At 70.6% G+C, this 54,579-nt stretch carries 62 protein-coding genes and 3 pseudogenes (2 of these 65 cut by a window edge); 44 read left to right on the top strand and 21 right to left on the bottom strand.

Annotated features, from left to right (window positions below; genetic code table 11):
- From ACFFC4_RS09505 to ACFFC4_RS09495, 3 genes are all read left to right on the top strand, one after another.
- On the top strand, positions 1-122 hold the 3' portion of the coding sequence (locus tag ACFFC4_RS09505; RefSeq protein ID WP_375500132.1) for a hypothetical protein. 364 nt of this gene lie to the left of the window's left edge; only the last 122 of its 486 coding nucleotides appear in the window; the start codon falls outside the window, past its left edge; it ends in the stop codon at positions 120-122.
- 33 nt (positions 123-155) lie between these two features.
- Positions 156-719 carry a TerD family protein gene (locus ACFFC4_RS09500; RefSeq protein WP_375500130.1) on the top strand — a complete coding sequence of 188 codons (564 nt, stop codon included), beginning with the start codon at positions 156-158 and terminating at the stop codon, positions 717-719.
- Positions 720-850: 131 nt separating this feature from the next.
- Entirely contained in the window at positions 851-1,642 is a 792-nt protein-coding gene (locus ACFFC4_RS09495; RefSeq protein WP_375500128.1) for a hypothetical protein, read from the top strand.
- 7 nt (positions 1,643-1,649) lie between these two features.
- Here ACFFC4_RS09495 and ACFFC4_RS09490 read toward each other — a convergent pair whose 3' ends face one another.
- Complete coding sequence (locus tag ACFFC4_RS09490) at positions 1,650-2,885, bottom strand: TerD family protein (RefSeq protein WP_375500126.1); 1,236 nt, start codon at positions 2,883-2,885, stop codon at positions 1,650-1,652.
- Positions 2,886-2,934: 49 nt separating this feature from the next.
- On the opposite strand from ACFFC4_RS09490, the gene ACFFC4_RS09485 reads away from it, so the two are divergent.
- Positions 2,935-3,141, top strand: coding sequence for a hypothetical protein (locus ACFFC4_RS09485; protein ID WP_375500124.1), 207 nt, complete (start codon positions 2,935-2,937; stop codon positions 3,139-3,141).
- A gap of 321 nt (positions 3,142-3,462) precedes the next feature.
- Positions 3,463-3,621 carry a hypothetical protein gene (locus ACFFC4_RS09480; RefSeq protein WP_375500122.1) on the top strand — a complete coding sequence of 53 codons (159 nt, stop codon included), beginning with the start codon at positions 3,463-3,465 and terminating at the stop codon, positions 3,619-3,621.
- 7 nt (positions 3,622-3,628) lie between these two features.
- Here ACFFC4_RS09480 and ACFFC4_RS09475 read toward each other — a convergent pair whose 3' ends face one another.
- Entirely contained in the window at positions 3,629-4,294 is a 666-nt protein-coding gene (locus ACFFC4_RS09475) for a TerD family protein (protein WP_375500120.1), read from the bottom strand.
- 94 nt (positions 4,295-4,388) lie between these two features.
- Here ACFFC4_RS09475 and ACFFC4_RS09470 point away from each other — a divergent pair, with 94 nt between their 5' ends.
- The 3 genes from ACFFC4_RS09470 to ACFFC4_RS09460 are packed head-to-tail and all read left to right on the top strand — an operon-like array spanning position 4,389 to position 8,757.
- A complete protein-coding gene (locus ACFFC4_RS09470; RefSeq protein ID WP_375500118.1) occupies positions 4,389-5,564 on the top strand; it encodes an HpcH/HpaI aldolase/citrate lyase family protein in 1,176 nt (391 codons plus the stop codon).
- Complete coding sequence (locus tag ACFFC4_RS09465) at positions 5,561-7,903, top strand: phosphoribosyltransferase domain-containing protein (protein WP_375500116.1); 2,343 nt, start codon at positions 5,561-5,563, stop codon at positions 7,901-7,903. Before ACFFC4_RS09470 ends, ACFFC4_RS09465 begins: the two co-directional genes overlap by 4 nt.
- A complete protein-coding gene (locus tag ACFFC4_RS09460) occupies positions 7,900-8,757 on the top strand; it encodes an HAD family hydrolase (RefSeq protein ID WP_375500114.1) in 858 nt (285 codons plus the stop codon). Before ACFFC4_RS09465 ends, ACFFC4_RS09460 begins: the two co-directional genes overlap by 4 nt.
- Here the strand turns inward: ACFFC4_RS09460 and ACFFC4_RS09455 are convergent.
- The 8 genes and pseudogenes from ACFFC4_RS09455 to ACFFC4_RS09420 form a co-directional block, all read right to left on the bottom strand.
- Positions 8,687-9,975, bottom strand: a pseudogene (locus tag ACFFC4_RS09455) (serine hydrolase domain-containing protein). The gene ACFFC4_RS09460 and the pseudogene ACFFC4_RS09455 sit on opposite strands and share 71 nt — an antisense overlap.
- 89 nt (positions 9,976-10,064) lie before the next feature.
- Complete coding sequence (locus ACFFC4_RS09450; protein WP_375500112.1) at positions 10,065-10,967, bottom strand: SRPBCC domain-containing protein; 903 nt, start codon at positions 10,965-10,967, stop codon at positions 10,065-10,067.
- Positions 10,968-10,975: 8 nt separating this feature from the next.
- Positions 10,976-11,833 (bottom strand): FAD binding domain-containing protein, encoded by an 858-nt coding sequence (locus tag ACFFC4_RS09445; protein ID WP_375500110.1) that lies wholly within the window; start codon positions 11,831-11,833, stop codon positions 10,976-10,978.
- A gap of 1 nt (position 11,834) precedes the next feature.
- Entirely contained in the window at positions 11,835-14,297 is a 2,463-nt protein-coding gene (locus ACFFC4_RS09440) for a xanthine dehydrogenase family protein molybdopterin-binding subunit (RefSeq protein WP_375500108.1), read from the bottom strand.
- The gene (locus ACFFC4_RS09435; protein WP_375500106.1) at positions 14,294-14,767 is read right to left on the bottom strand and encodes a (2Fe-2S)-binding protein; all 474 of its coding nucleotides are present in this window, start codon (positions 14,765-14,767) and stop codon (positions 14,294-14,296) included. The genes ACFFC4_RS09440 and ACFFC4_RS09435 overlap by 4 nt, the downstream gene beginning before the upstream one ends.
- Before the next feature lie 98 nt (positions 14,768-14,865).
- On the bottom strand, positions 14,866-15,999 hold the full coding sequence (locus tag ACFFC4_RS09430; protein WP_375500104.1) for an XdhC family protein: 1,134 nt from the start codon (positions 15,997-15,999) through the stop codon (positions 14,866-14,868).
- On the bottom strand, positions 15,992-17,113 hold the full coding sequence (locus ACFFC4_RS09425; protein WP_375500102.1) for a VWA domain-containing protein: 1,122 nt from the start codon (positions 17,111-17,113) through the stop codon (positions 15,992-15,994). Before ACFFC4_RS09425 ends, ACFFC4_RS09430 begins: the two co-directional genes overlap by 8 nt.
- Before the next feature lie 2 nt (positions 17,114-17,115).
- On the bottom strand, positions 17,116-17,988 hold the full coding sequence (locus ACFFC4_RS09420) for an AAA family ATPase (protein ID WP_375500100.1): 873 nt from the start codon (positions 17,986-17,988) through the stop codon (positions 17,116-17,118).
- A gap of 157 nt (positions 17,989-18,145) precedes the next feature.
- Here ACFFC4_RS09420 and ACFFC4_RS09415 point away from each other — a divergent pair, with 157 nt between their 5' ends.
- Complete coding sequence (locus ACFFC4_RS09415) at positions 18,146-18,703, top strand: NTP transferase domain-containing protein (protein ID WP_375500098.1); 558 nt, start codon at positions 18,146-18,148, stop codon at positions 18,701-18,703.
- Positions 18,704-18,734: 31 nt separating this feature from the next.
- On the opposite strand, the gene ACFFC4_RS09410 is transcribed toward ACFFC4_RS09415, so the two are convergent.
- From ACFFC4_RS09410 to ACFFC4_RS09400, 3 genes and pseudogenes are all read right to left on the bottom strand, one after another.
- Positions 18,735-19,565 (bottom strand): phospholipid scramblase-related protein, encoded by an 831-nt coding sequence (locus ACFFC4_RS09410; RefSeq protein ID WP_375500096.1) that lies wholly within the window; start codon positions 19,563-19,565, stop codon positions 18,735-18,737.
- A gap of 48 nt (positions 19,566-19,613) precedes the next feature.
- Positions 19,614-20,161, bottom strand: a pseudogene (locus ACFFC4_RS09405) (gamma carbonic anhydrase family protein).
- Positions 20,162-20,182: 21 nt separating this feature from the next.
- Positions 20,183-21,250: a CapA family protein gene (locus ACFFC4_RS09400; RefSeq protein ID WP_375500094.1), complete on the bottom strand. Its 1,068-nt coding sequence runs from the start codon at positions 21,248-21,250 to the stop codon at positions 20,183-20,185.
- 203 nt (positions 21,251-21,453) lie between these two features.
- Between ACFFC4_RS09400 and thrS the strand changes: the two genes are divergently transcribed.
- From thrS to ACFFC4_RS09335, 13 genes are all read left to right on the top strand, one after another.
- A complete protein-coding gene (gene thrS, locus ACFFC4_RS09395; protein ID WP_375500194.1) occupies positions 21,454-23,406 on the top strand; it encodes a threonine--tRNA ligase in 1,953 nt (650 codons plus the stop codon).
- Complete coding sequence (locus ACFFC4_RS09390) at positions 23,399-23,962, top strand: HIT domain-containing protein (protein WP_375500092.1); 564 nt, start codon at positions 23,399-23,401, stop codon at positions 23,960-23,962. The genes thrS and ACFFC4_RS09390 overlap by 8 nt, the downstream gene beginning before the upstream one ends.
- Before the next feature lie 10 nt (positions 23,963-23,972).
- Entirely contained in the window at positions 23,973-25,049 is a 1,077-nt protein-coding gene (locus ACFFC4_RS09385; RefSeq protein ID WP_375500090.1) for an amidohydrolase family protein, read from the top strand.
- A 195-nt stretch (positions 25,050-25,244) separates the two neighbouring features.
- Positions 25,245-25,703, top strand: a complete 459-nt coding sequence (gene rpsP, locus ACFFC4_RS09380) for a 30S ribosomal protein S16 (RefSeq protein ID WP_375500088.1) — start codon at positions 25,245-25,247, stop codon at positions 25,701-25,703.
- Between the two features lies 1 nt (position 25,704).
- On the top strand, positions 25,705-25,953 hold the full coding sequence (locus ACFFC4_RS09375) for an RNA-binding protein (RefSeq protein WP_375500086.1): 249 nt from the start codon (positions 25,705-25,707) through the stop codon (positions 25,951-25,953).
- Positions 25,954-25,979: 26 nt separating this feature from the next.
- Positions 25,980-26,495 (top strand): ribosome maturation factor RimM, encoded by a 516-nt coding sequence (rimM, locus tag ACFFC4_RS09370; RefSeq protein WP_375500084.1) that lies wholly within the window; start codon positions 25,980-25,982, stop codon positions 26,493-26,495.
- Positions 26,496-26,506: 11 nt separating this feature from the next.
- Positions 26,507-27,202, top strand: a complete 696-nt coding sequence (gene trmD, locus ACFFC4_RS09365) for a tRNA (guanosine(37)-N1)-methyltransferase TrmD (RefSeq protein ID WP_375500192.1) — start codon at positions 26,507-26,509, stop codon at positions 27,200-27,202.
- 137 nt (positions 27,203-27,339) lie between these two features.
- The gene (rplS, locus tag ACFFC4_RS09360) at positions 27,340-27,696 is read left to right on the top strand and encodes a 50S ribosomal protein L19 (protein WP_375500082.1); all 357 of its coding nucleotides are present in this window, start codon (positions 27,340-27,342) and stop codon (positions 27,694-27,696) included.
- A gap of 32 nt (positions 27,697-27,728) precedes the next feature.
- A complete protein-coding gene (gene lepB / locus ACFFC4_RS09355) occupies positions 27,729-28,796 on the top strand; it encodes a signal peptidase I (RefSeq protein ID WP_375500080.1) in 1,068 nt (355 codons plus the stop codon).
- Positions 28,793-29,272 carry an NUDIX hydrolase gene (locus ACFFC4_RS09350; protein WP_375500078.1) on the top strand — a complete coding sequence of 160 codons (480 nt, stop codon included), beginning with the start codon at positions 28,793-28,795 and terminating at the stop codon, positions 29,270-29,272. The genes lepB and ACFFC4_RS09350 overlap by 4 nt, the downstream gene beginning before the upstream one ends.
- 6 nt (positions 29,273-29,278) lie before the next feature.
- Entirely contained in the window at positions 29,279-30,091 is an 813-nt protein-coding gene (locus ACFFC4_RS09345) for a ribonuclease HII (protein WP_375500076.1), read from the top strand.
- The gene (locus ACFFC4_RS09340; protein ID WP_375500074.1) at positions 30,088-30,426 is read left to right on the top strand and encodes a DUF2469 domain-containing protein; all 339 of its coding nucleotides are present in this window, start codon (positions 30,088-30,090) and stop codon (positions 30,424-30,426) included. The genes ACFFC4_RS09345 and ACFFC4_RS09340 overlap by 4 nt, the downstream gene beginning before the upstream one ends.
- Complete coding sequence (locus ACFFC4_RS09335) at positions 30,407-30,868, top strand: transposase (protein WP_375500072.1); 462 nt, start codon at positions 30,407-30,409, stop codon at positions 30,866-30,868. Before ACFFC4_RS09340 ends, ACFFC4_RS09335 begins: the two co-directional genes overlap by 20 nt.
- Here ACFFC4_RS09335 and ACFFC4_RS09330 read toward each other — a convergent pair.
- Positions 30,850-31,881 (bottom strand): hypothetical protein, encoded by a 1,032-nt coding sequence (locus ACFFC4_RS09330; RefSeq protein ID WP_375500070.1) that lies wholly within the window; start codon positions 31,879-31,881, stop codon positions 30,850-30,852. The two genes, ACFFC4_RS09335 and ACFFC4_RS09330, sit on opposite strands and share 19 nt — an antisense overlap.
- A gap of 229 nt (positions 31,882-32,110) precedes the next feature.
- On the opposite strand from ACFFC4_RS09330, the gene ACFFC4_RS09325 reads away from it, so the two are divergent.
- From ACFFC4_RS09325 to ACFFC4_RS09305, 5 genes are all read left to right on the top strand, one after another.
- Positions 32,111-32,248 carry a hypothetical protein gene (locus tag ACFFC4_RS09325; RefSeq protein ID WP_375500068.1) on the top strand — a complete coding sequence of 46 codons (138 nt, stop codon included), beginning with the start codon at positions 32,111-32,113 and terminating at the stop codon, positions 32,246-32,248.
- Between the two features lie 94 nt (positions 32,249-32,342).
- Complete coding sequence (locus ACFFC4_RS09320; protein ID WP_375500066.1) at positions 32,343-32,708, top strand: YraN family protein; 366 nt, start codon at positions 32,343-32,345, stop codon at positions 32,706-32,708.
- Positions 32,708-34,243 (top strand): YifB family Mg chelatase-like AAA ATPase, encoded by a 1,536-nt coding sequence (locus ACFFC4_RS09315; RefSeq protein ID WP_375500064.1) that lies wholly within the window; start codon positions 32,708-32,710, stop codon positions 34,241-34,243. The genes ACFFC4_RS09320 and ACFFC4_RS09315 overlap by 1 nt, the downstream gene beginning before the upstream one ends.
- Complete coding sequence (locus ACFFC4_RS09310; protein ID WP_375500062.1) at positions 34,231-35,526, top strand: DNA-processing protein DprA; 1,296 nt, start codon at positions 34,231-34,233, stop codon at positions 35,524-35,526. The genes ACFFC4_RS09315 and ACFFC4_RS09310 overlap by 13 nt, the downstream gene beginning before the upstream one ends.
- A 63-nt stretch (positions 35,527-35,589) precedes the next feature.
- Positions 35,590-36,564 carry a tyrosine recombinase XerC gene (locus ACFFC4_RS09305; protein WP_375500060.1) on the top strand — a complete coding sequence of 325 codons (975 nt, stop codon included), beginning with the start codon at positions 35,590-35,592 and terminating at the stop codon, positions 36,562-36,564.
- Positions 36,565-36,570: 6 nt separating this feature from the next.
- Here the strand turns inward: ACFFC4_RS09305 and ACFFC4_RS09300 are convergent, their stop codons facing one another.
- On the bottom strand, positions 36,571-37,077 hold the full coding sequence (locus ACFFC4_RS09300) for a peptidoglycan DD-metalloendopeptidase family protein (protein ID WP_375500059.1): 507 nt from the start codon (positions 37,075-37,077) through the stop codon (positions 36,571-36,573).
- A gap of 373 nt (positions 37,078-37,450) precedes the next feature.
- Between ACFFC4_RS09300 and rpsB the strand changes: the two genes are divergently transcribed.
- The 8 genes from rpsB to ACFFC4_RS09260 all read left to right on the top strand — a co-directional run bounded on the left by rpsB (position 37,451) and on the right by ACFFC4_RS09260 (position 45,554).
- A complete protein-coding gene (gene rpsB / locus ACFFC4_RS09295) occupies positions 37,451-38,407 on the top strand; it encodes a 30S ribosomal protein S2 (RefSeq protein WP_375500057.1) in 957 nt (318 codons plus the stop codon).
- A gap of 30 nt (positions 38,408-38,437) precedes the next feature.
- Positions 38,438-39,250, top strand: a complete 813-nt coding sequence (tsf, locus tag ACFFC4_RS09290) for a translation elongation factor Ts (protein ID WP_375500055.1) — start codon at positions 38,438-38,440, stop codon at positions 39,248-39,250.
- 52 nt (positions 39,251-39,302) lie between these two features.
- Positions 39,303-40,055, top strand: a complete 753-nt coding sequence (gene pyrH, locus ACFFC4_RS09285; protein ID WP_375500053.1) for a UMP kinase — start codon at positions 39,303-39,305, stop codon at positions 40,053-40,055.
- The gene (gene frr / locus ACFFC4_RS09280; protein WP_375500051.1) at positions 40,052-40,609 is read left to right on the top strand and encodes a ribosome recycling factor; all 558 of its coding nucleotides are present in this window, start codon (positions 40,052-40,054) and stop codon (positions 40,607-40,609) included. Before pyrH ends, frr begins: the two co-directional genes overlap by 4 nt.
- 15 nt (positions 40,610-40,624) lie before the next feature.
- Positions 40,625-41,620 (top strand): phosphatidate cytidylyltransferase, encoded by a 996-nt coding sequence (locus ACFFC4_RS09275; RefSeq protein WP_375500049.1) that lies wholly within the window; start codon positions 40,625-40,627, stop codon positions 41,618-41,620.
- 4 nt (positions 41,621-41,624) lie between these two features.
- The gene (locus ACFFC4_RS09270) at positions 41,625-42,161 is read left to right on the top strand and encodes a uridine kinase (RefSeq protein WP_375500047.1); all 537 of its coding nucleotides are present in this window, start codon (positions 41,625-41,627) and stop codon (positions 42,159-42,161) included.
- Positions 42,162-42,247: 86 nt separating this feature from the next.
- Positions 42,248-43,375, top strand: a complete 1,128-nt coding sequence (gene rlmN / locus ACFFC4_RS09265; protein ID WP_375500045.1) for a 23S rRNA (adenine(2503)-C(2))-methyltransferase RlmN — start codon at positions 42,248-42,250, stop codon at positions 43,373-43,375.
- Positions 43,376-43,379: 4 nt separating this feature from the next.
- Positions 43,380-45,554, top strand: a complete 2,175-nt coding sequence (locus ACFFC4_RS09260) for an FUSC family protein (protein ID WP_375500043.1) — start codon at positions 43,380-43,382, stop codon at positions 45,552-45,554.
- Here the strand turns inward: ACFFC4_RS09260 and ACFFC4_RS09255 are convergent.
- The gene (locus ACFFC4_RS09255) at positions 45,520-45,801 is read right to left on the bottom strand and encodes a hypothetical protein (protein ID WP_375500196.1); all 282 of its coding nucleotides are present in this window, start codon (positions 45,799-45,801) and stop codon (positions 45,520-45,522) included. The two genes, ACFFC4_RS09260 and ACFFC4_RS09255, sit on opposite strands and share 35 nt — an antisense overlap.
- Here ACFFC4_RS09255 and ACFFC4_RS09250 point away from each other — a divergent pair.
- The gene (locus ACFFC4_RS09250) at positions 45,745-46,041 is read left to right on the top strand and encodes a hypothetical protein (protein WP_375500041.1); all 297 of its coding nucleotides are present in this window, start codon (positions 45,745-45,747) and stop codon (positions 46,039-46,041) included. The two genes, ACFFC4_RS09255 and ACFFC4_RS09250, sit on opposite strands and share 57 nt — an antisense overlap.
- On the opposite strand, the gene ACFFC4_RS09245 is transcribed toward ACFFC4_RS09250, so the two are convergent.
- The 4 genes from ACFFC4_RS09245 to ACFFC4_RS09230 form a co-directional block, all read right to left on the bottom strand.
- A complete protein-coding gene (locus tag ACFFC4_RS09245; RefSeq protein ID WP_375500039.1) occupies positions 46,023-46,220 on the bottom strand; it encodes a hypothetical protein in 198 nt (65 codons plus the stop codon). The two genes, ACFFC4_RS09250 and ACFFC4_RS09245, sit on opposite strands and share 19 nt — an antisense overlap.
- Complete coding sequence (locus tag ACFFC4_RS09240; RefSeq protein ID WP_375500037.1) at positions 46,217-46,843, bottom strand: hypothetical protein; 627 nt, start codon at positions 46,841-46,843, stop codon at positions 46,217-46,219. Before ACFFC4_RS09240 ends, ACFFC4_RS09245 begins: the two co-directional genes overlap by 4 nt.
- 148 nt (positions 46,844-46,991) lie before the next feature.
- Positions 46,992-47,258: a hypothetical protein gene (locus ACFFC4_RS09235; RefSeq protein ID WP_375500035.1), complete on the bottom strand. Its 267-nt coding sequence runs from the start codon at positions 47,256-47,258 to the stop codon at positions 46,992-46,994.
- Positions 47,259-47,286: 28 nt separating this feature from the next.
- Complete coding sequence (locus tag ACFFC4_RS09230) at positions 47,287-47,778, bottom strand: MarR family winged helix-turn-helix transcriptional regulator (RefSeq protein WP_375500033.1); 492 nt, start codon at positions 47,776-47,778, stop codon at positions 47,287-47,289.
- Positions 47,779-48,057: 279 nt separating this feature from the next.
- Between ACFFC4_RS09230 and ACFFC4_RS09225 the strand changes: the two genes are divergently transcribed.
- From ACFFC4_RS09225 to ACFFC4_RS09215, 3 genes are all read left to right on the top strand, one after another.
- Positions 48,058-48,309 (top strand): hypothetical protein, encoded by a 252-nt coding sequence (locus ACFFC4_RS09225; protein WP_375500031.1) that lies wholly within the window; start codon positions 48,058-48,060, stop codon positions 48,307-48,309.
- A 70-nt stretch (positions 48,310-48,379) separates the two neighbouring features.
- Positions 48,380-49,021 carry a hypothetical protein gene (locus ACFFC4_RS09220; RefSeq protein ID WP_375500029.1) on the top strand — a complete coding sequence of 214 codons (642 nt, stop codon included), beginning with the start codon at positions 48,380-48,382 and terminating at the stop codon, positions 49,019-49,021.
- Between the two features lie 188 nt (positions 49,022-49,209).
- Complete coding sequence (locus ACFFC4_RS09215; protein WP_375500027.1) at positions 49,210-49,704, top strand: acyl-CoA thioesterase; 495 nt, start codon at positions 49,210-49,212, stop codon at positions 49,702-49,704.
- Between the two features lies 1 nt (position 49,705).
- Here the strand turns inward: ACFFC4_RS09215 and ACFFC4_RS09210 are convergent, their stop codons facing one another.
- Entirely contained in the window at positions 49,706-50,668 is a 963-nt protein-coding gene (locus ACFFC4_RS09210; protein WP_375500025.1) for a PaaX family transcriptional regulator C-terminal domain-containing protein, read from the bottom strand.
- A 145-nt stretch (positions 50,669-50,813) separates the two neighbouring features.
- Here ACFFC4_RS09210 and ACFFC4_RS09205 point away from each other — a divergent pair, with 145 nt between their 5' ends.
- The 5 genes and pseudogenes from ACFFC4_RS09205 to ACFFC4_RS09185 form a co-directional block, all read left to right on the top strand.
- Positions 50,814-51,638, top strand: coding sequence for a fumarylacetoacetate hydrolase family protein (locus ACFFC4_RS09205; RefSeq protein WP_375500023.1), 825 nt, complete (start codon positions 50,814-50,816; stop codon positions 51,636-51,638).
- 40 nt (positions 51,639-51,678) lie between these two features.
- Positions 51,679-52,459, top strand: a pseudogene (locus tag ACFFC4_RS09200) (SDR family oxidoreductase).
- 55 nt (positions 52,460-52,514) lie between these two features.
- On the top strand, positions 52,515-53,009 hold the full coding sequence (locus ACFFC4_RS09195) for a MaoC family dehydratase (RefSeq protein ID WP_375500021.1): 495 nt from the start codon (positions 52,515-52,517) through the stop codon (positions 53,007-53,009).
- Positions 53,010-53,021: 12 nt separating this feature from the next.
- Entirely contained in the window at positions 53,022-54,344 is a 1,323-nt protein-coding gene (locus tag ACFFC4_RS09190) for an MFS transporter (protein WP_375500019.1), read from the top strand.
- Positions 54,341-54,579, top strand: the start of a protein-coding gene (locus ACFFC4_RS09185) for a multidrug effflux MFS transporter (RefSeq protein ID WP_375500017.1). Its footprint extends 1,000 nt past the window's final position; only the first 239 of its 1,239 coding nucleotides appear in the window; its start codon is at positions 54,341-54,343; its stop codon lies beyond the right edge, outside the window. Before ACFFC4_RS09190 ends, ACFFC4_RS09185 begins: the two co-directional genes overlap by 4 nt.

Raw genomic sequence — 54,579 nt, 5'->3', positions numbered from 1 at the left:
ACTCCCTCGCCGGCGCGGCCGGCGAGCTGGCCACGGCGGCGCGCGAGCACGACGTCAACGCCCTGTTCACCCAGGGCAACTTCCTGCAGACGAAGTTCAGCCGCTCGGACCTCGACCTGTAGCTCTCATCGTCGGACACTAGGCTCCACACCGAGATGGCCGAGATGAAACGTGGCGCCAACGTCGCGCTCACCCGCGAGGTCCCAGGGCTGCAGACGCTCGTGGTCGGGGTGACGTGGAACGCCGGAGCCGAGCGCGTGCTCGATGACAACCTGGTGCTTGCGGCCGTGCTCTGCGGTCCGGACGGGCGGGCCCGCAGCGACCAGGACTTCGTCTTCTTCAACCAGATCAGCTCGCCCGAGCAGTCGACGCAGCACCTCGAACAGAGCCTGGACGGCGACAACGAGCAGCTTGAGATCGAGCTGGCCGCGGTGCCGCCCGGGATCGAGCGGATCGTGCTCGTGCTCTACATCAACGACGGGCCGGCCCAGCGACGCACCCTCGGCCAGCTGCGCTCGTGCGTCGTGCGGGTACTCAATGCCGCCGGCCACGCTGAGCTGGTGCGCTCCGAGGACCTGTCGCGGGCGTTTCACGCGGAGACCGCGGTCAGCCTCGGTGAGGTGTATCGCAACGGGCCGGACTGGAAGTTCAAGGTGTTGGGTCAGGGCTACTCGAAAGGCATCACCGGTATTGCGACGGACTACGGGATCCCGCTCTGAACACCGACCCGGCCACCGCTGCGCCGCGGGCCGACCTGACTTTCCTGCGTCGCCGCTCGCGGCCGCGGCCGCCCGCCCCACCCCTGGCTCCTGCGTCGATCGACTACTCTCATCATCGCCCGCGCCAGGACGTGCCTGCACCGGCCGCACCGCCGCCGGCCGCGTCCAGGCCGAAGATCGACTTCAGCCGGCCCGACCGCCGACCGGTGGTGCCGCCCGCGCCAGCCGCGTCCTCGCCCGCGGCCGCCGACCCGCTGGACCTGTCGTCGCGACCGGCAGCCGCCTCGCCCTCGGTGCCGGCGAGCGCAGCAGCTGCCCCGCCCACCCCTCGTGGACCCGCGCTGACGCGGCGCCAGGACCGACGCGTCGGCGGACGCGAGCAGATTCTGCTCAGCGTCAAGGAACCCACCGTCACCCTGACCCGGGTCCAGTCCGCCGTGGGGCACCTGACGATCGAGGCCGTGTGCTCGGCGGAGGTCGGCGACCTGCGGCTGGGCGCGGTGTATCAGTTCCGTTCGGGCGGGACGTCGACCGTGCAGCACGCGGGCGGTAATCGGTTCGCGCCCTCATCACGTCGTCCGGTGATCGTGGCCGGGAGCGAGGAGTACGAGCGGCTGTCGGTCGACCTGCGCCAGATCCGCGACATCGAGCGGATCTCGGTCTACGCCTTCTCCGAGTCCCGCACGCCGCTGGTGTGGGGCGGCACGCTGGTGCTCGACACCTTCGGCGGCGGCCGGCTCGAACTGCCGCTCGAGACGTTGTACCAGAGCACCGTCGCGGTGCTGCTGTCCCTGTACAACCTGGATGGCGAGTTGGTGATCCGGGCCGAGATGGAGTCCATCGTCGGTGACGTCCGCGAGGCTGCGCGCGCCTACGGTTACGACCGGATCGCCTGGCGCGACGACCGGTCGCCGGTCGACTGAGTCGTGCCTACGGGGCGGTGGCGTGCCGAGTGGCCGGGCCGACGAGCCCCTTGCCGGTCTTGGCGTCCTGGAACTCGCCGAGCGCGCGCATCTCCCACGTGCCGTCGGGCGTGCGCCGCAGCGCGGTGATCAATACGGCGGTGGCCGGCTCGGACTCCGAGAGGTTGTAGCGCACGAGTTCCGTGCCACTGTTCGACTCGACGAGCCGGCAGAAGGCGTTCTTGACGTCGGTGAACCGTTGACCGCGAAACGACGTGATCGTGAAGACCAGGGTCGTGATGTCCGGCGGCAGCGCGGTGAGGTCGACGTCGATCTTCTCGTCGTCGCCGTCGCCCTTGCCGGTGAGGTTGTCTCCCTGGTGGCGGATCGCGCCCTTGAAGCCCTTCTTGTGGGCGAAGAAGACGACCTCGCGCTCCTTACCGGTGTGGTCGAAGGCGATCACCGACGCGTCGAGGTCGATGTTGCCGCGACCGCGCGCCGGATCCCAACCCAGGCCCATGGTCACCTGAGCGAGCGGCGGCGCCCCGGACTTGACCAGGCTCACGCGCGAACCCTTGACGAGGCTCACCCGGCCCTTGTCGAGGTTCACGGGAGCGGGCGCAGTTGCCGGTGCCGCTGGCGCGGTTCCCGGGAACTGCGGCGCCGGGCCCGGCGGCGGTGGGGGCGGCATCGGCGTGCTCGGGTACGCAGCTGCGGGCGGTGGCGGCGGGGGAGCAGCGGGCGCGGGGTCGTCGCCCACGGAGATGCCGAAGTCGGTGGCAAGGCCACCCAGACCGGAGGCGTAACCCTGCCCGACGGCCCGGAACTTCCAGGTGCCGTTGCGCTTGTAGAGCTCGCCGCTGAGGATCGCGGTTTCGGTGGCGGCGGTCATGTTATAGACCGCGATCGGCGTTCCCGATACCGCGTCGGAGAGCGTCAGCCGCAGGCCGGGCACCTGACCGAACGTCCCGCCGTCGGCCGAGGCCGCGAGCACGACCCGCTCTACGGTCGGCGGCAACGCGGCGAACTGCACCTCCACCGCGTCGGCCGTGGCCTGCTTGCCCAGGTGCCGCACCGCGCCCGACGCGTGCTGCGGCTGGTTGTAGAAGATGAAGTCACCGTCGTCGGTAACCCGGCCGGACTCCTGAAGCAGCAGTGCGGAGGCGTCGACGTCGGGCACCCCCGGGCCGCCGGTCCACGAGAGCACTGCGCGCACGGTCGGCACGTCGATCGGACAGTTGCCGCCCTTGCTGATGGCCGTCATGGCCCCATCGTGTCGCATTCGCCTGTGTCCGCCGCAAGAGGCAGCTAGCGTGACCGCGCCGAAGCCGACCGTCCGGTTGCTGGAACACCTGCGGTTACGGAACCCGGTGGCCGCGATCCTGGCCCGGGTTGCGCTGGCGCTGCTGATCGTCGGCGTCAACTGGCTCATCGTGCTGATCGAGCGCAACTCCTACACCGACAGCCACGACGGCAGCATGTCCGCGGTCGACGCGCTGTACTACACAACGGCACGCTGACGACCACGGGCTACGGCGACATCACCCCGGATCGTGGACGTCGACGCCCGGTCGGCGCCGGTGGCTGCGGCGGCCGATGCCAGGCACGTCGCGGTGCAGGGCGACGCGGCGCACGAGGAGACGCTGCCATGTGCGCTGATCGAGCGGCCCGCGAGTCGCACAGCGCCGACCTGCTGCGGCAGAGCGGCGCCAGCTCGGTCATCGTGTCGTCCGAGACGGTGGGCCGCCTGCTGGGCCTGACGCCGCCGGGCCCGCAAGCCGTCGAGGTCCGTCGAGGACCTGGTCTCGTTCGGCACCGGGCTCGATCTGACGCAGCGCCTCGTGCGGCCGGCCGAGGTCGGTGTCGATCCTCGCGCCCTCGACCAGCCGGTGCTGGCCGTGCTGCGCGGCGCCGCGCTGTTGCACTACGACCACGCCGGGGCCGCGCCGTTACAGGCCGGCGACGAGCTGATCTACGTTGCCACCTCGCTGAACCCCTAGGTCACCGTCAGCTGAGGTCGAGCAGCGGATCGTAGCCGGGCTCGCTCGGCGCGGCTGACGGGGTTGTGGGCACCGGCGTCGGAGGCGGAGCTGCGGGAGCCGGCTGGGCAACGGGAGCAGGCGCTGCCGGAGCCGCAGCTGGCTCGGCCGGCCCGCTGGCCTCGATGCCGAAGTCGGCGGCCAGCCCGGCCAATCCCGTCGAGTACCCCTGCCCGACGGCGCGAAACTTCCACTGGTCGTTGCGCCGGTAGATCTCGGCGCTGACGAAAGCAGTCTCCGGACCGGCCTGCATCGGGAAGGACGCGAGCACCGCGCCGCTGATGAGGTCGAGCAGCACCATCTCCAGGGCCGGCACCTGCCCGAACGTGCCGCCGTCGGCCGACGCGGCAAGGACGATCCGGGTGATGTTCGCGGGCACGAGCGACAGGTCGACATCGATCTGGTCCGAGGCCTGCGGGGGCGGCAGCCGGCCGGCCATCCGCACCGCGCCGCTCGGGTGCTGCGGCTGGTTGTAGAACACGAAGTCGGTGTCGGCGCCGACCATGCCGGACTCGTTCAGCAGCAGCGCAGAGGCGTCGACGTCGGGTATCCCGGGCCCGGCGCCGAAGCGCAGGGTGGCGCGGACAGCGGTGGCCGGGATCGGGACGTTGCTGCCCATGCTCATCTGCGTCATGCGCGAAATCGTGCCAGATCGGGGTGCCGGATCGCGGCCCGAGCGTTCGCGCGACGTAAGCGCCGCGTACACCTGCCCGTGGCACTATGCGCGGATGAGGCACTTCGATTTCCTCGCCGACGAGGAGCGGGACCGGCTGTTCGCGCAGCCACCGCATGCCTTCGACGTCGACGACGGCCCGGCGCTGCTGGGGGTGGCGATGGGCGCGACGCTGTACTGCCCGGCCACCAGGCCGAACCTGGCGGCGGACATCGAGCGGCGCGCGGCCACCGGCGTCATGAGCATGGTCGTCTGCCTCGAGGACTCCGTGCCCGACAGCGAACTGGCCGCGGCCGAACTGAACGCGATCCACCAGCTGGGTCGCCTGCACCGTGATGGTGCTGCGCTGCCCCTCGTCTTCGTGCGGGTGCGGCACCCCGACCAGATCCCGATGATCGTCGACGGCCTCGGCGAGCGGGCCGACGTGCTGACCGGATTCGTGCTGCCCAAGTTCACCGAGCTCAACGGCGCCGACTACCTCGACGCCGTCCTGGCGAGCGGGGAAGCGCTCGGGCAGCGGATGCTGGCTATGCCCGTGCTCGAGTCGCCGGAGTACGGCCACGCCGAATCGCGGGCGGTCAGCCTGCTTGCTGCGCGCCGGCTGCTGGACAAGTACCGCCACCTCGTCCCGGCCGTTCGGGTAGGGGCCACCGACCTGTCCGCTGCCTACGGGCTGCGCCGCGCGCGCGATTTCACCGTCTGGGACCTGCGGGTGATCAGCGACGCCATTGCCTCGGTGCTCGACGTGTTCACCCGCGTCGACTCTCCCGGCGCGACTGACGACAGCTATGTGGTCAGCGGCCCGGTGTGGGAGTACTTCCCGACGTCCGAGCGCATCTTCAAGCCGCAGCTGCGCGAGACACCCTTCGCCGAGCACGAGGACCGCGCGCTGCGCGCCGAACTGCTCGCCGCCGACCTGGACGGGCTGATCCGCGAGGTGGTCCTCGACCGCGCGAACGGGCTCACCGGCAAGACGGTCATCCACCCCACGCACGTCGCGGCGGTCAACGCCCTGTCCGTCGTGGCGCAGGAGGAATGGGCCGACGCGAAGGACATCGTGGCCACCAACGGCCACGGTGGTGCGGCCGCGTCCAGCTTCGGAAACAAGATGAACGAGAGCAAGCCGCACACCGCGTGGGCCGAGCGCACCCTGCTGCGGGCCCGGCTGTTCGGCGTGGTGCGCGAGGGCGTGTCGTTCGTCGAACTGCTGGGTGCGGTCCTGCACCCATGAGTTGGGTCTCCGACCACCTGGGCGCCGTGGTGACGCCTGACATCGATGCTGTCGTTCCGCTCGAGGACCTGGTTCAGGTGGCGCTGCGGCGCAACCCGAAGCGACCACAGCTGCTGGTCTCGACGGTGCTGGGCAAGCACATCCCGGCGCCACCCGCGGCGGTGCACGGCGCCGGCCTGCTGCTCGGCGAGTTGGTGGCCAAGCAACTCGACGGGCGGCCGGCCGCGGTGCTTGGCTTCGCCGAGACGGCCACCGGCCTGGGGCACTGCGTGGCCGAGGCGTTGGGCGCGTACTACCTGCAGTCCACCCGGCGCGTGGTCGGCACGGCGCACCCGTTCGCCGGGTTCGAGGAGGAGCACAGCCACGCGACGAGCCACCAGCTGCTACCCGCCGACGTCAAGGCCTTCACCGGTGAGCCGGTGCTCGTCCTGGTAGACGACGAGTTCTCCACCGGTCGCACGGCGATGAACACGATCCGGGCCCTGCACGCCGCGGCACCGCGGGAGCGCTATGTCGTGGCGGCGCTGGTCGACCTGCGTGCCCCGGCCGACCGCGCCACGCTGGTTCGCTTCGCCGACGAATTGGGCGTACCGGTGGACGTCGTGGCCCTGGCCGCCGGCTCGCTGACCACACCTGACGATTTCGCGCCGCGGGTCGCCGACCTCGTGGCGCAGCACCTCAGCCCTTCGCAGGGCACCGGCGACGGGACCGCCGAGGTCGTCGAGGTCCGCGGCTGGCCGGCCGGCGTCCCGGTCGGCGGCCGGCACGGCTTCGTCGCTGGGCAGTACGCGTCGGCCCGGGCCGCGGCGCAGGCACTTGCCGCCCGCGTCGAACTGGTCGGCCCCCGCACGCTCGCGCTCGGGACCGAAGAGCTGATGTACGCGCCGTTGCTGATCGGTCTCGCGCTGGGCGAGCGCGCGGACGTGCGGGTCTCCTCGACGACCCGCTCGCCGGTGCTCGCCCTGGACGAGGACGGGTACCCGATCCGCACCGCCCTCGCCTTCCCTGCGCACGATCATGCCGAGGACGGGCCGGGGCCGCGCTTCGCCTACAACATCGGCCTCGACTTCAGTGACGTCGTCGTCGTCGTCGATTCCGACGCCGATACCCCTGAGTTCCGCACCGGCTTGGTGCGCGAACTGAGCCGGAGCTGCGAGCGGGTGCACGTCGCCGTCCTGCCGACCGACGCACCGCTGCCCACCCCGCTGCGCGGACCGGCGTTCGGGTCCTACGCCGCCGACGAGGTCGCCTGGCTGCTCACCGACCTCTCCGACGCCGCCCTGGAGGCCCCCACCGAGGAGCGCGAGGAGGCGGTGCAGTCCGGCGGCGCGCACTACGCCGAATCGCTGCCGGTCGAGTACCAGCCCGACGCCGCGTACCGGGCGCTGTTCGAGGCCGCCCTGGACGATGCGGCAGCCCGCATCGCGCACGCCGTCGGCGCGGTCACCGAGCTGGTACTCGCCGAACGCGGCCGACAGGTCGTGTTGGCTTCGCTGGCCCGCGCCGGCACGCCGGTCGGCGTGCTGATGCGTCGCTGGGCCGCATCGCAGCACGGCATCGAGCTGCCGCACTATGCGGTCAGCATCGTGCGCGGCCGGGGCATCGACGCCAACGCGCTGCGTTACCTGGCTCGGCACCACGATCCGGCCGATGTTGTCTTCGTCGACGGCTGGACCGGTAAGGGCGCCATTGCCCGCGAGCTCGCCGCCGCGGTCGAGGACGCCAACGCCTTGCTGGGCACCGATTTCCACCCCGACCTCGCTGTCCTCGCCGATCCGGGCCGGTGTGTGTCGACGTACGGCACCCGCGACGACTTCCTCATCCCGTCGGCCTGCCTGAACTCGACGGTGTCCGGGCTGGTGTCGCGCACCGTCCTGAACCGCGACGTGCTGGCGCCCGGCCAGTTCCACGGCGCCAAGTTCTATCGCGAGCTGGCGGCCGGCGACGTCTCCAACCGCTTCCTCGACGCGATCACCGACCGGTTCGCCGAGGTCGCCTCGGCCGTGCAGGCCGGCGTGGCGGCGGCGCGCGCCGCCGACCGCACGCCGACGTGGACAGGCTGGGCGGAGGTCGAGCGGATCAGCGCCGAGTACGACATCGGTGACGTCACCCTCGTCAAGCCCGGGGTGGGTGAGACAACCCGGGTGCTGCTGCGCCGGGTGCCCTGGGCTGTGCTCGTGCGCGCCGGCGCCGACCTGCCGCACGTCCGATTGCTGGCCGAGCAGCGCGGGGTGCCCGTCCGCGAGGTCGACGACCTGACCTACAGCTGCGTCGGGCTCATCCACCCCCGCTACACCCGCGGAGCGACGGGTGCGGACGGGACGGCGGTGAGCGGATGACGACTCTCATTGCCACCGACCTCGACCAGACCCTGATCTATTCCCGCCGCGCGATCGCCCGGTGGGGCGGTGGGTCCGCGGCCATCGCCGCGGTGGAGCAGTATCAGGGCGTCGACTCGTCGTTCATGACGGCCATCGCAGCGGCGACAATGGCCGAGCTGACTGAGCAAGCGACCGTCGTCGCGACCACTACCCGGACTCCAGAGCAGCTTGCGCGGGTGCGCCTACCGGGCGGGCCGACCGCCTTCGCCGTCGCCGCCAACGGTGGCGTGCTGCTCGTCGACGGCGTACCGGACGTCGACTGGGGTCGAGCAGTGGCCGAGCGGGTCACTGCCGGCGCGCCCGTCGCAGAGGTGCTGGCGCACGCGCAGGACACCTGCCGGCCGGAATGGACCAAGCTCGTGCGTACGGCGAGCGACCTGTTCTGCTACGCCGTGCTCGACCGCGCCGGCCTGCCGGACACGTTCGTCGCCGACGAGGCCGCGTGGGCCGCCGAGCGCGGCTGGCAGGTGTCGTTGCAGGGTCGCAAGCTCTACTGGGTGCCGACGTCGTTGACCAAGAGCGCGGCCGTGGCCGAAATCGTCCGGCGCACCGGCAGCGACCGGGTGCTGGCCGCCGGGGACTCCCTGCTCGACGCCGACCTGCTGCTCGCCGCCAACGCGGGCATCGCGGCTCGCCACGGGGAGCTCGTGGCCAGCGGTTGGAGCGCGCCGCACATCGAGGTCACCGCGGCCGACGGCATCGTGGCGGGCGAGGAGATCGCCGCGTGGTTCGCGGCGTCGCTCAGCGCCGCCAGTCGCCGAGGTCCAGACCGTCCGGCACCACCTCGGCGGGCGCGTACGGCTGCCGGGTGAACACGAACGACCCGAGATCCAGGTGCGTGATCGCGCCCGAGCTGTCTCGCCGGACGTCCAGGAACTCGCCGTGGTAGTAGCCGTTTCGGCCCCGCCACCGGCCGTCGTGGGAGCGTACGAAGCGGGCCGCGCGCCCGCGGGTACCGATGCCGGCAAGGTCGAGGTGGCCGTCGGCCCGTAGCGAGATCGACACCGGCACCGCGCCCCAGTACCACGGCCCGATCAGCTCGTACGCGTCATCGTCGACGGTCTCGGCCGGCGCCCAGGGGACCGGCATCGTCGGCTCGCGGTCGCGGACGATCGCGAGCAGGTCGGTGAGCACCGCACCCATCGCGAGCCCCGACCAGGCGTTGCTCTGCACACTCACGGTGAGTCCGTCATCGGGTGCCGTCATCATGACGGCCAGGAAGCCCGGCATGGAGCCGGTGTGCCCGTAGACGACGTGCTCGCCGAGGCGCAGCAGCTGCACGCCGAGCCCGTACGAAGCAGTCCAGGTCGGGTCACCCGGGGCCACCGCCGGGGTGCGCATCAGCTCGACCGTGTCGGGCGCCAGCAACCCGGCACCGTCGCCACCGAGGAACACCCCCAACCGGCACAGGTCACCGGGCGTCGACCACAGCTGACCCGCGCCGGCCAGCAGCCCGTGGTCGTGGACGGCTCGGGCAACAGGACGTCGGCCCAAGGATGGACGGCCCACCCGAGTGCGTGGGCGCCGGTGGGCAGGTAGTCGGTACGGGTCATCCCGAGGGGGACCAGGACCTCATCGCGCAGGACGTCGAACCACGGCCGGCCGACCTTGGCGGTGACCAGCGCGCCGAGCAACCCGAAACCGGGGTTGGAGTAGTGGTGGACGCGGCCGGGCACGTGGCGCAACGGGTCCGCGGTCAACACGTCACGCAGCTGCGGACGGGTCTCGCCGGAGGTCCGCTCCCACCAGGGCGGCGGGGTCTCGCTCGCAATACCAGCGGTATGGCTCAGCAGCTGGTAGATCGTCGAGTCGGGGGCCGGCGAGTCCGGCAGGTGGTCGCCGATGCGGTCAGCGAGGTCAAGTGCACCGGCCTCGACCAGCCGCAGCACGCAGACGGCCACCATCGTCTTGGTGATCGAGCCGATGCGGTACTCGGTGTCGGGGCTTGGTTCGACACCATCGACCAGGCCGGCGGAGCCGAACCACACCGGCTCCCCGCGCCGCGCGACCGACGCGACGATGGAGGGCACCCGGGCATCGCGTTGCGCCACGGCCAGGCGGTGCGCGAGCGCCCGGCCGGTGGACGCACCCAGTGTGTCGTGATCCACCTGGTGCGGGGTCAGTGCTTGGCGCGTCGGCGCAGGACGATCAGCAGCACCAGTAACGCGGCGGCGACCGGTGCCAGGCGCTTGGCGACGGCGGGCCCGGCCGATTCGATCAGGTTGATCGGCTCGACCTCGCGTGGCGGCGTGAACGGACGCTTGGGCTCGTGGCCGTTGACACCACCGGCCGCATCGTCGGCCGACTCGTGAGGCGCATCATCGCTCGCAGTCGGTTCCGACGGCGCGGAGTAACCCGGTCCGGCAGCCACCGCCTCGACCGCGGCCCGCTCGATCGGGCCCGCCGTGGCCACTGCCTCAACGGCCGTCGGAGCTTCTGGCTCGGCGGTGCCGTCGATGACGGGAGCCTCGTCGGCCGAGCCGGACGACTCCGCGGTGGCCGGGGTCGGCTTGGGCCGCGCGGTCCGCTTGCGGGCCGGTGCGGTCGGCGTCTCGACCGGTGCTTCGGCGGAGCCCTCGCCACTACGGATCGTGGTGGCCAGATTGTCGGCGAACTGCCCGATCAGCTTGTTGCCGACGTCGACCATCACCCCGCGCCCGAACTGGGCCGGCTTACCGGTGATGTCGAGGTCGGTGTCGACCTTCACCAGCGTGCTGCCACCCTGGTCCTCGAGCACCGCGGTGACCTTCGCTGCAGCGGTGCCGTTGCCCCGCGAGTCGCGCCCGCGCGCGTCGATGACTGCGCGGTGCGTGGCCTCGTCCTTCTCGATGAAGCTGGCCTTGCCCTTGTAGGTCAGCCCGATCGGTCCGAGCTTCACCTTGACGGTGCCGGTGAAGTCGTCACCGTCGACGGAGTCGATCGCGGCACCTGGCATGCAGGGGCCGATCTGCTCGATGTCGAGCAGGATGCGCCAGGCTTCGTCGATGCCGGTCGGAACGGTGAAGGAGTGCTCGAGCTTCAACGGTTTCCCTAGCTTCCTGCCGCCGTCAGCACGGCACGCTTGGTGAGGACTCTGGCCAAGTGCTCACGATAGTCGGCCTTGCCGGACAGGTCGGACGGGGCGCTGGTTGCTTCGGCGGCGTGTTCGGCCGCTGCGCCGATGCCCTGCTCGGAGGCGTCGGCGCCGGCGAGCGCGGACTCCACGGCGCTCGCGCGCAGCGGCGTCGAACCCATGTTAGTGAGCCCGATCCGGGCCTCGGCGATCGAGCCGTTCTCGCGCCGGACCAGCGCTGCGACAGCGACGATAGACCACGCCTGGGCAACGCGATTGAACTTCTCGTAGTGCGACGACCACCCCGCGCCGAGCTTGGGCACGCGGATCGCGGTGAGCACCTCGTCGGGCGTCAGCGCCGTGGTGAGGTAGTCCTGGAAGAAGTCCGCGGCGGCGATCCGTCGCTCGCCGGCGGAGCCGTGCGCCACGAACTCGCAACCCAGTGTGAGGGCGACGGCGCCGAGGTCGCCCGCCGGGTCGGCGTGGGCCAACGCGCCACCGAACGTGCCGCGGTGGCGGACCTGCGGGTCGGCCACGGTGTGGGTGGCCTGCACGATCAGCGGGGCGTGCTCCTTGACCAGCGCGTCGCGCAGGATCTCGTCGTGCGTGGTCATGGCGCCGATGACGATGGCGTTGCCGTCGTCGCGCACGCCACGCATCTCGGCCACCCGACTGACGTCGACGACGGTGCTGGGATAGGCCAGCCGCAGCCGCAGGATCGGGATGAGCGACTGGCCGCCAGCCATCAGCTTCGCGTCCTCGCCGGCGTCACCCAGGGCGGTGACTGCCTCGCCCACTGAGGTGGGCCGGGCGTAGTCGAACTCTGCGGAAATCATGTCAGTTCCCCCCGTCCGAGGTGGCCGTACTTGACCCGCCGTAGGCGTTCGTACCGTTCTCGGCGCGCTCGGACTTCTGTGCGCCGTGGATGGCCCGCCAGACCCGCTCGGGGGTGGCCGGCATCTGGATGTCGTTGACGCCGAACGGCCGCAGCGCGTCGACCACGGCGTTGACCACGGCGGGGGTCGAGGCAATCGTGCCGGCCTCGCCGACGCCCTTGACGCCCAACGGGTTGGTCGTCGAGGCCGTCTCGGTGCGGTCGGTGGTGAACGACGGCAGGTCGGCGGCCGAGGGCAGCGTGTAGTCGACGAAGGTGCCCGTCGTCAGGTTGCCGTCGTCGTCGAAGACTGCCTCTTCGAACAGCGCCTGGGCGATGCCCTGCGCCAGGCCACCGTGCACCTGGCCCTCGATGATCAACGGGTTGACCGGGGTGCCGACGTCGTCCACGCACACATACTTGCGGATCTTGACCATGCCGGTCTCGGTGTCGATGTCGACCGCGCACAGGTGGGTGCCGTGCGGGAAGGAGAAGTTCTCCGGGTCGTAGACGGCGTCCGAGTCCAGGCTGGGCTCGACACCGTCGGGCAGGTCGTGGGCCATGAAGGTGGCGAAGGCGACCTCGCCGATGGACACGCCCGAGCCGGGGGAGCCCTTCACCGAGAACGTCCCGGCCTCGAACTCCAGGTCGTCCTCGCTGGCCTCGAGCATGTGCGCGGCGATCGTCTTGGCCTTGGCCACCACCTTCTCGCTGGCCTTGACGATCGCAATGCCGCCGACGGCCAGCGAGCGCGAACCGTAGGTGTCCAGACCCTTCGGCGAGGACTGCGTGTCGCCGTGGATGACCTCGACGTCCTCCCACTTCACGCCCAGCTTGTCGGCGACGATCTGGGAGAACGCGGTCTCGTGGCCCTGGCCGTGGGCGCTGGCGCCGGTGACGACCTCGACCTTGCCGGTGGCCAGCATGCGCACCGAGGCGGCCTCCCAGCCGCCGGCGCCGTAGGCCAGCGAGCCCAGGACGCGTGACGGGGCCAGGCCACACATCTCGGTGAACGTCGAGATGCCCAACCCGAGCTGGATCGGATCCTTCGACTCCCGGCGCTGCTGCTGCTCGGCCCGCAGCTCGTCCCAGCCCATCAGCTCGAGGGCCTTGTCGGTGGCCGCCTCGTAGTTGCCGGTGTCGTAGGTCAGCCCGGCGACCATGGTGAACGGGAACTCCTCGTGGGTGATCCAGTTCTTGCGGCGCAGCTCCATCGGGTCCATGCCCAGCTCGGCCGCGAGTTCGTCCATGATCCGTTCGATCGCGAACGTCGCCTCGGGCCGGCCCGCGCCGCGGTAGGCGTCGGTGGCCGTCTTGGTCGTGAACACGCCCTCGCAGACGAAGCGGTAGGCCGGGAACTTGTAGATGGCCGGGAACATGAAGGCCCCGAGCACCGGGACGCCCGGTCCGACGAGGCGCAGGTAGGCGCCCATGTCGGCGAACAGGTGGACGTCCAGGCCGGTGACCGTGCCGTCGCGCTTGGCCGTGATCGTGATGTCCTGGATCTGATCCCGGCCGTGGTGGGCCGACATCAGCGACTCGGAGCGGGACTCGGTGTACTTGGCCGGCTTGTTCAGCTTGCGGGCCACCAGGGTGGTGATGACCTCCTCGGGCGTCACCGGGATCTTGCCTCCGAAGCCGCCGCCGACATCGGGCGCCACGACGCGCACCTTCTGCTCGTCGATGCCGAGCGTCAAGGCCAGCATGGTCCGCAGGATGTGCGGGATCTGCGTGGAGGAGTGCACCAGCACGCCGTCGCCCTGGGGCTGCACGAGAGTCGAACGCGGCTCCATGAACGCCGGGATCAGCCGCTGCTGCAGGAAGCGCCGGCTGACCGTGACCTCGGCATTGTCGAGCGCGGGCTGGATCGGTTGCCCGGTCCCGGCCTCGCCGGCCTCGAAGGCCCAGGTGTAGCTGCGGTTCGACGTGGTGTTCGGGTGGACGAGCGGGGAGTCGTCCCTGAGCGCGTCCTCCATGTTCATGATCGCGGGCAGCGGCTCGTACTCGACGTCGATGGCCTCGAGCGCGTCCTGGGCCGCGGCCTTTGTGCGCGCGGCCACGACGGCCACCGCCTCGCCGACGTGGTTGACCTGGGTGACGGCCAGCGACGGCGCGCCCGGGTTGACCATGTCGGGGGTGACCGGCCACGCGCACGGCAGGTTGCCCTGCGTGTCGGCGAAGTCCTGGCCGGTGAACACAGCCAGCACGCCCGGGCGGGTCTTGGCCTCGGACGGATCGATCGAGGTGATGGTCGCGTGCGCCATCGGGCTGCGCAGGATGGCCAGGTGCACCATGCCGGGCACGACCATGTTGTCGACCCAGGTCGTCCGCCCGGTGATCAGGTGGCGGTCCTCGCGGCGGGCCCGGGCGTTGCCGATCTCGGGCGCCGGGGTGGCAATGGCGGGAGCGTCCTCGATGATCGTCATGCGGTGACTCCTGCGTCGGCGACGGCCTGCACGGCCTTCACGATGTTCTGGTAGCCGGTACAGCGGCAGAGGTTGCCCTCGATGCCCTCGCGGATCTCGTCCTCGGACGGGTGTGGGTTGTTCTTGAGCAGGTCGCGGCAGGCCATGATCATGCCCGGGGTGCAGTAGCCGCACTGCAGGGCGTGGTTCTCGTGGAAGGCCTGCTGCATCGGGTGCAGCGAGCCGTCGGCACCCTCGAGGCCCTCGATCGTCGTCACCTGACCGCCGTCGGCGCCCACGGCCAGGACGGTGCAGCTCTTGACGCTCTGCCCGTTCAGATCGACGGTGCAGGCACCGCAGTTGCTCGTGTCGCAGCCGACCACCGTGCCGACCTTGCCCACCTGTTCACGCAGGTAGTGCACGAGCAGCGTGCGGGGTTCGACGTCGTCGGCGTACACGACTCCGTCGACGGTCAGGTTGATCTTGGTCATCGATCCTCCACAGAAGCGTGCCGAGATCCCGACGCTAGCGTGGTGTGACGACGATTACGAGAGCTCGATCACCGCGCCGCGCGGCGTAGTGGATCCGCTCAGCTGACCGCACCGTATTCGCGGTGGATCGGTCCCGATACCTGCCGCAGCTGCGCCCCGGACCCACCCCAGCGGGCGGCAATGATCTCGGCCGCGACCGACACGGCCGTCTCCTCCGGGGTCCGCCCGCCGACGTCGAGGCCGATGGGGGCGTGCAAGCGCTCGAGGTCCGTGTCGTCGAAGCCGAGTTCCTTCAGCCGCGCGTTGCGGTCGTCGTTGGTGCGCCGAGACCCCATCGCGCCGAGATAGGCCAGCGGCAGCTTTAGTGCGACCTCGAGCAGGGGCACGTCGAACTTCGGGTCGTGGGTGAGTACGCAGACGACCGTCCGCCCATCGGTGTCGGTCTCGGCCAGATAGCGGTGCGGCCAGGCCACGACGACCTCGTCGGCGTCCGGAAAGCGCTTAGCGGTGGCGAACGTGCCGCGGGCATCGCACACGGTGACCCGGTAACCGAGGAACGAGCCGATCCGCGCCACCGCGGCGGCGAAGTCGATCGCGCCGAAGACGATCATCCGCGGTTTGGGGGCGTACGAGGCGACGAAGACGGCGATGTCGTCGCCGCGGCGCTCGCCGTCGGGGCCGTAGCGCACGATCTGCGTGCTGCCCTGCTGCAGCAACCCCAGCACGTCGTCGCCGACCGCGGCGTCGAGCCGCTCGCTGCCCAGACTGCCCTGGATGTCGGCCGTGCCGTGGCCGTCGGGGCGCACGATCAGCCGCCGGCCAACCCGCGCTCCGTCGATGTCCTCGATCATGGTCGCGACGGCCACCGGGCGGCCGGCCTCGATGTCCTCGACGATCCCGCCGAGCTCGGGGAAGGTCTGCCGGTTCACCTGCTCGACGTACACGTCGATGATCCCGCCGCACGTCAGACCGACCGTGAACGCGTCGTCGTCGCTGACGCCGTAGCGCTGCAGCACCGGCCGGCCGTCGTCGCGGCTGCCGCCGGCGAGCTCATACACCGCGCCCTCGACGCAGCCGCCGGAGACGCTGCCGACCACGGTGTCGTCGGGCCCGACGAGCATCGACGCGCCCGGCTGGCGGGGCGAGGACTTCCAGGTCCCGACGACGGTGCCCAGGCCGACGCTCTCGCCGGCCCGCCACCAGGTGGCCAGCTCGGTCAGGACGTCACGCATGAGCGATCACGTCGGCCAGCGTATGCAGCGCGTCCAGGGTGTGGCCGGCGACGAGGTCGTCGAGGTAGGGCAGCGCGGCGCTCATGCCCGCGGTGACGGGCGCAAACCCCTCCTTGCCACGGTGTGGGTTCACCCAGACGACGCGGTGGGCTAGGCGGGCCAGCCGGGCCATCTGCTCGCCGAGCAAGGCCGCGTCGCCGCGCTCCCACCCGTCGGAGGCGATGACGACGACCGCTCCGCGGGCCGCGCCGCGCTGGCCCCACAGATCGAGGAAGGCCTGCAACGCCTCGCCTAGCCGGGTGCCGCCGCTCCAGTCCGGCACGGCGCTACCGGCCGCAGCCAGCGCCTGCTCGGGATCGCGCAGCCGCAACTGTCGGGTGATCCGGGTCAGCCGGGTGCCGATCGTGAACGCCTCTGTCGTGCTCGGGGCCACGCGCACCGCGGCGTGCGCGAACCGCAGCAGGACGTCGGCGTAGGGCGACATCGAGCCGCTGACGTCGAGCAGCAGCACCAGTCGGCGCGGCTTGACCTGCGGGCGCAACCGGGCGAGGTCGGCCGTCTCTCCGCCGTCACGAAGCATCTGGCGCACGGTGCGGGCGACGTCGATCTGATCGCGGCCGCGCGGCCGGTGGCGCAGGGTGCGGCGCGACCCGACGCGCGGGGCGAGCAGGGCGATCAGCGCGTTGACCTCGTCGCGCTCGGCCTGGCTCAGGCCGGCGACGTCGCGGTGGCTCAGCACCTCGGTGTCGCTGGCCGCGGTGTTGAGCACCTCGTCGTCGTGCTCGGCGTCCTGCTCGCCGCGCTCATCGGAACTGATCGGGCGAAGTTGGAGCACGGCTGCGGGCGGCCCCTGGCGCTTGGGCCCCGGCAGCGGCGGGACCCGGCCGCGGAACCAGGCGTCGAACACCGCGTCGTAGCGGGGCAGGTCGTCGGGCTCGCCGCACAGCGTCACCCGGCCGGCCCAGTAGACGGCCTCGGCGTCCAGGACGTCGATGTGGGTCAGGGCGTCGAGCGCGCCGGCCAGCCTGGTGGGGTCGGCGGCGACCCCCGCCGAGCGCAGGGCGCGGGCGAAGCCGGTCATCGTGATGACGGGATCCTGGTCGAGGGCGGGCATCGCTAGCTGCCCAGCAGGGCGTCCAGGTCGCGCTGCACCCGGGCGATGTCCTCGTGGTACTTCAGCACTGCGCCGAGCGTGTCGGCGGCGGTAGTGGCGTCGAGGCGGGTGGCGCCGAGTACGTGCAGCGCGCGCGTCCAGTCGATTGTCTCGGCGATGCCGGGGGGCTTGAGCAACCCGAACGTGCGTAGTCGTGCTGCGGCCGACGCGACGTCCTGAACCAGCTGGTCGCTGACCTCCGGCACCCGCCGCCGCACGATCGCGACCTCGCGCGCGAAGTCCGGGTGCGCCACCCAGTGGTAGAGGCAGCGGCGCTTCAGCGCGTCGTGCACCTCACGGGTGCGATTGGACGTGATCACGACCAGCGGCGGCACCTCGGCGGTGATCGTCCCCAGCTCGGGGATCGTCACTGAGTTCTCGGCCAGCACCTCGAGCAGGAAGGCCTCGAACTCGTCGTCGGCGCGGTCGATCTCGTCGATGAGCAGCGCGGACGGGGACGTCTCGAGGGCCTGCAGGATCGGCCGGGCCACGAGGAAACGCCGGTCGTAGAGCGAGGCCTCGAGGGTGTCTCGGTCGCCGCCGCCCTCGGCCGCGCGCAGGTGCAGCATCTGCCGGGGGAAGTCCCAGTCGTAGAGCGCCTGCCGGGCGTCGATGCCCTCGTAGCACTGTAACCGCACCAGCGCGGCGCCCGTGACGGTGGCCAGCGCCTGCGCGAGGGCGGTCTTGCCCACCCCCGGATCGCCCTCCAGGAAGAGCGGCCGATGCATGCGCAGGGCCAGGAACGCCGCCGTCGCGAGCCCCCGGTCGGGCAGGTACCCTGCACCGTCGAGAGCCTCTGCGACGGCGGACGGGTTGTCGAACGCGACCGGTTGCATACCGTCGAGCATCACCTGTTTCGCGGCCGACGCCTAGTTCGGGATCTAAGTCGATGTCCGGGGACCCAGCTGCCATCGCCTGTGCTGGCAGAACGCGACGTCGCCGGATAGGCGCCCTCACCCCGACGCTGGTGCCGCGGGGCTGGACAATAGGTCGGTGACGCGGATAGCCGGGGCGGTGCTGGCGGCCGGTGCGGGTAGCCGGATGGGTAGCCCGAAGGCCGAGCTCGTCGTCGACGGTGCGCGGCTCGTCGATCGCGCGGTGCTCGTCCTGCGCGAGGCCGGCTGCCACCCGTTGTTCGCGGTGGTGCGCGCGGGGACGTCGGTGCCTGGCGCGCAGGCGATCGTGAACCCCGCGCCCCAGCGGGGTCAGCGCTCGTCGCTGGCGCTGGCCGTCGCTGCCGCGGGGGACGTCGACGCGCTCGCCGTGCTGCTGGTCGACGCGCCCGGAGTCGGCTCGGCCGCTGTTGCGGCCACGGTCAGCGCCTGGACGCCCGGGCGCATCGCGACGGCCTGTTACGCCGCTCGCCGCGGGCACCCGATCGTCATGGCTCCGCAACTGTGGCGAGCTGCGCTGGAGCTGGCCGGGCCGGACGAGGGTGCCCGGGCCCTGCTGCGCGCCCGCGCCGAGCTGGTTGACGAGGTCGCCGTCGCAGGCGACCCCACCGATCTGGACACCCCGGACGACGTCGAGCGCTGGCAGGCGCGGCCCTGATCAGCCCCGCTGCTCGCTCCGCCAGCGTCGCTCAGCCGAAGCCGCGGGAGTCCTGCTTGAGAGCGGTGTCGACGGAGACCGCCGCGGCCAGCACCAGGGAGCGCAGCGGCTCCTCGAGGGGTTTGTGGATCTGTACCACGTAGTTGTCGGCCGTGGTGAACATCGTCTTGGCCAGTCCCTCCCATGTCTTGGTGATCCGGGCGACCTCGGTGCCGGTGTGGTCCTTGATCGAGAAATTCCACGCCCGCCAGTTCTCGCCCTGGATCAGGCCGTAGCTGTGCCCGCCGGACTCGAGGCCGAAGCGGATCTTGCCGAAGGCGTTCTGCTGGACGATCTCGCCGACGGGTTGGCCGTTCGGCGCCTCGACGAGGATGCGCGACTTGACGAACTTGGCCGGGCGGGTCAGGGCAAGCACCGGCTGGCCGGACATGTCGGTGATCTGCAGCTTGTGCGTCATGTACTGATCGAGAGACGACACGAAACGCGCGGCCTTCTTCAACCCGCTCTGCCCGACCTCGCGCACCGCGCCGATCTGGCGGGCGTGCTGGTCGTAGATCGCGTACTCGTTGCTGATCTCGATGAGCTTGGCCTTCTGGTTCACCACCAGGACCGGCTCGGTGAACAGGGTCCCGCCGCCTTGATAGGCAGCCGCCCCCGCCGTGCCCGCACGCTGGACGTCGCGCTGCACTCTCTCGGGTGCGCGCTGGACGGTCGGGACGTGGCTGGGCGCGCCGGGCGGGTCGATGCCGGCGCGACCGTGGGAGTTGACGTGTTCGGTCCACTGTTGGCCGTCGAAGTAGCGCTTCTCGTGGCGCCCGGCCGGGTCGGCGTACCACCCGGCGGGCGTGCTGGATTGCGTCATGCCGACGAGCCTAGGGCGCCGAACCCGGCGTGTCCTGGGAATCCCGGCTTACGAAGTGAAGTCGTCCGGCAGCGCCACGATGCCCTCCGCGTGCCGCTTGGCCAGTGCCGGGTAGTAGACGGGATTCATCTGCACCCAGAACTCGGCCGGGGTCCCGGCGATCTCGCGCTTCACCTCGGCGGGGACGCCGGCGGCGAGTACGCCGGGCGGGATCTCCTGCCCGGGCCGGACGAGGGACATGGCCGCGATCATCGAGCGTGAGCCGATCCGGGCACCGTCGAGGACCACGCACCCGTTGCCCACGAGCGCCTCCTCCTCGATCACCGCACCGTGGATCATGCAAAGGTGCGCGACCGTGGCGCGGACCCCGATCTCGGTTGTCACCTCCGGGGTGGTGTGGATGACGGTCCCGTCCTGCACGTTGGCGTTCGCCCGGATGACGATCGGCCCGTCATCGCCGCGCAGCGTCGCGCCGTACCAGACCGAGGCTCCCGACTCCCGACGGTCACGTCGCCGATGATCGTCGCAGTCGGCGCGATCCAGGCGTCCGGCGCGATGGTCGGGCGCTTGCCCTCGTACTCATAGAAATTCGGCACGTCGTGCTCCTCGTCGGCTGGTCAGTGGGTTGGTCGAGCGGCGAGGCCGGCACATCGGCGATCGGCAGCGAACTCGCGGTCGATGCGGGTGGCCTCGGCGGCCTTCGCCGGGACGGGAACGCCCCGGTCGTCGAGGTGTGACGGCGCGAAGGCGTCGTCGACGACCCGGCCGTTGCGCAGCGTCAAGGTCAGCACGCCGTTGTCGTCCTGGTCGTTGCCGAACGACATCCACCACAGGTAGTTGCCGAGGCCGTAAGCGACGTAGGTGCCGTCCTTGCGCCAGCCGGCGCCCTGCAGCACGTGGGCGTGCGCGCCCACGACCGCGGCCGCGCCCGCACGGGCCAACCGGGCGGCGAGGTCGGTCTGCAGCGATGACGGGCAGGTCTGGAACTCGACGCCCCAGTGCACGTAGACGAGCACCACGTAGCCGGCCGCGTGCGCTGCGCGCACCGCTGAGATCAGCCGGTCGGAGAACGCGTTCGCCACGCCGGGGGAGTGCGCGCCGGCGCTGAACAGACGCAGGGTCGTCTCGTCCTGCACCTGGTCGGCGGCGAAGATCGCCAGCCGGGTGCCGCGCACCGTCGTCCGGTACGGGGCGAACGCAGCGGCGGCGTTCTTGCCGATGCCGACGACCGGGAAGTGGTATTTGCGCGCTGCGGCGAGGCTGTCGCGCAGCCCCGAGGTGCCGTAGTCGGCCCCGTGGTTGTTGGCCATGGTCGCGACGTCGATGCCCGCATCGCGCAGGGCGCCCAGCGCCTTGGGCGGCGCGCGGAAGGTGAATTCCTTGGCCTGCTTCGTTCCGCCGGTGGTCACCGCGGTCTCGAGGTTGACCATGGTCAGGTCGGCTCGGCGCAGCCCCGCCGCGGCTGAGCCGAAGACGGTGGCCGGGTCGCGGTCGAGCCGACGGCGGATCCGTCCCGAGAAGTGGACGTCGCCGGCAAAGGAAATCGTGACGCTCCCGCTGGATGCGGACGACCTTGCCGAACTGGGGGGCCGAGTTGACGAGGCGGCAGCGGCCGATGCGGACGAACTCGACGTCACGCGGGCGGTGCCGGCACTGCTCGTGCACCCGGCGCTGAGCATCGCCATCGTCAGCAGCGTGCACCCCGTCGCGCGGCGACGGCGAGCCGAAAGGCGTGTCATAGCCGCACTAGCATTCCTCATGCACCGCGTCATGACCCGCACACCCGCCCGCGCAGCCGTGCCGGGCGGTCGCGTCGAAGGAGCCCTCGTTGACCAGCGTCCCGCCCGCCGACCCTGCCCGGACCCGGACGGTCGGGGTCGCTGCTGGAATGACGGCTTTCGACGCGCTACGGGAGGCAGGGATCGAGCTCACCGGGCCACAGGGCGCGGTGGTCGTGCGCGACGACGGCGCACTGCGTGACCTCGCCTGGTCACCCGACGCCGACGTCGAGGTCGAGCCCGTCGCCGCCGACTCGCCCGACGGGCTGGTCGTGCTGCGGCACTCCGCCGCGCACGCGATGGCGCAGGCCGTCCAGGACCTGTTCCCCGGCACGCTGCTCGGCATCGGGCCGCCCATCGAGGACGGCTTCTACTACGACTTTCTGCCCGAGCGGCCCTTCACGCCCGAGGACCTCGCGGCGATCGAGAAGCGGATGGGCGAGATCATCAAGTCCGGGCAGCGCTTTGCGCGGCGGCCCATCTCCGACGACGACGCGCGCACCGAGCTGGCGAACGAGAAGTTCAAGCTCGAACTGATCGGCCTGAAGTCCACCGCGAGCGGGGACGAGGCGACCGAGGTCGGTTCGGGCGGGCTCACCATGTACGACAACCTCGACGCCAAGACCGGCGAGCGGGTCTGGACCGACCTGTGTCGCGGGCCGCACCTGCCGAGCACCCGGCGCATCCCGGCCGTCAAGCTCATGCGCAGCGCGGCCGCCTACTGGCGCGGCAGCGAAAAGAACCCACAGCTACAGCGCATCTACGGCACGGCGTGGGCCACCCGTGACGACCTCAAGGCCCACCTGCAGCGCCTCGAGGAGGCGGCCAAGCGCGACCACCGCAAGCTGGGCATCGAACTGGACCTGTTCTCCTTCCCGGACGAACTGGGCTCGGGATTGGCCGTGTTCCACCCCAAGGGCGGCATCCTGCGCCGCGAGCTGGAGAACTACGCCCGGCAGCGGCACATCGACGAGGGCTTCGATTTCGTCAACACCCCGCACATCAGCAAGGACGGCCTGTTCCACACCTCGGGCCACCTGCCGTACTACGCCGACACGATGTTCCCGCCGATGGAGCTCGAGGGCGCGAAGTACCAGCTCAAGGCGATGTCGTGCCCGATGCACAATCTGATTTACAAGGCGCGGGGACGCTCCTACCGCGAGCTGCCGTTGCGGCTGTTCGAGTTCGGCACTGTCTACCGGTACGAGAAATCCGGCGTTGTGCACGGCCTCACCCGCGTCCGCGGGCTGACCCAGGACGACTCGCACAGCTACTGCACCCCCGAGCAGGCGCCGGCGGAGATCAAGAAGCTGCTCAACTTCATCCTCGGATTGCTCGCCGACTACGGCCTGGACGACTTCTATCTCGAGCTGTCGACCCGCGACGACACCAAGGACAAGTTCGTGGGGTCGGACGACGACTGGGCCACCGCTACCGCGGTGCTGTCCGACGTCGCGACGGCTTCCGGGCTCGAGCTCGTCGCCGATCCGGGCGGCGCCGCGTTCTACGGCCCGAAGATCTCAGTGCAGGCCAAGGACGCGATCGGGCGGACCTGGCAGCTGGCCACGATCCAGTACGACTTCAACCAGCCCGCCGGGTTCGAGCTCGAGTACCAGGCCGCCGACGGTTCGCGCCAGCGTCCCGTCATGATCCACTCGGCGAAGTTCGGCTCGATAGAGCGCTTCATCGGCGTGCTCACGGAGCACTACGCGGGGGCGTTCCCCACGTGGTTGGCGCCGGTGCAGGTCGTGGGCATCCCCATCAGCGAGGAGCAGAACACCTACCTCGAGCAGGTGGCCGACAGGTTGTCGACCCGCGGCATCCGGGTCGAGGTCGACACCTCCGACGAGCGGATGCAGAAGAAGATCCGCACGGCCCAGAAGCAGAAGGTGCCGTTCATGCTCATCGCCGGCGAGACCGACGCGGAGACCGGCGCGGTGTCGTTCCGGTACCGCGACGGTTCGCAGCGCAACGGCATCCCGATCGACCAGGCGGTCGAGGAGATCGTGTCGACGGTGGCCCGTCGGATGAACCCGTCACCCACTGCGGAACTGTATGTCTGACGACCTGCCGGTCGTCGAACCGGCCGAGTCTTTCGCGGGCGAGGCGGACGGGTTCGGCCGGCTGTGGACGCCGCACCGGATGGCCTACATCAAGGGTGAGAACAAACCGTCACACGACGGTGCGGGTGACGACTGCCCGTTCTGCTCGGCCCCGAAACGCTCTGACGAGGACGGGTTGATCGTCGCGCGCGGCACTCATGTCTTCGTCGTGTTGAACCTGTACCCGTACAACTCCGGACACCTGATGTCGGTGCCCTACCGACACGTCGCCGACTACCCGGAACTGACGTCGGACGAGACTCTCGAGCTGGCCCAGTTCACGCAGCGGGCGATGCAGGTGCTCCGCACGGCCATGGCGCCGCACGGGTTCAACCTGGGCATCAATCAGGGCAACGTCGCCGGCGCGGGGATCGCCGCCCACCTGCACCAGCACGTCGTCCCGCGGTGGGGTGGCGACACCAACTTCATGCCGGTCGTCGGGCACACCCGGGTGCTGCCCCAGCTGCTTTCCGACGCCCGGTCCCAGCTCGCCGACGCCTGGGCGGCAGTTGGGTAGCGTCCGCACCATGGGCCTGCACCTGCGCGGCGTATTCCTGCCCGACGAGACCGAGCGCGACGCCTGGATCCTCGACGGGCGGCTCACCTTCGACCGTCCGTCGGGTGAGCACGACACCATCAGTGTCGGGCGCTGGATCACGCCGGGCCTCGTCGACGCGCACTGCCACATCGGCCTGGCGCCGGCCGGGCACGTGCCTGATCCCGGGGCGATGGCCGAGCAAGCGCTGCTCGACCGCGATTCGGGAGCGCTGCTGCTGCGCGACGCCGGCTCACCGGTCGACAACCGCGGTGTGCAGCAGCGCGCAGACCTGCCCCGCCTGATCCGGGCGGGCCGGCACATCGCCCGACCCAAGCGCTACATCCGCGAGCTGGGCGTCGAGGTCGAGCCTGACCAGCTCGTCGCCGAGGTCGAAAGACAGGTCGCGGCCGGGGACGGTTGGGTCAAGATCGCGGCCGACTGGATCGACCGCAGCGTGGGCGACCTTGCGCCCACCTTCCCCGACGACGCCGTCGCGGCCGCGATCGGCCGCGCCCACGAGCTGGGCGCCCGCGTGGCAGCACACGTGTTCGGGGAGGAGGCGCTGCCTGCCCTGATCGCGGCCGGTGTGGATTCGATCGAGCACGGCACCGGGCTCACCGATGACCTGATCGCCGCCGCGAAGGAAGCGGGCAGCGTAGTGGTGCCGACGCTGATCAACATCGACAACTTCCCGCAGATCGCCCTTGGCGGTTCGGCGAAGTTCCCGGCCTACGCCGCGCACATGCGGGCTCTGTTCGCCACGTCCAGGGAGCGGATCCGCTCGGCGTGGGAAGCGGGCGTCCCCATCTACACCGGCACCGACTCGGGTGGCTCGTTGCCCCACGGGCTCATCCGCAGCGAGATCCTGGCCCTGGTCGGGGCGGGTATCCCGCAGCCGGACGTCATCGCCCAGGCGTCCTGGCGCGGGCGCGAATGGCTCGGGCTACCAGGTCTGATCGAGGGTGCACCCGCCGATCTCGTCGGCTACGACACCGACCCGCGCGTCGACCTGTCGGCGATGATGTCGCCGCGGCGCATCGTGCTGCGCGGTGCGGTGGTGCAGTAGAGGGGCGCCGGGCCGGTGCAGATTCTGTTTCGCTGCGCAGGTCTGGCACAATGGCGGGCTGAGTACCGGCTGTCGCGCGGACCCTCTCACTGCGCCCCAGCCAGTCCATCCGGACGCCTCGTTCTCCCGGTGTGCCCCACCCGGTGACGTCGCGCCCACACTGACAAGTCCTGACAAGTCTGGAGCACCACACACGTGGCCACGAAGATCAAGCTCACGCGCATCGGCAAGATGCGTGAGCCGCACTACCGCATAGTCGTCGCGGACGCCCGTAACAAGCGCGACGGCCGCTCGATCGAGACGATCGGCGAATACCACCCCAAGAGCGACCCGTCGGTGATCAAGGTCGACGGCGACCGCGCCGCCTACTGGCTTGGGGTAGGCGCACAGCCCACCGAAGCCGTCGCCGCGATCCTCAAGGTCACCGGTGACTGGCAGAAGTTCAAGGGGCTCCCGGCCCCCGAGCCGATGAAGGTCGCCCCGCCGAAGCCCGACAAGCGCGCTGCGTTCGACGCCGCCCTGGCCGACGCCGACGGCGGGCCGAGCGCGTCCGCCGGCGCTGCCACCACGCCGAAGAAGAAGGCACCGGCCAAGAAGCCCGCCGAGTCGGCGGAGGCGCCGGCCGCCGACACGGACGCCCCGGCGGAGAGCTGACGTGCTCGAGGAAGCCCTCGAGCACCTCGTCAAGGGCATCGTCGACCATCCGGACGACGTGCGCGTCGACCTGGTCGACAACCGGCGCGGGCAGCGCCTCGAGATTCGGGTGCATCCCGAGGACCTCGGGCGGGTCATCGGCCGCAACGGCCGGACCGCCAAGGCACTGCGCCAGGTCATGAGCGGCGTCGGCGGCTCGGCGGGTGCCAGCGGCATCCGCGTCGACGTCGTCGACGTCGATCGCCGCTAGTTGCCTGCGCCCCGCTACCACTTGACATGACGCAGGACCTGATCGCCGTCGGGCGCATCGGGCCGGCGCGCGGCGTGCGCGGAGACGTGTTCGTCGAGCCCTGGACCGATGCGCCCGATGAGCGCTTTGCCCCGGGTTCGGTCCTCGCCACCGATCCCGCGGCGGTCGGGCCACTCACTGTCGAACGGGTCAACCTCAACGGCCCGCGCATGGTCGTGCACTTCGCCGGCGTCGAGACTCGCGAGGCCGTCGAAGCGTTGCGCGGGGTCCGGCTCGTCGTCGACGCCACCGAGCGCCCCGAACTCGAGGACCCGGACGAGTTCTACGCCAGCGACCTCGTCGGACTTGCCGCGCGAACCGTCGGCGGCACCGAACTTGGCCCAGTCGCCGACGTGCTCGACATCGCGGGCGCCGATTACCTGGTGCTGCATGTCGACGGCGTCGAGCGCTTGGTTCCGTTCGTGTCGGCCGTCGTCCCCGACGTCGACCTCGTCGGCCGCACGGTCACCGTCGATCCGCCCGAGGGCCTGTTCGAGCTGTGACTGACCCAATCCTGAGGCTCGACGTCGTCACCATTTTCCCGGACTACCTGGCGCCGTTGCGCCAGTCCCTGCTGGGCAGGGCGATCGCTCGCGGGCAGGTGCAGGTCGGCGTGCACGACCTGCGCCGCTGGACCGACGACCTCCACCACACAGTCGACGACACGCCGTACGGGGGTGGCCCGGGCATGGTCATGCTGCCCGAGCCATGGGGTCGCGCGCTCGATGCCCTCGCCCCGCCGGGCCCGACACAGCCCCGCCTCATAGTCCCGACGCCGGCCGGTACCCCGTTCACCCAGGCCACCGCGGCCAGGCTGGCCATCGAGCCATGGCTGTTGTTCGCGTGCGGGCGGTACGAGGGGATCGACGCGCGCGTCGTCGACTATGCCGCGGAGCGGATGCCGGTCGAGGAGATCTCGCTCGGCGACTACGTGCTCGCCGGGGGAGAGGTGGCCGTGCTCGTCATGGCGGAGGCGATCGGCCGCCTGCTGCCCGGGGTGCTGGGCAACGCCGCGTCCGCGGTCGACGACTCCTTCGGAGCGGGGCCTGCCGGGCTGCTCGAGGCACCGGCCTACACCAAGCCAGCGTCCTGGCGCGGCCACCACGTACCCGACGTCCTGCTGTCGGGCAATCACGCAGCGATCGCGAGCTGGCGAACCGAACGCAGCCGTGAACGCACCGCGGCGCGGCGCCCGGACCTGCTGGGCTGAGGAGCGCGCGGGCCGTCGGTTTCGGTGCGGGGTGCCGGATATGGCATCATCGTGGGGTTGCCTCGCGCACGTGCGAAGGAGTTCGCCGAAGCCGAGCCAGACCCGCCTGACACCGACATGAGAGCGATACCTGCGACATGAACACCCTGGACACCCTCGACGCCGCATCGCTGCGCACCGACGTTCCGGACTTCCGGCCCGGTGACAGCCTGAAGGTCCACGTCCGGGTCATCGAGGGCAGCCGCTCGCGCGTCCAGGTGTTCCAGGGCGTTGTCATCCGCCGGCAGGGCGGCGGCATCCGCGAGACGTTCACGGTGCGCAAGGTCAGCTTCGGCGTCGGTGTCGAGCGCACCTTCCCGGTGCACACCCCGATCATCGACAAGATCGAGGTTGTCACCCGGGGCGACGTCCGCCGAGCCAAGCTCTACTACTTGCGTGAGCTGCGCGGCAAGAAGGCCAAGATCAAGGAGAAGCGCGAGACCGTCGTTCGCTAGATTCCCGCGAGCGACACCGCCTTCACCACCGCATGGCCGAGCACCGCGCGCCGGAGTCCGGCACGCCCGGTGACGGACGCGAGCCGGTCGATCCCGATCCGGTAGCAGCCGAGTTCCACCGGCACACCGGGGTCGAGCCCGACTATCCCGAGCACGGCGAGCCGGATGTGCATGACTCCGCGGCCGTCGAGCCGGACGCAAGCGAGGCGGAGCCCAGCAAGTACGGGCGAACCTGGTACGGCCGGCGCCGCCGCACGCCACCCAAGCCGCGTCGCAAGGCCCCCTGGTGGGAGCTGCCCGCCCTCGTGTTGCTGGCTGTCGGTATCGCCATCCTCGTCAAGAGCTTCGTCGTCCAGCCGTTCTTCATCCCGTCGGACTCGATGGAGAAGACGCTGCACGGATGCCCGGGCTGCCACGGTGACCGCATCCTGGTCAACAAGCCCATCTACGACATCCGCGACCCGCACCCGGGTGACATCGTCGTGTTCCACGACCCCAAGGACTGGGGTTCGGACGAACCCACCAGCAAGCCGCCGAGCAACCCGATCACGCGCACCATCCGCGGGTTCGGGCAGCTCGTCGGGTTCGTACCACCCGACGGGCAGGTGCTGGTCAAGCGGGTCATCGCCACCGGCGGGCAGACGGTGAAGGGCGACGCTGCGGGCCACGTCATGATCAGCACCACCGGGCCGAACGGGACGTTCCGCACGCTCCGGGAGCCCTACGTCTACACCCCCTCGATCGACGGGCGCACCCAGCCCGCTTTCGGCCCGGTCACGGTTCCCAAGGGTCGGCTGTGGGTCATGGGTGACCACCGCACCGACTCGGCCGACTCACGCTTCCACTGCTCGGCCACCGACTCGCAGGACACGAGTATCGACCTGAACTGCGACCCCACCGCGAGCACGGTGCCGGTCAACGATGTCATTGGCAAGGCCTTCGTCATCGCGTGGCCGCCGTCGCGCTGGCGGACGCTGGGCACCCCGGCCACCTTCACCAGCGCTGCCCAGGCTGCCGGACCGGCTCTGCCGGGTGCGGCCTCGCTGGGCTTCGCCCTACCGGTGTTGCTGCTACGCCGCCGCCGGCGCCTGTCGCGGTGACGCCCGTTCCGCGGGTCGGCGGCCGGGTGCTAATTGTCGATCCCGACGAGCGGGTGCTGCTCGTCCACGAACGCATCGAGGACGCCAGCACGCATTGGTTGACGCCCGGTGGGGGAGTCGAGGACGGCGAGGAACCCCGCGACGCGGCGGCCCGTGAGGCGATGGAGGAGGTCGGCCTCGACGTCGCGGTGCCCGCCGATCAGCCCGCGGTGTTGATCACCCGGCGGCTATGGTCCTGGGCTGGTGTCACCTACGACCAGGTCGACCACTTCTTCCTGGCCCGGGTCGCTGGCGGCCTGACCGTTCAGCCGCAGGGGTTGACCGCCATGGAGCGTCAGACGGTGCTGGGTCACGCCTGGTGGAGCATCACCGAGCTGCGGGCCACCGGCGAGACGCTGCTGCCGCCCGATCTGGCCGACCTTCTCGACCGGGTCCTGCACGACACCGCCAGCACCCTAGGCGACGGGTTAGGGTAGCCGGTCATGGCACGAGCGACGGTGGCCACAGTGGTAGGTGGGTCCACCTTGCGACCCCCACGTCTGGTTGTCCGTCGCGATGGACCCCTCGGTGGTTACGAGTCGGCGCTCGCACGTGCCGGCTTCGAACGGGTGGCCGGCGCGGACGAGGCCGGTCGCGGTGCGTGCGCAGGCCCGCTCGTCGTCGCAGCCTGCATCCTGCCGGCGGGCCGACGTGGTCGCATCGACGGACTCGACGACTCCAAGGTGCTCACCAGGTCCACCCGCGAGCGACTCTTCGACCGCATCCGTGCGCGTGCGCTTGCGTTTTCCGTCGTGGTCATCCCGGCGGCCGAGATCGACGCCTACGGACTGCACGTCGCGAACCTGGCCGGCATGCGCCGAGCGCTGTGCACCCTCGACCCGGCCGCGCAATACGCGCTCACCGATGGTTTTCCGGTACCCGGGCTGGGCATGCCGGCCACCGCGGTGTGGAAGGGCGACGCCACGATCGCCTGCATCGCCGCCGCCTCCATCCTGGCGAAGGTCACCCGGGACGCGATCATGACCGGCATGCACGACGAATGGCCGGAGTACGAATTCGACCAGCACAAGGGGTACATCACCCCGGCACACTCCGCCGCACTGTCGACGGTCGGGCCGTGTCCGCAGCACCGGCGGCGCTACGTGAACGTCCGTCGCGCGATGGGGTCACTGCACGGGTTACCACCTGTAGGGGAGAATCCAGCAACAGACCCAGCCTCACTCGGTGCGGCCGTGGCGGAGCTGGTCGACGAACAGAGCGAGGACAGCATGGATAGCGGAGCGTGGGCGTCATGAGCACCGAGGATCTCGAGAACTACGAGACCGATATGGAGCTCCAGCTCTATCGCGAGTACAAGGACATTGCGGCCCAGTTCAGCTACGTCGTGGAGACCGAGCGACGCTTCTATCTCACCAACGACGTCGACCTGATACCGCGAAACACTGACGGCGAGGTGTACTTCGAGCTGACGATGCGCGACGCCTGGGTGTGGGACATGTACCGTCCGGCACGCTTCGTCAAGACGGTTCGGGTGGTGACGTTCAAAGACGTCAACATCGAGGAACTCGACAAACCCGACCTCGCGCTGCCCGACAAGGGTGGGTTCGACGGTGGCAAGTTCGACTCCTGACCCACCAGGGCACCGACAGGTACAGGACGAGCAGGCGTACCTCCTGCTCGAACAGCTGCGCTGGGCGGGCCGACCAGCGACCTGTCCGCACTGCTCGGCGCCCGGCCGCGGCTACCTGTTACGACCTGCCACCGGCGTCCGTCGAACCAGGACGGGTGCCGACACCGGCCGTCGCCTCTGGAAGTGCGGAGCGTGCCGCCGACAGTTCTCCGTGCTCACCGGAACGGTCCTGCAGGGCACGCGGGTGCCGCTGCCCGCCTGGATCGCCGCCGTCGAGTTGTTCCTCAGTTCCGACGGGCCAGTCACCGCGACGCAGGTGAGCCGGGCGACCGGCCTGGGCCGGGAGGCCGCTCGGCACGTCCTCGCCCGCTGGCAGGCCGCGGCAACCGTCGAACCGTTGTGCGACGTGCCGGGTGTGCGGCCTCAGCTGTTCCAGGGCTGACCGAGGTTCAGCGACGGCGCGTACGACCCGCGTTCGGTGGGTTCGTCCCCCGGCTGGGTTCGCGGCGCGTCGTCGCGGTGCCTGGCGTCGAAGGCGGGCTGCCCGGCGAAGCCGGGATCCGCGGGGCCTGGCTGCATCAGCTCGGGCGCATCGGTGTCCGGCTCGCTGACGTCCGGCTCGCTGACGTCCGGCTCGCTGACGTATGTTTCGTTGACGTCTGTTTCGTTGACGTCGTCTGCCGTGGAGACGTCATCGTCTGAATCGACTTCCGGCGTACTGACGTCGGGTGCCGCGTAGGTCGGGTAAGTGGTGGGCTCCGGCGCCGCGGCGACCGGCCCCTGGACATCGGGCTGCGGGGTGGCAGTCACCGGCTCGGGAGCGGACTCCGTGACGCGAGGGGCCGTGGCGACGGCGGCGCTCGCCCGTGCCGCTGAGCCGCGTCGGGCCAGCCGGTACTGCCCGCGGCCAACACGCTCGACCCGGCCGTCCTTCATGAGCTTGATCGTGATCGAGCGCACTGCGTCGTCATGGGCCTGGATGCCGGCGTCGTGCACCCGGTCGATGATCTCGGCAAGCCCGAATTCACGGTTTTCGGCCTGCAGCATCTCCAGGACGTGCACCCGGATCGACTTCGGGGGCTCGGTCGATGTGGCGCCCGGTCGTTGCTGACGCGGTCCCTTCTTGGCCGGCGCTTTGCGTACCGCCCGTGGACGTGACCGGACAGTCGCCGGTTCGGGCTCGACCTCGACGGGAGGGTTGACTGGTTCCACGGTGGCAGCGTGCGGTGCGGTGACGGGTGTCGCGGACCGGGCGTAACTGTCGGTCGTGCCGGGGTCGGTGTTGCCGTTCAGACCCGCCGACGGGTTGGCCGGCGTGTCGCGACGTGCGGTCGAGCCGATGCGTCCGAGAACCGAGTCGAGTTCGTCTATTGCGGCTGTCAGCCGCGCCACTTCGCGCTGCAGCGCGTCACGGCCCTCGAGCAGGTGATCAAGGACGGTCCGGTCTTCGGGCATGGGCGTGATCGTAGCGGCATCCCCGTCCGTCGGCATCGGGTCGGGGCGTCAGTCGGCGCAATTGGAGGGCGCGCGTCGTGTCGCGGCACAATGCTCCACACCTAACGCACGCACCCGAGTGCACGCACACACGACACCACGAACAGGAACCGGACTTGCGTTGACCCAGGATCCGGGCGCTGCTGCCAAGGCCCCGCCAGCGAGTCCCCCGCCAGTGAGCCCCCCGCCAGTGAGCCCAGAGGCCGCCCTGGCACTCGCTGCGCTGCTGGCCATCGACTCGGCGACCGCTGCCCTGGTTCGCGAACGCACCCCGTCCCGCAGCCGGGCCACCCCGCAGTACGGACCGCAGCTGGACCTCGGCGACTGACGCTCCGTGGGTGCGTCAAGCCACCACGGCCTGGTTGTCCACAGCGCGGGGCGCAGATCGTCGAGGTGTCCCAGCGATCCGGGACGCTCGCACCATGCGAGTCAAAGATGCCGTGGGCAGGTATGGGGAACAGGTAGCGGCTGAGCACCTGCGCGAGACGGGTCTGACGATCCTCTCGCAGAACTGGCGCTGCCGCGACGGTGAGCTCGACATCGTCGGTCGTGACGGAGCGGTCCTGGTGTTCGTCGAGGTCAAGACCCGTTCCTCGCTGGCCTTCGGCTCACCGGCGGAAGCGGTCAACCGAATGAAGCGTCAGCGCATCCGCCGGCTCGCGATCCAGTGGCTGGCCGAGTACCGCGACACCATCGGGAGTTACCGCGAGCTGCGCTTCGATGTCGTCGCGGTCGTGCGACACCGCGCCGGGCCGCCAGACGTCACCCATCTGCGGTCGGCGTTCTGATGGGCCTGTCCCGTACCTATGCCGTCGCGCTCGTCGGTCTGGAGGGTGAGCTGGTCGAGGTCGAGTGCGACATGACGTCCGGCCTGCCCGGGTTGTCGTTCACCGGCCTGCCCGATGCCTCGGTCATGGAATCGCGCGATCGGCTTCGGGCCGCGCTGCACAATTCCGGCACCGACTGGCCGAACCGACGCATGACGGTGGCCCTGCTGCCGGCCGATGTACGCAAGGTCGGCTCCCGCTTCGACCTCGCGGTGGGGTTGGCGGTCCTGGCCGCGGCCGGCACCGTTCCTGTCGCCGCGGTGGCGCAGACCGCGTGGATCGGCGAACTGGGCCTCGACGGCGGGCTGCGGCCGGTGCGGGGTGTGTTGCCGAGCGTGCTGGCCGCCCGCCGGTGCGGCATCCGCCGGGTGGTGGTCCCGTCGGGCAATGGACAGGAAGCGGCCCTCGTCGACGGGATCGAGATCTACTCGGCGGAGCACCTGCGTGACGTGATCGCGTTTCTCGGCGGGTCGGGACCCGCACTCCCGCGAGCCGTACCGGCCCCGCCGGATGTTCTCGACGGGGATCAGGGCCCGGATCTGGCGGAGGTGGCCGGCCAGGTCGCAGCCAAGCGGGCGCTCGAGATCGCCGCGGCGGGCGGGCACCACCTCTACCTGGTCGGCGCGCCCGGGGCCGGCAAGACGATGCTGGCTGAACGGCTGCCCGGCCTGCTGCCCCCGCTCGACGACGCCGCCGCGCTGGAGGTCACGGCCGTGCACTCGGTGGTCGGCCTCCTGCGTGAGCGTTCGGAACTGGTGCGTCGGCCGCCCCTGCAGGCCCCGCATCACACGGCGTCGATGGCGGCGCTGGTCGGTGGCGGCTCGAACCTGGCCCGACCTGGCGCGATCAGCCTGGCCCATCACGGCGTCCTGTTCCTCGACGAGGCAGCGGAGTTCTCCCCCCAGGCGCTCGATGCGTTGCGTCAGCCGATCGAGAGCGGGCAGGTGCTGCTGCACCGTCGAGGCGGTGCCGTTCGGTACCCGGCGCGCTTCCAGCTGGTCATGGCCGCCAACCCGTGTGCGTGCGGACGCCGGGCAGCCGATTGCGAGTGCCCCCCGCAGGCGCGCCGCAGGCATCAACAGCGACTGTCCGGTCCGCTGATGGACAGGATCGACCTGCGGGTGCAGGTCGAGCCCGTGCTGCACGCCGACCTGTTCGACGATGCCACCGACCGGGAACCCAGCGCCCTCGTGGCCGCCCGGGTGGCCGAGGCGCGCTGCCGGGCCGGCGAGCGGTGGGCCGGCAGCGGGCACCGGATCAACGGTTCGGTCCCGGGCGCGGTGTTGCGCTCGGCCCGGTGGCGCCCGGCTGCCGTGGCAACCAGATCGGTCGAGACCTTCCTCGAGCGCGGCACCATCAGCGCCCGCGGGTTCGACCGGGTGCTGCGCATCGCCTGGACGATCGCCGACCTGGCCGGACGCGATCGTCCCGGCCCCGGAGACGTCTCCGAGGCGCTCTTCTACCGCACCGGACAGGTGGACTCATGGGCGGCATGAGCGTGCGCGAGGCAACAGGTGCAGCCTCGGACGAACCCGTCAGGACACCCGTCGCAGACGACGTCCTGCTGGCCCGGGCCTATCTCAGCCGGGTTGCCGAGCCAAGCTGTATCCCGCTCTGGGGTCTGGTGCACAAGCACGGGCCGGTCGTCGCCGTCGAGAAGATCCGCGCGGGGGACCTGCCCGACGGGTTGGCGTCGTTCGTGGCCGCACGGCGGGCGAGCGCCGACCCGCACGCCGATCTCGCCGCGGCCGAGCGTGGCGGCATCCGCCTCGTCGTGCCTGAATCGCCGGACTGGCCGCATTTTGCGATGGCCGCGCTGGAATACACCGGGCTGGCGCGGCTGGCCGAGTACGAGGCCGGCAACCGCGTCCACGACCGGCAGGGCGAGCTCATGCCGCCGCTGGCCCTGTGGGTGCGCGGACCGGGTGATCTGACCACCCTTGCGGTTCGGTCGGTCGGTTTGGTGGGTGCGCGAACCTGTACGCCATACGGCGCCCAGGTAGCCGGCGAGCTGGCCTACGGGTTGGCGAGCCGGTCGTTCCCGGTCGTTTCCGGCGGCGCGTACGGGATCGACGCCGCCGCGCATCGTGGGGCGCTCGCCGCCGGCGGCGAAACGATTCTCGTGTCCGCGGGCGGCCTGGACCGCGCCTACCCGGCGGCCCATCAGGCGCTGTTCCGCAGCGCGGCCGAATCGGGGCTGCTCGTATCCGAGAGCCCGCCCGGCTGCGCGCCGCACCGGGCGCGGTTCCTGACCCGCAACCGGCTGATCAGCGCCTTCGGTACCGGCACCGTCATCGTCGAATCCGCCCGGCGCTCCGGGGCGCGCAACACCGCCGGGCACTGCGTCGGGCTCGGTCGGCCCCTCATGGTGGTGCCCGGTCCGGTCACCTCGGCGATGTCGGTCGGCAACCACGACTTGCTCAAGTCCGGCCCGGCCGTACTGGTCACCTCGGTCGCCGACATCGTCGACGTGATCGGTTCGATCGGGGAGCAGGGTCCGGACGACGCACGGGACGAGCCGTCACCCCAGACGCCAGTCGACGAGCGGGCCGAGCGCGCCGCCGCGCTGCGCGACCTGCTCGACAGCCTCGACGATGGCAGCCGCCAGGTGTACGACGGGCTGCCTAGCCGGCGGCCGATCACCGTCTCCGACCTCGTCCAGACATCTGGGCTACCGGCCACCGAGGTGCTGGCGGCGCTCCCGCTGCTGATGCTGCACGGCCTGGCCGAGCACACCGAGGAGGGCGTGCGGCGACGTCGACCGGGCGCACGTCGATGACCGAGGGCCGCCGGCCCCGCGCGCCGCCTTGACCTCGGCCCCGGGCTGCACGACCGTCAGGCGGTGACCGCGAATCCCACCGAGCCCAGCGGCAGCGCCCAGGCCAGCGGCAGCGCCGAGCTGCGGGCCGCGCTGCCGCCCGCGCTGGCGGCGGCCGCCGCGGACTTCGAGCGGCACCTGCGCCTTGAGCGCAACCGTTCCGAGCACACCGTGCGGGCCTACCTCGGCGATCTCGTCGGGTTCCTCGATCATCTGGCCCGGCTCGGCGGCCGCGCGCCGAAGGACATCGACCTCGCTACCCTGCGCAGCTGGTTGGCTCTGCAGCGGACGCGGGGTGCCGCACGTTCGACGATGGCCCGGCGCAGCTCGGCCCTGAGGGCCTTCACGGCGTGGGCGCAGCGCAGCAAGTTGGCGCCTGAGGATCCGGGTCAACTGCTGGCCAGCCCGAGGGCGCACCGCACGCTGCCGGCCGTGCTGCGCGTCGACGAGGCCACGCAGCTCATGACGGCGGATGCCACCGACCAGCCCGAGGCCGTGCTGCTCCGCGACCGGCTCGTCGTCGAGCTCCTCTACGCGGCCGGGGTCCGGGTGTCAGAGCTCGTCGGCCTGGACGTCGACGACGTCGATCGACAGCGGCGGGTGCTGCGGGTGCTCGGCAAGGGCAACAAGGAACGCACCGTTCCCTACGGTCTGGCCGCCGACCGCGCGCTGGACGACTGGCTGCGCCGGGGGCGCCCCGACCTCGCGGTCGACGGGTCCGGGCCGGCGCTGCTGCTCGGCGCGCGGGGGGGTCGTCTCGACGTCCGCGCGGTGCGCCGCATCGTGCACGAGCGGGTGCGTGGGGTCGACGGTGCGCCGGACATCGGCCCGCACGGCCTACGGCACACGGCGGCCACCCACCTGCTCGAGGGCGGCGCCGACCTGCGCAGCGTCCAAGAGGTCCTGGGCCATGCCAACCTCGCCACCACGCAGATCTACACCCACGTCTCGGTCGAGCGTCTGCGGGCGACCTACCGCCAGGCGCACCCCCGGGCCTGAGCCACGTCACCCTGCCCAGGGCAGCAACCGAACCGGGCCCAGCGGCCGCAGCAGGCGAAGGGGGTCGAGATAGGTATCACCCCGCCGGGCGCCCCAGTGCAGACACGAACCAGGGCAGCCACGGTGGGCGCCCGATACGACACCGAGCACCGTCCCCACCGCCACGTGTTGCCCGCGGGCCACGGCCGGACGTAGCGGTTCGTATTCGGTGCGGATGCCGTCGGGGTGCAGCACCACGACCACGCCGCGCCCGGCGACCGACCCTGCGAAGAGCACGGTCCCGGCACCTGCCGAGCGCACGGCACCGTGGGCAGCGAGATCGACGCCCAGGTGTCCGGCTCCGTACCGCGTCGCCGGCGGCGAGAAGCCGCGCAGCACCGTCAGGGGAACCACCGGGGCTCGGTATATGACGACACCGGTCGCGTCCGGGAGGTGCCGTGCCCCGGCGCCGGAAGACAGCGTCCACCCGACAAGCAGCGCATGCAGCACAACAAGCAACGACCGAGCCAGCATCGCCTGACTGTGCCCTGCACGGGCATCCCGGCGCGGGCGAATCGCTCGGCCTGTGGACAGGTGGCGCCGCAGTCCACAAGCGGGACCGGCGGCTCCGTTCGGCCTGGTTCGAGCAAGTCCTGTCGCCGGGATAGACTGGCCGGGCAGCCCGAGCGATTGGGCTGACTTCGCGTGCCCCGCTTCTGAACGCAAGAGGAAGCTCGGCGGCCAGCCTCGGTCCGTTCCGACCGATCCCCTTGCGGGGCTCTTCGGAACAGCCTCCTGGTCGCGACACCGGACACCAGGGCGAGTGGGCCACCCGGCCTGCCCGCGACAACCGAGGCAGCGTGCCGGTTCGCCGTGCGCGCACGAAAGAAACAGGAGGGACGTCGGCATGCCCGTCGTCACCATGAAGGAGATGCTCGAGTCGGGCGTCCACTTCGGCCACCAGACCCGTCGCTGGAACCCGAAGATGAAGCGATTCATCCTCACCGAACGCAACGGTCTGTACATCATCGACCTGCACCAGACGCTGACCTACGTCGACAAGGCGTACGAGTTCATCAAGGAGACCGTTGCCCACGGCGGCACGGTGCTTTTCGTCGGGACCAAGAAGCAGGCCCAGGAGTCGATCGCCGAGCAGGCGACCCGCGTCGGCATGCCGTATGTGAACCAGCGCTGGCTGGGCGGCATGCTCACCAACTTCCAGACCGTCTTCAAGCGCCTGCAGCGCATGAAGGAGCTCGAGGCGCGCGAGCAGGCCGGCTGGGAGGGCGTTGCCACCAAGAAGGAGCAGCTGATTCTGACCCGCGAGATGGTGAAGCTCAACCGCTCGCTCGGCGGCATCCGCGAGATGACGAAGGTGCCCAGTGCGGTGTGGATCGTCGACACCAAGAAGGAGCACATCGCCGTCGGTGAGGCGCGCAAGCTCAACATCCCGGTCGTCGCGATCCTGGACACCAACTGCGACCCCGACGAGGTCGACTACAAGATCCCGGGCAACGACGACGCGATCCGCAGCGCCGCCCTGCTCACCCGCGTCGTGGCTGACGCCGTCGCCGAGGGCCTGATGGCCCGCTCCGCCGCGGCAGCCAACGCCGGGCGCGATGACAAGCCCGAGGTCGACACCCAGGGTTCTCAGGGTGCGGCAGCTGAGCCCATGCCCGAGTGGGAGGCCGAGCTGCTCAAGCCGGCTTCCGGCGACGCGCCGGCAGCCGCTGATGCGACCGCGCCTGCCGCCGCCGAGGCGGCCGCCCCCGCTGCTGAAGCACCGGCCGCTGAAGCACCCGCTGCTGAAGCACCCGCTGCTGAAGCCCCGGCTGCCGACGCACCGGCCACCACCTCCGCCTGATCACCCTCGAGAACGGAAGTCAGTAGCGAAATGGCGAATTTCACCGCCGCAGATGTCAAGAAGCTCCGCGACGCCACCGGCGCCGGGATGATGGAGTGCAAGAAGGCCCTGGACGAGGCCGACGGCGCCTACGACAAGGCCCTCGAGGTCCTGCGTGTCAAAGGCGCGGCCAAGGCCGCCAAGCGCGAGGACCGCGAGGCAAGCAACGGCCTGGTCGCCGCGGCCGAGGGTGCGATGATCGAGCTCGCGTCCGAAACCGACTTCGTGGCCAAGAACGAGCAGTTCCAGCAGCTGGCCAACGACATCGTCGCGCACTTCGCGGCGTCGTCGGCGACCGACGTCGACAGCCTGCTCGCCGAGACGCTGACGGACGGCAAGACCGTCGGGCAGAACGTCGACGACCTCGCCATCGTCATCGGTGAGAAGCTGCAGCTGCGCCGGGCCGTCAAGCTCGACGGCAAGGTGGCCACCTACCTGCACCGCAAGGCCAAGGACCTGCCCGCGCAGGTCGGCGTCCTGGTGCAGTTCGACGGAACGGATGAGAATGCCGCCCGCACCGCCGCGATGCAGATCGCCGCGATGCGCCCGGCCTACCTGACCCGCGATGAGGTTCCGGCCGAGACGGTCGAGACCGAGAAGCGCGTCGCCGAGGCGAAGGCCCGCGAGGACGGCAAGCCCGAGCAGGCCCTGCCCAAGATCGTCGAGGGCAGCGTCAACGGGTACTACAAGAACAACGTCCTGCTCGAGCAGGCATCGGTCGTCGACAGCAAGAAGACGGTCAAGGCCCTGCTCGACGACGCCGGGGTCAGCGTCCTGAAGTTTGCACACTTCGAGGTCGGCTGACAGTCCGGCTAGGTTGAAGCACGACAACACGCGTACGACGAGAGGGGCCACCATGAGCGAGACCCAGGTGGCCCCTCTCGCGTACCGCCGGGTCCTGCTCAAGCTGTCCGGTGAGGTGTTCGGCGGCGGCGAGATCGGTGTCGATCCGCAGGTGGTGCGCTCTATCGCTCGCCAGATTGCGCAGGTCGTCTCCGAGGGGACGCAGATCGCGGTCGTCATCGGCGGCGGCAACTTCTTCCGCGGCGCCGAGCTCAATCAGGGCGGCATGGAGCGTGACCGGGCCGACTACATGGCGATGTTGGGCACGGTCATGAACTGCCTGGCCCTGCAGGATTTCCTCGAGAAGGAAGGCATCCCCACCCGGGTGCAGACCGCGATCGCGATGGGCCAGGTGGCCGAGCCCTACATCCCACGCCGTGCCGAGCGGCACCTCGAGAAGGGCCGCGTCGTCATCTTCGGCGCCGGTGTCGGCATGCCCTACTTCTCCACGGACACGGCCGGGGCGCAACGCGCGCTCGAGATCGGTTGCGACGCGCTGCTACTCGGCAAGAACGGGGTCGACGGGGTGTATGACGCAGACCCCGCCAAGGTGCCCACCGCCACCAAGTTTACCGAGATCACGTATGACGAGGTCCTGCAGCGCGGCCTCAAGGTCGCCGATGCGACCGCCTTCAGCCTGTGCCGCGACAACGCGATGCCGATCGTCGTCTTCGGCCTGGACGAGGGCAACATCGCCCGGGTCGTTCGCGGCGAGAAGATCGGCACCATCGTCCACGCGGCGCACGAGAGAGAGGGGCGAGAGTGATCGACGAGATTCTCTTCGAGGCCGAGGAGAAGATGGAGAAGGCCGCGCACGTCGCCCGTGACGATCTCTCGGGCCTGCGCACGGGTCGCGCCAACGCGAGCGCGTTCGCCCGCCTCGTCGTGGACTACTACGGCGCGCCTACTCCCGTCCCGCAGATGGCCACCGTCAACGTGCCCGAGGCCCGGATGGCGATCATCAAGCCCTATGACGCCAGTCAACTGGGCGCTATCGAGAAGTCGATCCGCGACAGCGACCTGGGCGTCAACCCCACCAATGACGGCCAGATCATCCGGGTCGTGTTCCCGCAGCTCACCGAGGAGCGCCGCCGCGACCTGGTCAAGGTCGCCAAGGGCAAGGGCGAGGACGCCAAGGTATCGATCCGCTCGGTGCGCCGGCACGCGAAGGACTCCCTCGACAAGCTCGTCAAGGACGGCGAGTCGGGCGAGGACGACGTCCACCGCGCCGAGGCCGAGCTCGACAAGCTCACCGCGCGCTACACGGCCACGATCGACGACGCGGTCAAGGCCAAGGAATCCGAACTGCTCGAGGTCTGAGGTCCGGACTCCCTCATGTCTTCCGACAGCACGTCCGACGGCACCGCAGCCGACACCGCAGGGCCGGAACGCAATCGTGCGACCCGTTCGCCGGTGTCACGGGCCCGACGCGTTGCCGGCCGGGCCCCTGCGCCGGCGAAGGCGCCCGCCACCCAGACGCTCGAGGTCCTCGACCCGCCTGCCGCATTGCATGAGGAACCCCGCTCGCGCGCCGGGCGCAACCTGCCGGCCGCGATCGGGGTCGGGTTGGGGCTCGGCGGGCTGATCATTGCCACCCTGTTCATCTGGCGCCCGGCGTTCGCTATGGTGGCCGGCCTGGCTGTGCTGTACGGCTGCTACGAGCTGTCGAAGGCGCTGGCCAACGGCGGCATCCGCATCACCCTGCTGCCACTACTCGTCGGTAGCGCGGCCATGCTCGTCGCTGCGTGGGAACGCGGCCCTAGCGGGCTGGTGCTGGGCGCGTTGATCACCGTGCTCGGGATCGTGGTCTGGCGCATCGGCGACGGCGCCGAGGGATACAGCCGCGACGTCGGCGCGTCGGCACTGGTTGTGCTGTATCTGCCGTTGCTCGCGGGTTTCGCGGTGCTGCTCGCGCATCCGCACGACGGCGCGGGCCGGGTCATCGCCTTCGTGGCCACTGTGGTGTGCAGCGATACCGGCGGGTACGCCGCGGGCGTGCTGTTCGGCAAGCACCCGCTGGCGCCGATCATCTCGAAGGGCAAGACCTGGGAGGGCTTCGCAGGTTCCGTGTTCGCCTGCTCAGGCGCGGGCGTGCTGTTCTTCGTGCTCACCTTTCACCAGGAGTGGTGGAAGGGCATGTTGTTCGGTCTGGCCATCGTCGTCACGGCCACGCTGGGCGACCTCGGCGAGTCGATGATGAAGCGCGACATCGGGATCAAGGACATGGGGTCGCTGCTACCGGGTCACGGCGGGATCATGGACCGCCTCGACTCGCTGCTGCCGTGTGCCGCAGTGGCCTACCTCATCCTGTCCGGGTTCGCGCCTGTCTGAGCAGGTGGCCGCCGACCAGGTCGTCGCGCGGATCGCGGCGCTGCCCGCCGGAACCCACTTCGTCGGCATCGACGGGTTCGGCGCCGCCGGAAAGACGAGCCTGGCCGAGCTGATCGCCGCCGCCGTCCCGCGGGCGGTCGTCGTGCACATCGACGACTTCGCAGCGCCCGACATCGTCGAATGGGACTGGCCGCGACTGCGCACCCAGCTGATCCAGCCACTGCGCGTCGGCCGAGAGGCCTGCTATCAGGTGAGCCGCTGGGACCTCGGGCTCACCGACGAGTGGCACACGGTGGCGCCCGGGTCGATCGTGATCGTCGAGGGCGTGTCGTCGACGCGACGCGAAGTCGGCGCACCGTGGGCCCTGACGGTCTGGGTGGACGCCCCGCCCGACGTCCGCCGCGCGCGGGCGATCGAGCGCGACGGCGACGCGATGTGGCCGGTGTGGCAACGGCAGTGGCTCCCGCCGGAGCAGGCCTACGCGGAGCGCGAGCAACCGTGGGCGCGGGTTGACCTCGTCGTGCCCGGCTCGACCCGTTGAGTGTCGGGTTAGCGGTTGAGTGTCGACTTGTAAACCGCCACTGGGTGCGCAACCCGACACTCAACGTGGGGGACAATGGACGAGCCATGACCATCCTCCCGCTCGTCTTTGCAGCCCCCCGCCGGGGCAAGCCACCCCGCCACCTCGCCGATCTGGATCGCGACGCGCTGCGGGTGGCCGTCGCCGAGCAGGGTCTGCCAAAATTCCGGGCCGACCAGTTGGCCCGGCACTACTTCGGCCGGTTCGAGAACGACGCGAGCACCATGACCGACCTGCCGGCCAACCGGCGCGAGGCGGTCGGCGCGGCGCTGTTGCCGACCCTGCTGACCGAGATCCGGCGCAGCGAGACCGACGACGGCATGACCCGCAAGACGTTGTGGCGCCTGCACGACGGTGCCCTCGTCGAGAGCGTGTTGATGCGCTACCCGGCCCGGGTGACGGCCAGCGGCGAGACGCGTGAACGCATCACGGTGTGCGTGTCCAGCCAGGCCGGCTGCGGCATGGCCTGCCCGTTCTGCGCCACCGGCCAGGGCGGGCTCACCCGCAACCTCTCGACCGGCGAGATCGTCGACCAGGTGCGGGTGGCCGCGGCCGCAGCACGGTCAGGAGAACTAGGCGGCGGCCCGGGCCGGCTGTCCAACGTCGTGTTCATGGGAATGGGCGAGCCGCTGGCCAACTACAACCGGCTGGCGGCCGCGCTGCACCGGATCATCGACCCTGCTCCGAACGGTTTCGGGCTGTCGCGACGATCGGTGACGGTCTCGACGGTGGGCCTGGTGCCGGCCATCGCCCGCCTGGCGCTGGAGGACCTCGACGTTACGCTCGCCGTGTCGCTGCACGCCCCGGACGACGAACTGCGCAATACCCTCGTCCCGGTCAACACCCGCTGGAAGGTCGACGAGGTGCTGGGCGCGGCCGACGAGTACGCCGCGCGTACCGGCCGGCGGTACTCGATCGAGTACGCCATGATCCGAGACGTCAACGACCAGCCGTGGCGCGCCGACCTGCTCGGCGAGCTACTCAGCACCCGGCTCGCGCACGTCAACCTCATCCCGCTGAACCCCACCCCCGGCTCGGCGTGGGACGCCTCACCGAAGCGCGTCGAGCGCGAGTTCGTTCGCCGGCTCGAGACCTTCGGGGTCTCGGTGACGGTGCGGGACACGCGTGGCCAGGACATCGACGGCGCCTGCGGTCAGCTGGCCGCGACACCGTAATCCCATGAGCAGCATGCAGACCGGACCGGTCACGGTGGCCCGGGCCTCGGTCGCCGGCCTACTGCGGCAGGCGCTCAAGCTCGACCGCACGCAATCCGACCCGGTCGTGGCACTGCGCAACGCGGTCGGCGTCGCCGCGCCGCTGGCGGTCGGCATCTGGACCGGCGACGCGCAGATCGGCCTCGCAGCCACCGTCGGCGCGCTGCAGACCGCGTTCGCGGACCGGCCCGGCCCCTACCGGTTGCGCATCGCCCGGATGCTGGGTACCGCCGCCGCCGCCGGGGTCACCAGCACCCTGGCCGTGTTGACCTCGCACACCGAGTGGGCGGCGGTGTTGCTGCTGCTGGTGCTGGCCTTCGGCGCCGGCCTGCTGCTCAGTGCCGGACCGGCCGCCACCCAGGTCGGGACGGCCGCGGTGGCTACCGCGCTCGTGCTGGGCCACCTGCCCCAGCCGCCGTCGGTGGCGGTGAACATCGGGCTGCTGGTCCTGGCCGGCGGTGCCTTCCAGAGCCTGCTCGCCGTCGCTGCGTGGCCGCTACGCCGGCACCGGCCTGAGCGCGTTGCGCTGGCGGCGCTCTACCGTGACCTTGCCGCTGCCGCTCGCCTACCCCGCGGGACGCGCGTCGGCCCGCCGGCCGGTGACACGCTGACGACCGCGCGCCAGACGCTGTACGGATTGGGACACGACCACGGTCCAAGCGTCGAGGCCTACCGGGTGCTGCTCGACGAGGGCGAGCGGGTCCGGCGCGAGATCATCGTCCTGGGTGCCGTCGCCGAGCGGCTCGCCGACGAGAAGAACCCGATCCTGTCCGGCTTCGTCCGCGAGAGCCTGACCGCGGCGGGCTCGGTGCTCGACGAGCTGGCCGTTGCGCTGGACGAGCCCCGTGGCCTGCATGCAGACGTGCTCGACCGCGCGCGGGCCACCATCCGCTTCGCGATCGACCGGCTCGAGAACAGCGATGACGCGCCGGGGGAGCTGACCCGGCGGGCGGCGGCGGCGCGGTTGCGCGCGCTGTCCGGACAGTTGCGGGCGGTGGTCGAGAGCGCCGGCGCAGGTACCAGCGAGGGCCGGCACGGCGACCGGCGGCACTCCTGGACGCCGCACCTGGGCGCGGTGCGCGAGCAGCTCGACATCCTGCGTGCGAACCTGACGCCTGACTCGTCCGTGGTCCGGCACGCGGTGCGGGTGTCGGTGCTGGTCGCCGGCGCCGACCTCGTCACCCGGCTGGTCGGGTTCGACCGTGGGTACTGGGTGTCGCTGACGATCCTCGTGGTGCTGCGGCCGGACTTCGCCTCCACCTTGCAGCGCTCGGTGATGCGCACGCTCGGCACGATCATCGGCCTCCTGGCGGCCACCGCGCTCGTGCACTGGGTGCCGGGCGGTCAGTGGTGGAACGTCGCGCTGATCTTCGTCTTCGCCTTCGGCATGCGGGTCGCCGGGCCGGGCAACATCGGGTTGTCGGCCGTGAGCCTGTCGGCGCTGGTCGTCGTGCTGCTGGCGATCAACGGCGTCGCGCCGCACGCCACCCTCGTCGACCGGTCGTGGGCGACGCTGATCGGCGGCGGGCTGGCCGTGCTGGCCTCGCTCGTCCTGCTGCCCTCCTGGGCACGTGACCAGCTCGCCACCCGACTCGCCCAGCTGCTCGAGTCTTACCGCCGGTACCTGCTCGTGGTGGCCGACCCGGACGCCGCTCGGGCGACGTTGCAGGCCGCTCGGGCCGACGCCCGGCGGGCCCGCACCGACGCGCAGGCCTCGCTCGACCGCGCAGGCGCCGAGCCCGTTCCGGCCCAGGCGGAGGTCGAGCTCGGCCGAATGGTGTTGACCCACAGCCACCGCTTCATCCATGCGGCGCTGTCCATCGACGCTCTGCGCCCGGCGCTGCGCGAATCGGGCCGGCACGCCGAACTGGCCCGGTTCCTCCACTCCGCTGCCGACGCGCTTGCCGCGGCGCAGGAGGCAATCACCGCCCACGCTGCGCCGCGGCCGACGCCGAAGCTGCGTCCACTGCAGGAGCAGCTGACCGAGATGCTCGAGGCCAACCCCGACGGCGTCGGCGGGGCAGCCAATGCCGCAGGCCTGGTCGAGGCCACCGATCGGATCACGAACAGCCTCGACACCCTGGTGAGCGGGTTGCGGCGCGAACCTACTCGGCAGCCACGAGCGTCCCCCCAGCGCTGACCGCCTCGCCTTCGCCAGCCGGCGGCGCGTTCGTTGCCTTCGGCGTGCGCATGACGAACGTGACGAGCAGCCACGTTGCGGCCAGGAACGCAGTCGCCATCCAGAACGACTGGTCGGCGCCGTGGGTGTACACGCGACGAGCTGCCTCGGCGGGGGAGAGCCCGACGAGCGAGCCGTACCCGCTCGACTCGTGCAGCTGCGTCAGCCAGAGCTTGCCGAGCGTGGAGAAGGTGATGCCGATCATCATGAGCTCCGACTGCCCCGACTGCCCCGACTGCCCCGACTGCCCGACTGCCCCGACTGCCCCGACTGCCTCGACGAGCCACCGGCCGGCACCGGCGCCATCCGCACCGATGTCGAGCCGATGGATCTGCTCCGCGGCATGAGCGGGATCTGCATGGCCGGCGACATGCCCGGCGCCACCGAACGCACCGCGCGCCTGGTCGACCTGCTCCTGGACGGCATGCGCTACGGCGCAGCGACCTGACCGGACGCGTCCACGTGAGCGTCGCTACCGCGCTGCAGCACGTCGGTTCCGACGCGGGCGAGCGCGTCGCAGGCGCCGGGACCACCTAACAGGCCGTACCGCTCGAGGTCGGCGACCAGCCGTGACCATTGCCCGACGATGTCCCCCGTGCACAGTTGAGCGCGGTGTGCGGCGCTCATGCGCGGCCCCGATGCGCGCACAGCTGCGCGCGCAGGGCGGCGGCCAGTTGCGGGCCATCGGTCGCGGCGCGCGGAAAGCGCATGCGCACGGCGTGCCCGCCCTCGGCGTCGAGCCACTCCAGAGTGGCGCCGTCGGCCGCGACCTCGATCAAGCGGGCCTCGATGATGTCGCCGTTCGCGAGCCCGGCCCGTGCCGCGGCGCACGCCCACAACCGCCCGGCGTGCCGGGCGTTGGTGTGCACCCGCATGGTCTCGGCGGCCTGCTCGAGATCCGGTACGGCGGCGGGCGCCGGTTCCCCGTCGGCGCGGTACATCTCGATGGGCACTCGCCTGGCCACGACCGAGCGGGACTGAGGATCGTCTATCTCGACGACCACCGACACCAGGTGCAGTTCCACCACCTGCATGCTCTCTGGCGCCCCCGTCACAGGCATCCCCAGCGCCAGGTGTCCAACGAAGATCACCGACCCGGCACAGCGCGCGTCCGCGGGCGGCGAGCCGACGTCCAGGATGGCCGGGCACCTGGCTACGGCGGCCGCAGCGATCGGCGAGTCGGCCGAGCAAGTGAACCGCGGGCGCCCGTCGTGGTCGTCCAGCAGGACGTGCGCCGGGTCGGGGGACACCCGGCCCAAACCTCGACGAGCAACGTGGCGGTGCGCGCCAAGGTGGCCAGGTCGGTCATAGGTGCTCCAGCGACGACGAGTTAGGCGAACCAACCTAACCGTCCAGCCGGACGTCAAGCATGCTTCGGCTGAGTTGCGGCGTATCCGCTCAGGACGGGCCGCGCGCACCCATGTCCTGCGTCCACTGCACGTACGACGGGTCGGTGGACCCCTCGTTGCCGAACCGCTCGACGGATGCGTGGGTCGCGGCCACCAGCTCGTCCGGGTCGCCGTCGAGGTCGATGTGCTCGACGAACGGCTGCCGAGCTTGCAGGCCGGTCTGCCAATACACCTCGCAGCGGTTGCCCTCGGGGTTGAAGAAGTAGACGCCGACGGCGTTGTCACCATCGTGCCCGTACAGACGTTGACAAGTCAATGATTTGGCGACGTGCCCGCGGTGTGGTTTAACTGAGCCGGTCGAAGAGGTCACGTAGGTTGCGGTCGAGCTCCACGACACTCGCCGGCGACATTTCGGCCAGAATTTGCTGCTCCTCCGCCTGCCGTCGCGGTGCGATCCTGCGGATCAGCCCACGACCCGAGCGGGTGATGAACAGCACCGGTGAACGACGGTCGGTGCTGGGCACTGATCGAGTGATCAGTTCGCGCCGCTCCAGGGTGGCGATGGACCGGCTGACCTGCGCCTTGTCGACGAGCGTCCGCGCCGAGATCTCGCGCACCGTGCAGCCGGGACGCATTGCAATCTGGGCCAGTACGCGGTACTCGGCGACAGCCAGGTCGAACTCGCTGACCAGCTTGGCGAGTCGTCGCTCGAGCAGTTTGGCGACCAGGCTCACGCGGAAGGTGACGAGTTGCTCGAGTTCCAGAGCCGCCAGTTCCGGCGCGACCCGGACCGACGTTCTGGTCCGTGTCGTAGAGCCGGCCGGCTTCGCCGCCATGCGGATGCCCTCTCGTGTTGCGTGCCCGTGTGCGGGACCCGAGCGGGTTCCTGTGAGTGCAATGCGGACAGGGTGCCACACCCCGAGCCCGGACGAGCGCTATGCGGGCACCGCCGACAGGTCGCGCACCTTCGGGATGACGTCAGTGGCGAAGGCGCTGCAACTGCTCGACGGTCTCCTCATAGCTGTAGTGGCCGGGTTTGAAGCTCAGATCCAGCACGCCGACGCCGGTGCTCGCATCGGTGCACACCTGTCGTAACCGCAGACGGGAGAAGCGCCTTGAGATTTCTCGATGGCCCGGCCGGCTTCGCATGGTCGTCGCCGTTCGCGCGCTGGCAGGGGTCCGCTCGCCGATGTTCCGGTCTGGAACTCGCCACGGTGCTGACCCGTCGGGCGCTGGCCGACCGCGGGCTGTCCGCGTCGCAGGTCGACCGGGCCCGTGCTCGGTGGACGGTGCCGCAGCCTGATCAGTTCTTCGGCGCCCCGCTGCTGGCCGGTCGAATCGGCGCCCCTGGCATCAGCGGCCGATGATCAGCCAGGCCTGCGCGACGTCGGTGGCCTCGCTTGAGCACGCTGCGGCCGCGGTCGAGGGGGCGGGGGAGTGCAGCTCGTCGTCGTCACCGACCGCACCAGCAACGGCCCGCAGCTGCTGTTCCCGACACCGCAGGCGAAGGGTGGTGCGCCGACGCTGTTCCACTGGGTGCTCGACAACGTCGATCGCGACCCGTGGGCCGAGGCCGGGATGCTGCACGCCGGCGGCTCAACGGCGGCGCGCATGGGCGTCACCAACAGTGAGCTGGACGAGCTCAAGATCATGCGTCACGAGCAGTACGAGCACGCCCTCGCCAATGACCGCGCTATTCAGCGTCGTTACCTCGTGCCCGTCGAGATCGAGCGCCCACAGCACGGCGTCCATCACGAGGGTATGCACCTCGACGCCGATCACGGCGTGCGCCCGCTCGACCCGATGAAGCTGCGCAAGATGTCGCCTGCCGACCCGGCCGGTCTGCACTCGTACGCTGCGCAGACCTTCCCAGCCGACGGTTGTGCGGGCGCGCTGCAGGCCCTCGGCGCGGCCGGTCTCGACCTCGCCGACGTCGATGCGGTGACCACGCACAACCCCTTCGCCGTCCACGATCTGTACTCGCGCCGAGACGGGCTTCCCGCTCGAGCGGATGAATGCGTTCGGGTGCAGCCTGGTTTACGGCCAGCCCCTCGAGCTTGGCGGCATCGCGACCGTTGAGGACCACGTTGACGCCCTCGGCCGACAGCGACTGAGCGCAGGCCCGCCCCAGGCCCTGACTCGAGCCAGCGCCCAGCGGCCCGCGATCCCCAGATCCACCCTGTCCTCTCCCGGTTGCCAGAAGTGGCTCGCTCGCGCTAGATACCTTGACCATCGCGCGTCAATCAAACTGGTGATAAACAATGCGCATGAACGTAGTCGACCCGGACGGCGGCGGGCCGCTGACGGTGACCATCGAGCGGCGTGTCGAGTTCGCCGACACCGACGCCACGGGCCACCACCACTACCTGGCCGTCCTGCGCTGGCTGGAGCACGCCGAACGGGTGTTGCACGAGCAACTTGGCATCGCCGACGAGACCCTCGGCAGATTGCCCCGCGTGCATCTCGAGGTCGATTTCTTCGCCGCCGTCCACTATCGCGAGCCGATCGAATTGACCCTCGTGATCGAGCGGGTCGGCCGCACGTCGCTCACCCACTCGTTCCGCGTCGAGTCCGGTGCGCTGCTTGTTGCGGCCGGTCGTTACGTCGTGGTGCTGTCGGCGGCCATCGACGGGCGTTCCACGCCGTGGCCGGCGGAGGTGCGCGACCGGTTGTCCGGGACGGGCACGTTGCCCGGTGAACGGACGGCCGACCTACCACCGTCCACGGTCGCTACCGTGGCCGCGGACACCGCCGCGGGATGACTCAGCCCGAGACGCGCCGCTCGAGGCGGGCCGCGTCGATCGCTGTCAGCGCGGTCTGCGTCGTGTCGTAGTGGGCGAGCTCGGCGAGTTCTGGGGCGTACTCCGCAAGCAGCTGCTTGAAGCGCAGCGCGGCCAGCGGCGTCAGTGCGTCGTACACCTCGGCCCACAGGTCGTAGGCCGCGGTCCGCGGCCAGTCGGCGGGCAGGACCTCGGGCGGCAACTCGGGGTCGAGGTTCGGGAATGCGCGCCACGTGTCCATGATCGCGGTGCGCTCGACGAGGGCCTCGGACGCGTTGATCCGACCACGCCGGACGCGGGTGCGCAGCGGTGTGAACTCAGCGATGAAGTCGTGATACGCGGTGGCGAGCTGGTCGAGGTTCCACGCCGCCAGCGGGTGACTGCTGCTGCCGAGCTCCGGGGTGATCACCGTCGAGCGCAGCACCGTCGCCTGCTCGACCCCGCACTCGGCCAGGACCGCCTGCACCTCGTCGGCCTGCCCGCGCGGCGAGGCCCACACGCCGTCGTAGAGCGGCGCAAAGCCCAACCACCGCAGGCGCGTCCGCAGCGCGTGCCGGACGTCGCGCTGCTCCTCGGGCACCGAGAACACCACCACGAGCCAGGTGCCGTCCCAGCTGGCGAGCCCGTCTCGGCCGAAGGAGAAGATGCGCTGACGGCCGTCCTCCAACACCCGCACGCAGCGCGGTGTAGGTCCGTAGAAGGTGCGGCGGCCGATCTTGGACGAGGTCAGCAACCCACGTCGGGCGAGCCGACTGAGCGCGGCGCGGGCCGACGTCGCGGAGATCCCGAAATCGTTGGCCAGAGCGACGAGACCCGAGGACGGCAGGTGCGCGGTGTTGCCGAACCAGTAGTCACCGAACAGCGTGACGATGAGGTGTTGAGGTTGGGCGCCGGTCTGGGAGCGCGGCAGCTGGATCTCGTCCTCGTCGTGACCCGGCTCGCTCACGGGCTGATGCTATCGGCACCCGTTCGGTCCAGTGGATGTCGCCGGGGCGACAGCGTCAGCCATTGAGTTACGACCCGAAACATGTGACTGTTCAGGCGTCGGTCGTCGAGCAGATGCCGACTGTCGACCGACGAGAGGCCACCGAGTGAAGCTCGCGACCATCCGCACCGGCTCCGGAGCAACGGTGGCCGTCCGGATCGACAGTGACCAGGCGGTCGAGCTCGGGGTGCCCGACGTCAGCACCCTGCTGGCCGGCCAGGATTGGCGCCAGCGTGCACAGGAGTCCGGTCCGAGCCACCCCGTGGACGGCCTCGACTATGCAACCCTGCTGCCCTCTCCCGGCAAGACCTTCTGCGTCGGCCTCAACTACCGCAACCACATCCTGGAGACCGGCCGCGACCTGCCCGAGTACCCGACTTTGTTCGCCAAGTTCCCCGAGGCGCTCATCGGGGCGCACGACGAGATCGCCCTGCCGGTCGAGGACCCGAAGATGGACTGGGAAGCTGAGCTGGGCGTCGTCATCGGCGCCCCCATGCGCCGGGTGTCACCCGAGGACGCTGTGGCCGGCATCGTCGGCTACACGGTCGTGAACGACATCAGCGCGCGCTCTTTCCAGAACCGCACCATCGAGTGGTTGCAGGGCAAGACGTTCGAGAACAGCACTCCGGTCGGCCCGCACCTCGTGACCGCCGACGAATTCGACGGCACGTCCGGCGAGATCGTGTGCGAGGTCAACGGCGAGACCATGCAGCAGTCCGACATCGGGGACCTGCTGTTCGGGCCGGCCCAGCTGGTCTCCTACATCTCCACCATCATCACGCTGCGCCCGGGCGATCTGATCGTGTCCGGCACGCCGGGTGGAGTCGGCAACGCTCGCAAGCCGCCGGTGTACCTCGATGAGGGAGATGTCGTCGTCACGCGAGTCGCCGGCCTGGGGGAGTGCCGCAACACCTGCCGTCGCGACGGCTGACCGACTTCACTGCGCACCGATCAACCGAGGAGCAATTGTCGTGGACCTGTCCGAGCGTTCCGTCGTCGTTACCGGAGCGGGCCGGGGTCTCGGCCGCGCGTACGTGCTCGCATTGCTGCCAGCGGCGCCGGTGCCGCGGACCAGCTGGTCGGCCGCGCGGTCGGCGAGGTCGGCCGGCTCGACGCGATGGTCACCAACGCCGGCATCCTGCGCGACCGGGTGGTGTGAAAGATGTCCGACGACGAGTTCGACGCCGTCGTCACGGTGCACCTGCGCGGGACGTTCACCTGCGCCCGCGCGGCCGCGGTGCAGATGCGCGAGCAGGGCGACGGCGGGCGGCTCATCCTGGCCGGGTCACCGGCCGGGCAGCGCGGCAACTTCGGACAGACCAACTACGCCGCGTCCAAAGCCGGCATCGCGGCGATGGCCCCGCACCTGGGCCAAGGAACTCGGTCGCTCCAACATCACCGTCAACGCCGTCGTGCCCAGCGCCGCCACCCCGATGACGGCGACCATCCCGGCCTTCGAGCCCTATGTGCGGGCCTTCGAGGAACGCGGCGAGCCGTTCCCGCCGAAGGTCCGGCGGGCAGCAGCATTCGGTTCGGCCGACGACGTCGCCGGGCTCATCGCCTTCCTGGCCTCCGAAGCTGCCGCGTCGATCACCGGCCAGTGCATCGGCATCGGCGGGGACAAGCTCACGTTGTGGTCGCACCCGCAGGAGGTCGCACCCGCAGGAGATCGTGTCGGCGTTCCACGACGGCGGCTGGTCCGCCGACGCCATCGCGGACGCCTGGTCGACCACAGTGTGCGCCGAACCGTAGACCTACGGCATCGAGATCCCCGACCTTTCCTGATCATGACGACTGGAGCATCCGCATGACCGCCGAATCCACCGAATCCACTGAATCCCCCACCTCCACCACCACCACCACGATGGGCGAACTCCCCGGCCTCGTGGGCAGCGAGCTGGGTCGTAGTGACTGGCTCGAGGTGACGCAGGAGAAGGTCAACACGTTCGCTGACGCCACCGACGACCACCAGTGGATCCACGTCGACCCCGAGCGCGCCAAGAACGGCCCGTTCGGCGGTCCCATCGCACACGGCTACCTGACGCTGTCGCTCGTCGTCCCGCTGTTCACCAGCGTTCTCGAGGTCACCGACCGCACCATGGCCGTCAACTACGGCATCAACAAGGCGCGCTTTCCCTCCCCGGTCCCCGTCGGTTCGCGCCTGCGCCTGGTCGCAACGCTCGCCGCCGCCGAGCCGGTCGGCGACAAGGCGCTGCAGCTGCTCGTCGACTGCGTCATCGAACTGGACGGCGCGGCGAAGCCGGCCTGCGTCGCCCAGCTGGCGATGCGCTTCTTCGGCTGAACCGGCTCGCCGATGTGCATGGCGTGCGGCGTCGCATCGCACGTAGCGCTCGACGAGCTGCCGGCCACGGCAGCGACACCACCAGGTTCCCCGGAGCGCTTTGCAGCGTTGCGGCAACAAGACTGCCGGCGCTACCTCGTCGGCTGCATGTTGTCGATGATGGCCGACAACATCGAGCACGTGATCACCTACTGGGTGCTGTGGGAGACGTTCCATTCGCCGGCACTCACCGGCTTCGAGGTGATCAGTCACTGGTTGCCGTTCCTGCTGTTCTCGGTGTGGTTCGGCGGGCTGGCTGACCGGTATGACTGCCGGCGGGTCATCCAGGCCGCGCAGCTGCTGTTCATGGCCGTCTCCGTCGCCTGGGGTGTGCTGTTCCTGATCGGCGGTCTGCGGATCTGGTTGGCGTGCGTGCTGCTGGTGTTGCACGGTATGGCCGGCGCGCTCTGGGGGCCGGCCGAGCAGCTGATGCTGCACGACTTCGTAGGCCCGCGGGTGCTGCCCAGCGCGATCCGGCTGAACGCCACCGCACGCAACTTCGGGCTGCTGTTCGGCCCGGTCGTCGGTTCGGCGTTGCTGCTCGGGCTCGGTCCTACGACCGGCATCTTCGTCAACGTCGCCGTCTACCTGCCGTTGACGTTGTTCTTGCTGACCACCACCTACACCGGCCACGCCCGCGACGAACGGCCGGTCGGGCGGGTCCGGCTGGGCTTGCGGGACGCCGTTCACACGATCGCCGAGGTGCGCGGCAGCCCTACCATGGTCTCGATGATCGCGCTGGCCGGCCTGTCCGCGATGTTCGGAGCGGCCTCGCTGCAGTCGACGATGCCGGCGTTCGCGCACGACGTCGGCGCTTCGGCGGGAGCTGCGTACGGCGTACTGCTCTTCGCCACCGGCCTGGGCGGCGTCGTCGGTGGCGTCCTGCTCGAATTCACCGGGCGGTTGCGCCTGACCGTAGGCACCGCGACGTGGACGACGTTCGCGCTCGGCAGCTGCCTGCTCGTGTTCGCGGTGACGCGGGTGTACCTCGTGGCCATCGTCGCCCTGTTCGTGGCGGGGATCATGACGCTGGCCTCGATGTCGATCGGGCAGACGCTGGTGCAGCTGTTCGCCCCACCTGACAAGCGCGGCCGGGTGGTCGGCGTCTACGGCATGTCGGCCAACGGCCTGCGCGTAGGTAGCGGCTTGGGCGTCGGGGTGCTCGGCGCCGGGGTGGGCGTGCACTGGTCGCTCGGGGTCAGTGCCGTGTGCCTGTGCGTCGGCGCGTTCGCCATCGCCGCCTACCTGCACCGGTCCGGCGCGTCGCGCTCCGTCGAGCTCGGGGTCCCGAAGTGAGCGACACCGCCCCCACCCTGGAGCATCGCGCGTACCTGCTGATGTTGCTGGTGCTCGGCGCGCTGGCGGCGTTCGGCCCGCTCTCGATGGACATGTACCTGCCCTCGCTGCCCAGCATCTCCGACGACCTGCACACCTCGGCGACGTCCACCCAGTTCACGATGTCGGCGTGCATCGCGGGGCTCGCGCTGGGCCAGCTGGTGGCCGGGCCGCTAAGCGACGCGCTCGGCCGGCG

It is taken from the genome of uncultured Jatrophihabitans sp. (assembly GCF_964244045.1).
GTDB lineage: Bacteria > Actinomycetota > Actinomycetes > Mycobacteriales > Jatrophihabitantaceae > Jatrophihabitans.
The sequence above is the reverse complement of the archived record's forward strand: the minus strand, read 5'-3'. Positions and strand labels throughout refer to the sequence as shown.

Coding starts and splice junctions, on each gene's coding strand:
- ACFFC4_RS09255 (WP_375500196.1), bottom strand. CDS start 45,801: ATGATGATCGGCATCACCTTCTCCACGCTCGGCAAGCTCTGGCTGACG.
- ACFFC4_RS09425 (WP_375500102.1), bottom strand. CDS start 17,113: ATGCCCGCCCTCGACCAGGATCCCGTCATCACGATGACCGGCTTCGCC.
- rlmN (WP_375500045.1), top strand. CDS start 42,248: ATGACCATCCTCCCGCTCGTCTTTGCAGCCCCCCGCCGGGGCAAGCCA.
- ACFFC4_RS09420 (WP_375500100.1), bottom strand. CDS start 17,988: ATGCAACCGGTCGCGTTCGACAACCCGTCCGCCGTCGCAGAGGCTCTC.
- ACFFC4_RS09385 (WP_375500090.1), top strand. CDS start 23,973: ATGGGCCTGCACCTGCGCGGCGTATTCCTGCCCGACGAGACCGAGCGC.
- ACFFC4_RS09320 (WP_375500066.1), top strand. CDS start 32,343: ATGCGAGTCAAAGATGCCGTGGGCAGGTATGGGGAACAGGTAGCGGCT.
- ACFFC4_RS09275 (WP_375500049.1), top strand. CDS start 40,625: ATGTCTTCCGACAGCACGTCCGACGGCACCGCAGCCGACACCGCAGGG.
- rpsB (WP_375500057.1), top strand. CDS start 37,451: ATGCCCGTCGTCACCATGAAGGAGATGCTCGAGTCGGGCGTCCACTTC.
- ACFFC4_RS09345 (WP_375500076.1), top strand. CDS start 29,279: ATGGCACGAGCGACGGTGGCCACAGTGGTAGGTGGGTCCACCTTGCGA.
- ACFFC4_RS09465 (WP_375500116.1), top strand. CDS start 5,561: ATGAGTTGGGTCTCCGACCACCTGGGCGCCGTGGTGACGCCTGACATC.
- tsf (WP_375500055.1), top strand. CDS start 38,438: ATGGCGAATTTCACCGCCGCAGATGTCAAGAAGCTCCGCGACGCCACC.
- ACFFC4_RS09190 (WP_375500019.1), top strand. CDS start 53,022: ATGTGCATGGCGTGCGGCGTCGCATCGCACGTAGCGCTCGACGAGCTG.
- ACFFC4_RS09500 (WP_375500130.1), top strand. CDS start 156: ATGGCCGAGATGAAACGTGGCGCCAACGTCGCGCTCACCCGCGAGGTC.
- ACFFC4_RS09435 (WP_375500106.1), bottom strand. CDS start 14,767: ATGACCAAGATCAACCTGACCGTCGACGGAGTCGTGTACGCCGACGAC.
- ACFFC4_RS09460 (WP_375500114.1), top strand. CDS start 7,900: ATGACGACTCTCATTGCCACCGACCTCGACCAGACCCTGATCTATTCC.
- pyrH (WP_375500053.1), top strand. CDS start 39,303: ATGAGCGAGACCCAGGTGGCCCCTCTCGCGTACCGCCGGGTCCTGCTC.
- ACFFC4_RS09195 (WP_375500021.1), top strand. CDS start 52,515: ATGACCGCCGAATCCACCGAATCCACTGAATCCCCCACCTCCACCACC.
- rplS (WP_375500082.1), top strand. CDS start 27,340: ATGAACACCCTGGACACCCTCGACGCCGCATCGCTGCGCACCGACGTT.
- ACFFC4_RS09300 (WP_375500059.1), bottom strand. CDS start 37,077: ATGCTGGCTCGGTCGTTGCTTGTTGTGCTGCATGCGCTGCTTGTCGGG.
- ACFFC4_RS09330 (WP_375500070.1), bottom strand. CDS start 31,881: ATGCCCGAAGACCGGACCGTCCTTGATCACCTGCTCGAGGGCCGTGAC.
- ACFFC4_RS09490 (WP_375500126.1), bottom strand. CDS start 2,885: ATGACGGCCATCAGCAAGGGCGGCAACTGTCCGATCGACGTGCCGACC.
- lepB (WP_375500080.1), top strand. CDS start 27,729: ATGGCCGAGCACCGCGCGCCGGAGTCCGGCACGCCCGGTGACGGACGC.
- ACFFC4_RS09310 (WP_375500062.1), top strand. CDS start 34,231: ATGGGCGGCATGAGCGTGCGCGAGGCAACAGGTGCAGCCTCGGACGAA.
- thrS (WP_375500194.1), top strand. CDS start 21,454: ATGACGGCTTTCGACGCGCTACGGGAGGCAGGGATCGAGCTCACCGGG.
- ACFFC4_RS09410 (WP_375500096.1), bottom strand. CDS start 19,565: ATGACGCAATCCAGCACGCCCGCCGGGTGGTACGCCGACCCGGCCGGG.
- ACFFC4_RS09215 (WP_375500027.1), top strand. CDS start 49,210: ATGAACGTAGTCGACCCGGACGGCGGCGGGCCGCTGACGGTGACCATC.
- ACFFC4_RS09470 (WP_375500118.1), top strand. CDS start 4,389: ATGAGGCACTTCGATTTCCTCGCCGACGAGGAGCGGGACCGGCTGTTC.
- ACFFC4_RS09260 (WP_375500043.1), top strand. CDS start 43,380: ATGAGCAGCATGCAGACCGGACCGGTCACGGTGGCCCGGGCCTCGGTC.
- ACFFC4_RS09400 (WP_375500094.1), bottom strand. CDS start 21,250: ATGGCGATGCTCAGCGCCGGGTGCACGAGCAGTGCCGGCACCGCCCGC.
- rimM (WP_375500084.1), top strand. CDS start 25,980: ATGACGCAGGACCTGATCGCCGTCGGGCGCATCGGGCCGGCGCGCGGC.
- ACFFC4_RS09440 (WP_375500108.1), bottom strand. CDS start 14,297: ATGACGATCATCGAGGACGCTCCCGCCATTGCCACCCCGGCGCCCGAG.
- ACFFC4_RS09445 (WP_375500110.1), bottom strand. CDS start 11,833: ATGATTTCCGCAGAGTTCGACTACGCCCGGCCCACCTCAGTGGGCGAG.
- ACFFC4_RS09245 (WP_375500039.1), bottom strand. CDS start 46,220: ATGAGCGCCGCACACCGCGCTCAACTGTGCACGGGGGACATCGTCGGG.
- ACFFC4_RS09340 (WP_375500074.1), top strand. CDS start 30,088: ATGAGCACCGAGGATCTCGAGAACTACGAGACCGATATGGAGCTCCAG.
- ACFFC4_RS09230 (WP_375500033.1), bottom strand. CDS start 47,778: ATGGCGGCGAAGCCGGCCGGCTCTACGACACGGACCAGAACGTCGGTC.
- ACFFC4_RS09315 (WP_375500064.1), top strand. CDS start 32,708: ATGGGCCTGTCCCGTACCTATGCCGTCGCGCTCGTCGGTCTGGAGGGT.
- ACFFC4_RS09390 (WP_375500092.1), top strand. CDS start 23,399: ATGTCTGACGACCTGCCGGTCGTCGAACCGGCCGAGTCTTTCGCGGGC.
- ACFFC4_RS09475 (WP_375500120.1), bottom strand. CDS start 4,294: ATGACGCAGATGAGCATGGGCAGCAACGTCCCGATCCCGGCCACCGCT.
- ACFFC4_RS09430 (WP_375500104.1), bottom strand. CDS start 15,999: ATGCGTGACGTCCTGACCGAGCTGGCCACCTGGTGGCGGGCCGGCGAG.